This window comes from Anaerosporobacter faecicola, assembly GCF_012070565.1.
GTDB lineage: Bacteria > Bacillota > Clostridia > Lachnospirales > Lachnospiraceae > Anaerosporobacter > Anaerosporobacter faecicola.
This window is the reverse complement of record NZ_JAAQRO010000003.1, coordinates 1-57,259: the sequence shown is the minus strand read 5'-3', so window position 1 is coordinate 57,259 and position 57,259 is coordinate 1. Positions and strand designations below refer to the sequence as shown.

Below are 57,259 nucleotides of genomic sequence, written 5' to 3'. Positions count from 1 at the left end.
CGAATATTTCATATTCTCTAATTCCTTAACTAAAACACCAAAATCATCTTTTCTATTTTGAATATTCTTAGGTAGTTTTGCTGTAAAATCCCCCATTGCAACTTGTTGAAGATAAGTGCAAACACTTCGAAATGAAGCATCTAGCCGCGTGGATAACCTTACTGTTATTAATATATTAATAATAATAACAACGATAAGAATAATCATCATCTGCACTACCATATCATTTACTTGCTTTCCTTGTTCCAAACGTTTTTCAGCAAGAATCGATTCTATATCATCTGTATAGTTTCCTGTACCCACTACCCATTTAAATGGCTCGAATGCCTTGCTATAGGATCGTTTTGGAGAAGCTTCTGTCTCCCCTTCTCTCGGAAACCAGTAATCTGTGAATCCACCATCTGGTTGCTGTCCAATTGTAATAATTTCTTTTCCCATATGAAAACCATTCACATCAACAACTTCCATACGACTGGTCCCTTCTATTTCCCTTTCTAAAGAGACCACATTAATTCCTTCAAAAGTATCAATCCAGAAATATCCATCTTCCCCATATCGCAATGTACGAACGATATCCGCTGCTATTTGTTTTGCCTCCTCTTCAGTGAATTCTCCCTCTTGGTATTCATCATAAATTGCTTCTATAACTCCAATCGCTGTATTTACCTGCTCTTTAATATTCTTATCGTAATTCTCATACATCGTCGTTTTAAGAAGCGATAAAGATCTAGCAATATCTTGCTTAATATTAAGGATTGCTAACACACACATAAAAATCGTAACCCCAATTAATGCTCCTGATAGTAATAAAACTTTTGTTCTCACTTTTAAATTGTTCATTTCCTTCTCCTTTGTTTGAATTTTTTCTTAAAGTAAGGAGCAAAAGGTATTTGCCCTTTAAGTTAATACAACTCGCTTTGTCTTTTCTGCTACCACAAATTTTGTAAATTGTATTAATATGCTGCAAAATCAAACATAATTTCCATTATTATTCTGAATTAATAAATTATATATTAATATTTTACCATTTCTTGATTATATAGACAATATTATGCGTATATTGTTATATTTTCTTAGCGTTTTCTTAGCACGGCTTGAGTTTTTGGTAAAATTTACACATTTTGTAGTGTTTTGTTATTATTAATATACAAAAAGTGGATTATTTCATATTAAATGAATAATCCACTTTTTGTATAAACCTTTTTATCCCTTATGTATCAATTAAGCTAACAATCATCTACATCAGACACAAGATCATCTGTGCTGTCTCTACGATATTCGTACCATTATCCATGCTCGTTTTCTGAATGTAACGATGTGCTTCTTCTTCTGTCATATTATTACGGTCCATAAGTACCATTTTTGCTTTTTCAATCACTTGTTTTTCTTCTTGTGTTCTCTGCTTTGGTTTCTCTCTTAATCGCTTTCTTCTTCTCGTATAATTATATGTCATCATCTGAAGTGTATTAAGTAAATCTTGCGTCTTAATTGGTTTTCCTAGACAAACAATATCATTATTCATACAATCTTCGAATTTTGTTGGGGAAGCAACCAATAACATTTCAAACCCTTTTGGAAGATAATTATGTAGATCGCTATAGAACATATCGGTAAATCGATATGCACTAATCACGATTCCGCCATCCAGTTCATTGGCGGTAGCTATTACTTGTGCACCTGTTGTGCAAATTGCATCGATTTCATGCCCATTTCGAACAAGAACATTCTTGATCACTTTTGCGTCGTCAATCTTAGGAAATGCAATTATAATATTCATCATATGTTTGTCTCACCTCCAACCTAACAACCGGCATTTCGCCATTATAGAATTCCGGTTGTCTGGTTAGATGCGATATAGATATTGCTCTACTTCCCACGCAGACACCTGAGAACAATAATCGCTCCATTCCCTTTTCTTTGCTTCAATGAATTTCTCTGCAATCTGTTTTCCTAAAACACTTTGTATAAATGTATCCTGTTCCAGGGCTTCTATGCTATCAATTAATGTTTTTGGTAATCTCTTTATCGTCCGGTTATCCTCTTCCTTCTTAATTGTATCATCTGGTAAGGATTCAGGCATTTGCGCTTTTGTTCGAACCCCCTCTAATCCTGCTGCAAGATACAATGCGAAGACCAGATATGGATTGGCTGAAGAATCTGGAGAACGAAGTTCAACCTTACTGTTTTCATCAAAATCATTTGGTACTCTGATACTTGCATTACGGTTATGCACCGACCAACCATTGTATGCTGGTACATTATAATTGGGAACCAGACGTTTATAAGAATTAATAATTGGATTGGCTATTGCTGTAATCGCAGAATTATGTTTTAAGATTCCAGCGATGAACCATTTTGCTTCCTCACATAACTCCCCTGCTTCATCAGACGTTTCGAATATATTCTTTCCATCTTTGAGAATGGATAATACAACATTCATCCCTGATCCCTTCGAATCATTCAATGGTTTTGGCATAAATGTTGCATGTAAACCATGACGTTTTGCAATAATTCGTACAACCATACGGAATGTCATAATATTATCTGCTGCATTTAATGCACTATCATAACGGAAATCAATTTGATGTTGGGAAGCACCTGCTTCATGGTATGAGGCCTCTACTTCGAATCCCATATCTTCTAATGTTAATACAATTTCTCTACGAACATTTTCTCCCCGATCAATTGGTCCTATATCAAAAAAGCCACCTTTTTCCTCTGTCTTTGTAGATGGACTTCCGTCTTCTTCTGCCTGGAAGAGATAGAATTCGCACTCCGAACCAATATCAAAAGAATATCCCATCTCTTCTGCCTGTTGTGTGATCTTCTTCAATACAAAGCGGCTGTCACCTTCAAATGGTGTTCCATCTTTATGATATACATCACACAAAAAACGAGCTACTTTTCCTTGCTGTGGTCTCCAAGGAAAAATCTCAAATGTATCCAATACAGGATGGAGATATAGGTCTGATTTATCATTACTTGTAAATCCTTCAATCGCTGCTCCATCAAATTTGCATTGGTTATTCAAAATTTTTTCTAATTGGCTTGTGGTTACAGCCATATTCTTTAACGTACCATAAATGTCCGTAAACTGAAGACGAATAAACTCCACATCCTCTTCTTCTACCAGTTCAATAATATCCTGCTTCGTATACTTACTCATTGTAACGTCCTCTTCCTTTCCATATTTACGAATTTAAATGATGATGCCAAGGTCAAACGTATCATTTGCCCTGCGTATGAATCCTCTATTATGTTCATTTCCAAGTATTTTTTTGTCTACATATGTAAATAGGGCATAGGAATTCATATAAGAACGCCTTTGCCCTAATTAACTTAATAATAGCAAGTGCCTCTATTTTTGTCAACGAGTTTCTACACCAAGCTTGGCTAACATCTGCAGTGCCTCTTCATATGTGGTAAATACAATACCATGAATCCCATTTTTCCTTGCTGCTTCTATATTCACTAACCGATCATCAAGAAATACACATTCCTCAGGTACGAGGTCATACCGTTCTAGTAACAGCTGATAGATTCTGTCATCTGGTTTAATTAGCTTCACCTGATAGGAAAGGATGTACCCATCTACTTCTTTTAGGAAATCAAGTTTGTCACATTCTTCATGTAATTTTTCACTAAAATTCGATAAGATATATACTTTATACCCTGTTTTTTTCAAATGTCGAATCCAATCTAGTGTATAGGAATACAACTCTACCGTTGGGTTTATATTCGCATACACTTGACGTATCTCCTTCTCTACAGAAGGATCATTTTTTATGAATTCATGCAGTAATTCGTCTGGTGTTAATACTCCTTTATCAAACTCATTCCATGTTGAACTTAATACTGTTGCTTTCGCTAACTTTTCAAATACTTCATCGGAATATCCAAAACTATGATAATACTTCTCCCAACAGAAGGCCATTAGGACATTTCCAATATCTAAGATTACATTCTTGATCACCGTATTCTCCTCTTTTCCTATTAGAATGATAAATCAAATTACTCACATACCGTTTTCCCTAAGTAAAACTTTCTTTCGTTAATTTGCACAAACACTAGTTAATCTCATGTAATACAGGACATAGTTTGATGAGCAACTGTATGAAGTCGTTGGTGCTTTGGCTCTGTACTTTAGAGCCTTATGTACCACTACGAACTTCAGCGGGGCGAGAGCGTGCCCGGAGTGAACTATGTCCTGTATTATATGTTAGTCAAACTTAATTTGTGCAAATTGACGGACCTCAACATAAATAAGGGCTTTTGACACCCGAACCTAAGTAGGTATTTGCGTGGCTATAAATAATTACAACTAGTTTATCATTATATTCAAAGACCGTCAAAATAACTTTTTACGCTCGAATCATTATTTTTCACAAATAAAACATAATTTTTGTTTACAATAGGAAAGTAGTTCATTAAAATAGAATTAGTAAACTATTCCTGCTCAGATGAAATACTGGTTAAGTGTCAAACTTTGCTCTTTGATATATTCTATACAGACAATACAATGGAAGGATAGAATGGACAAGTTCAGCTGTTTAGAAAGGAATGGTAAGAAATAAAGTTCATTGCGAACAGAAAGAGGTTAACATGAAACAAGAGAAACAAACAATTGATTCTTCTATGAGCTTAAGTAAACAAAGGAAATTACAAAGACAAAAAGAGATTGCTCATCAGAAAAGACAGAAAAAGATTAACAAGATATTGGGGATTGTCGTTGTTGTAGCTATTATAGCTGGAGTTGGTTCTTATGTTGGATATAAGATTTACCGTAATGCTACCAAGATTGTAGCAAGTGATGACTATAGCAAATACATTGCTGATAATGGTTTTATTGATGGGGTTACTGCTACTGAGGCAATTGATCTTTGTGACTATACGGGAATTACCGTTCCATTAAGTGATGTTGAATATACAGACGAATCTGTAGAATCCGATATTCAATCACAATTGGAACAACACAAAACTTTAGATAAAAAAACAACAACTGCTATTGCAGATGGAGATAAAGTAAATATTGACTTTGTAGGAACCGTAGATGGTGTTGAATTCGAAGGTGGTAATTCCAAAGGAGAAGGTTCCGATCTTACAATCGGTAGTGGTACATTCATCGATGATTTCGAACAACAATTAATTGGCCACAAAGCTGGGGATGCGGTTACTGTTAATGTAACTTTCCCTGATGATTACAGCAATGATCCTACTTTAGCTGGTAAAGACGCTGTTTTCCAAGTTACCATTAATGGTCTCTATGTCAAACCAGAATTTACAGATGCATTCGTTAAGGAATATCTATCGGATTATGCTTCAACTGTAGAAGAATATAAAACATACTTAAAAGATACAAACTACAATACAAATCTTGATAAATGGCTTTCTGATTACTTAGTAAAAGAAACAACAGTAAAATCTTATCCAAAGAAATATTTAAGTCAATTAGCTGCGACAATGAAGAATTCTGATTACAACTATTACGAATCAATGAAATCTTACTTCGCTGCAATGAGTCCAGATTATGCGAATAAGAGCTTTACCGAATATATCGGTATGTCAGAAGTAGACTATGATAAGCAATTACGTTCTGCTGCAAAGGAAACTGCAAAAGCAAACTTGATTTACCAAGCAATTCTTGAAAAAGAAGGCGTTACTGTAACTGTTGATGATTACAAGGAATATATGCTTGGTAAGGGAGCAACCGAAGAGGATTACAACAACCAAATCAAACAATATGGTACGGGGTATTCCGTTCAGCAAATGGTTAAAGTAAAAGCTCTTGAAATTCTAAAAGGAATGGTAACTGTACAGTAATAATTCCTATAATGAAAGGGTTCTGAACAAGATATAAAATAAAAAACAATTTTCATAAATAGCAATCGAAAGAAACATCTTATGTTCTCTTATACGCTATTTAATGAAAATTGTTTTTTTATACACATTTGGTTATGATAACACGTGAATTGCGGAGGTTTCCGCTTTGTTGACGTTGCATCTCAGCGATTGCGAAGGTTTCCGCATTATTGACGTTGCATCTCAGCAAAACAGTTGCCTTTTAGTTCCACACATTTGTATACATCAGAAACGAATCCCATCAGTTCATAATGGTTTGTGTAATTTTCCATTCCGAATCAAGTTGAAATGCGATTTGTTCGGTTTCTCCATTTTCCAATACATTCTCTAAAACAAATGTAACAGTTTCCTCCTCAACCTTTGCTTCTACAATTGGTTCCATAGGTTGCTTCGTAAACTGCTTTGATGTTAACTGCGACAGTTTCTCTTCTTCTATAATGCGACTCCCCTCATAAATCACACAATAAAACTCTCCCGTTACACGTTCTTCCTGATTCTGTATAAGTAAGATTCCCTCTTTCAACTGTATCTCTATATGATAATCCATTCCTTCTTTAACAAATGGAATTAAGCATACCGTATATGCATCGGTTAATGCAATCTCTTGGTTCGTTTCTGTATCGATCTGTTGTAGATATTCCTTCCATTCTGCTTCGGTTTTTGTCCGTTCAACCTTGAATTCATCTGTTGTATCCTGATTTGCAACATTGACTCCACTTTGCCCTAACGGTTGGCTGGACGTATTTTTCTCCTTGAACACATTGGTTCCAACAAGCAAAACAGCCAGACTTGCAGCAGTTGCTAATATTCCTATGGTTGTTTTACGAATGGTGTTCTCTTTCTTTCTCTTTTGGATTTGTTCCGTATCATGAATCATTCGTTTCGTTTCCTGTATCAGTTCCTTTGGTGCATGAATCTGGTCAAACGAATTCTTAATTGTATGCTTCACTTATTTCACCCCTTCAGATATCGTTATAAAATCTCTTTCCCCTCCAGCTCCTTCTTCAGTAGTACACGAGCTCTTGATAATTGTGATTTCACGGTAGATTCCTTTTGTTTGGTAACTTCCCCTATTTCTCGAACAGACAGTTCCTCATAATAAAATAAATACAAGACGATTCTATATTTCTTCGGTAAAAAGGATCAAATCCAATTGGAATCTGTATACTCTGGGAACGATCCACATACAGGATATCATCTGCATATTCCGATTCCGTAGCACCATACTTTTCTCTCAATGAAGAAAGCAACACGGTATTATCCATCGTGGCTGTTTCATTACCATCTGTTGTTACAGGCGTTTGATTCTCTGACCTAGGATCTTGTTTCTTCTCTCCACAACCAGATAACGCCATTACTGTTGCAAGTGTCAGACATAACACCTTGTTCCTATACTTATTTACTTTCATATATCTATTCTCCTTTTCCTTGTGATTTCATAGTTCATATTGATAAACTAAACTTATAAGTTTTTGTTTTATACTAAGAATACTTTTCACCAAGGCAAAAGGTTGCAAAGAAAAAAAATTTATTTCCTATTATGATAAATCGATGCTTTCAAGCTAAATGAAATCGGATACTTATCTTTATTTTGGACATATTCATATAATCCTGTGCCTTTTATCTCATCCATATCCCCAATATTATAATAATTTTCTGGGTATTCATTGAAAAATTCTACGTGTAATCCTGCTCTTGTCAAAGCATTGATGATGTCCGATACGGTATGCATCCAAAAGTAATTCTTGGCACCCTCCTTGACTTCTGATGCATATCCTCCGATTTCTTCCGATTCATCTGGTTCCTTTCCGAAATACGGATACTTAATCTCTGTCACATTCTTTCCTAACTTGCTCTCATCGAATGACAAAAAGAAGGGATGCGAATCAAAGATATAGAAAAATCCATCTTCACTCAATAAATGAGATATCGTATTAGCCCAGACATCAAGATCAGGAAGCCACCCTAATACTCCCTCTGAAGTAAATACGATGTCATATTGTCCCATATGTAATTCAGATAACTTCATGATATCCGATTCAATGAATTGTGCTTGATTTACACCCAGCTCTTTTGCTAACTTCTTGGCATAAACCACATTGTCTGGTACCAAATCCACCCCAACAACTTCACTTGCTCCCATTTTCGCCAATTGAATCGTATCCGCACCTGTATTACATTGTAAATGTATGATACGTTTTCCTGTAACATTTCCTAACTCCTTTTGTATAATAGAATTGAGCTGATACGCTCCCTTCTGATATCGATTCAAGAAAGTTGCATAATGATCCTGTGATAACAATCCCCATGCTTCTTTATTACAATCTATCTCTTTCATTATATGTCCTCCTACTAATCTCTAGTTTACCTTACTATCTCAAACTTCGCAGTTCAATTGCTGTCGTAAACCTATCATATAAAGGCGTTTTCAGCAATTAATATATCGAAACGCCTATGGAAATGTGCATATTTTTCTTATGTCGAGTTTTCTGGCTTTCACCAAAAAAGTGCAACTGTTTGACGAGCTTGCGAGGAGTTTTGCACTTTTTTAATGGTTTTTTGCCGGAAAAGTCGATATTAGAAAAATAGTACATTGGAATCAAAGTGGAGATATATTAATTGCTGAAAATGCCTTAGGATACCCCTTCAGGGCAGCAATGAACTGCGTAGTTTGAGTTACTATCATTAATAACGTTCTTCATAAATGGATGAAATCTGTATGATTTCAAAACAAAACGATAAGAGTAAATCTACTTAGTCTTTCTTATTATCAAAGAAGAAGATATCCCCCAATGTTCCATCCTCATACTCTGCACCTGGATATCCTTCCACTAATCGATAATTTCCGTTGGTATAGGTATCTACTACTGTATTCCAAAACTTAACAGAACCAATATTCTTCGGATGTCTCTTTAACTGCCATTTTCCTGGAAACATATCGAATATCGCATAAGCAACTTCTTTTCCAATGCCTAATCTTCTATACTTGAACATAACAAAAAACTCTGCAATAACATGATCTACTGGTACATCTTCTGCTTCTGGATAATCATTTACCATAACAAATCCAGCTAGTTGTTGATCCACTAAGATAAAGAATGGATGGCGATTTTCTTCTGTCCAGTAACAATCCAGATATTCATATCCATATAAACCAAGTTTATTCACCCCAACATTATTCCATTGGGAAAACTCATAATCGTATTTTTCCAACAGATTTCTTAATATCTCTTTTTCTTCATATTCTACTCTCTTTAGTTCCCATATTTTCTTCATTATCGTAATTCCTCCTTATATATCCCCTGTTTTCTTACTATACAATAGTTATACGTTTTCTCCACTACGTTGTCTAGTGTCATCCTAATTTTAAATATGGATAGCACAAAAAAGGAGGGCTGCTGTTACGCTGCTCCTCCTTTTCTTTTTATGTACGCCTATATACAATTCTTTTAATGGAATCATAAGATAGATGATACTCTTCCATCAATTCCTCAATTCTATATCCAGCTTTCTTTTTCTGCTTAATCTCCAGATTTCGTTCTTCCAACGCTAATAATGGTCGCATATTCTCTCCCCGTTCACGTTGTTCTTCTTCCGATCGTGGAATATATAATAATCCATTCCGAAAATATTTTCGTATCTCAATCAAAAGTTCCTCTGGAAAAATCTCTTTAGCATTCACATATGACATAACAGTCACTCCCTCTAATATAGTAGTCTTCTATTAGAGTGCAACACAGTCATATTCTTGCGATTCAAAGGATCGCTCTATGCATCGAATCGCTATATTCTATATGTTCTGTGCTGCATAGAGTTGATCTTTATTCATATTTGCTTTCTTAATGTATAACAACTGATCTAACATAAAAGCACCTCCTCTTGTGTAATGAATGATATAGTATCACTATAACATAGGTGTAGAATTATCGTCAAACTCTGTCTGGTTTAAAAGCATCGAAAATAATACTATCCATATACATCATCCTTACAAAATTGCAAAATTAACATACTTAATTATCTTCCATACGAATATAAGCAAACTGATTATAACCAAAACGATTGTAGCAATAGCAATATTTCTATTACTTGTTTTCAGCCCTTGTACTCCACAATAGACCTCAATTATTAGAATTATTACACCATAGCTTACTCCTGTAAATGATAATAGTAAGCCAAATATCGAAAAGATAAATCCTATCGTGGCTAATTTTTCTTTCGATTTCGTATTATTCTCTACGAAAGTTTTTAGCGAATTATCTAGCGAAAAATCTTGTTGGTAGTGATTTTGTGTGTATTGTCTTTTTATGTATTGATCTTGTGCATATTGGTCTTGTGTATATTGCCCTTGTGTATATTGCCCTTGTGTATATTGGTCTTGCTCATATTGGCCTTGTGTATATTGGCCTTGTGTATATTGCCCTTGTGTATATTGCCCTTGTGTATATTGCCCTTGCGTATATTGGTCTTGCACATATTGACCTTGCGTATATTGGTCTTGCTCATATTGCCCTTGCACATATTGGCCTTGTGTATATTGCCCTTGCGCATATTGCCCTTGCATATACTGCCCTTGTACATATTGATCTTGTGAATATTGATTTTGTAACGTCTGCTGATTTTCATATTTTTTTAACTCTAAAAATAATGTCTCTAGTGAATTCTTATATGCTTGCTTTGGTATTTTACTTACAAATCCATCTAAAGAATACGGCTTTTCGAATTTACCTAAATACGCGTAGACTGTAACCATATTTCCATATATATAATACTCAAATCCTCGATGACCTGTTAGATAATTCTTTAGAATATAGTAGTTTGCATTTTGCTTTTCCTCATACTGAAAACCATTTGCCTTTAAGTAATTCTGGAAGATCTGATTGATTTCCTCCGGTGATGAATTAATCCGAAATAGATACTGTGTTTTCCTTCTACCCATGATATGAACTTTTTCCTCCATTTTTTACATATTCTATTAGCATCATAGTACAATCATTTTTGCATGTCAATGCGGCATATTACATATTTACCCTTTTTTTGTTATTTTGTACATCTTCATACATATTTTATCATTGCTATTATTTAACCCCAGAAGTTGGCTGTATCCTTTCTCCCACTAGGGCGGATTCGGAACTTTCATCCCTTCGTGTCGTGCAACGCCAGGCGCACATAAAATAACCACACCATCGAATATAATTGGTGTGGTTATTGATTTTACTTATAAAATTAACTAGGGGGGCTGAAAACAGATTACCTATTTGTTTTCATTTAATTTTCTTTTACTGTAACGACCGTTTTATACGCCCCCTTTACCTTTCCGATTTTAATATATGTAGTAATTGTCGCTTTTCCTGCTTTCTTACCAACAATAACTCCACAATTATTAACCGTTACTATCTTCTTATTACTTGATTTGTATGTAATCTTTGCCTTATATTCACTCTTTATGATTGGCAACAGATACATCTTTGTTCCTTTTTCTATACTACATGATTTTTGTACAATGGCTTGTTTTGCTCTAGGTACAACCTTTTCACCTTTCACCTTGCAACTTAAGATAACATACTCTTGATCATGGTACGCGGTAAATGCAATCTTTCCATTCGCATCAACGGTATATGTCGTCTTATTCATATTTTCTAGTGTAACATCCTCACTATTATATCCATATATGTATACTTTATCGCCAGGTTTTGCACCCATTGTTGAAGCAACATCTACAAGCACTGTCTTACTTTCTGCGGTAGCTGTGCCATTAACCTGTGTTACGATATATTGCGCCTTCTTATCCTTTTGCAACAATTCCTCTACTAATGTTTGAAGTTTTGAGTCCTTCAATTCTGCTTTCGGAATAATGCTAACCGTTAATTCCGTAGCAGTTGGTTCATCCTCTATTCTGTCTTGATCGACTGCTTCATTCCCTGTACTGTTTCCGGAAGTATTGTCTGATCCGGAATCTGATGGATTACTTGGCAATTCATTCTTTACTAATTTGAATTGTGGCTCCGTTACATCTGATTCAATTGCGGTTATTGTATCATAATAGATTGTACCAGACACGTTACCATCTTTCATTGCTTCGGATTCATCAATCGCATTTACCCACAAACCAAATGATGCCACTTTTCCACAGTCTTGAACAAGACCGCCTTTCGGTTTACCACTTACATCACGACTACAAAATTCTGTAAAAGGAATTGTAACTAACATTGGTTCTGTTTGGTTTTTGTACCCGTTATATTGGTTCAGATATACTTCATACACCGTATCATTGGCAGTAATCTGAATTACAACCAATTGATTATGCCCATCCGGTATTGTATAGAATTGAAGGGCATTGCAGGAAGACCAATCTACCTCTTTTGCTATTGTAGCTCCAGCCCAACCGCCTTCTATTTCCGTATATGAAAATTGTAATCCGTATTCACCAAGATTGTGTGCTTTCTTCTCTGTATCCAATGATAATGCTATATTACAGCCACTTGCTTTGTTTGTTGTCCATTTTTTATTCAATATGGCATCCATACCATAATAATTTTCAAATCCATCGATTAAGAATGGATCTTCTACTGGAGGCTCAATATTATAGGTAAGCATTATCTCATCAACCGTTTCATCATTTATGGTCAGTTGCAACACTCCATTGCTTTCTCCTAATTGCTCCAGTATTTCCTTAGACAATTCACCTGTGTACACTCTACCATCTATAGAATTGGCTTCTACCGTTACGGTTTTCTCCCCTTTGAGAACAAATTGCACGCAATCTTCAACTGCTATATTATTAACTCTTGCTGTCATTGTTACAGCGTCCAAGATTCGACTACTAGAAACAGGCGCTGTTATATATCCCGTTGCCTTTGTCATTGCTGCAGAAGCTACAATTGGTATACTGGACAAGTCTTGCAATGCTTGTTTTTGATTGCAAGAAAAGACACTTCGATTGTCATTAAAGAAGTTAATAAATTGATCAAGCATCTCATGTCCATGTAATGTACCGTCCTCATTTACAGATGCAACATATGGCGTATAGTATCCGTCTTTTACTCCAAAATTAGCCCATACTAAAAAGTAAGCGGCATCTGATTGATCAACCACATTCATTAATTTTTGATACCATTCCAGATCTTGATTACCTGTTTTATGTAATGCAGTCTGATTATCTCCTTGATCTTTCGTGCTAGAAGCAACACCAACTTCTGTTACTGCAAATATCTTATTATGCATTGTTGCGAATTGGTTCACCAATTGTAATTGATTCTCGAATTGAACAAACCATTTACCATCTGCTGTCGGATCTGTATTATACATATCAAACCCAATCATATCTACATAAGCATCTCCAGGATATCGGACAGCAAACTCATCTAAGGTAGAGGCTTCCGAGCCAGGACTATATACATAGATTACATTATGAATATTCTTCTCATCTCGTAAATATTCTACCGTATAACGATAGACATTCTTGTAGGTTTGTGGATCACAAAATGCAGCTCCCCACCAGAACCAACTACCCGTATTTTCATGAAATGGTCGGAATAAGATTGCACCATTCACTTGGCTCGCATAATCAGCAATCATATCAAGATATGCAGTAAATACCTCATTATACGTCCCACCAGGAAGGATTTGATTCATTACCTCTCCCGTTAAAACATTCGGTGAATATCCGCTAAAATCATATTGCGAATAGGTATGTACTCCATCATATAATTCATTCGTTCTGTCCACGATTGAGAAATTAGGCATATGCGAAGATAGCGTTATAATCGCACCTTTCTCGATATTTCGATTCGTAAGTGTTGCTGCCGCTTTTACATTTCCTGCTGCTGTCTCTGGTAGTAGTTCTACCCCTTCTTTCGAAGCAATTTCCTCATTGTACCGCTTTGCACTATATTCATTGGAGGTCAAAGAAAGGGTATCCATGCCAATTACACCTGCATAGGAACCTGTGACATCATACGTATCTGAATCAGATAATGTGTTTGATCCCGCTTTGTGATGGGTATCATTCTGATGACCAAATATTACATTGTCTGTTTCGCCCATTGCTTTCAGATAGGCGTATGTCTGTTTTACCGCGTTGCTTGCATCTTTGTCCACCAAACTGATTTCTGTAGGAAGTACTGTCGTCTCCTGTTCCCCATTTGCTTTCGTTGTTACAAGATTCCCGCTATTGACATTGACTTGATTCGCACCTCCTGTAGCTACTACTGTTGCATCCACATAATTGTCTTCTTTTGAAGTTTTTTGTGATAATACGATATTATCTAACCAAAGTGCTCCTTTATAATCTGTATTCACCCCAATAATTTGTAACGCTACTTGATCTAATGTTTCACTGGTTATTTCATTCGCAAACGCGATATTCACCGGTAACTTATATATAGTACCCTCAACCAATTCTCCTTGAGATAGATCTAATTGTAGTGTTGCATCTCCATCATTTGTATAAATCTTGATAGAAAATCCCCCCGTAGTCATACAAGCGGTATCATAATAGAAATCAAGGTCTGCATTATTAAGACCTTTTAATGACATCCCCTCTTCATAATGGGTAACCGCAATCTGGCTCCAAGAAGAAGTCACATTACCCGAATAATCAACCACTACTTTTAATTTATCTGTATCAAAACTAACACTTGAATTGCTTGTACCATCATACTGATATTCCCAACCAGTACCATACTCCCAACCTTCTTCATCTGTTGCAAATGGCCAACTCTTCAAGATTGTTACATCGTAATCACTCTCTGAAACTTCTGATAATACAATATTATCAAACCAGAAACTTCCCTTAAAATCCGTATTCGACCCGATTACTTGTATTGCCACTTGATCATAAGTTGCCCCTTCTAAAGGCTCCGCAAAATTCATTGATACATGGAGTTTATAGTAATCCTCACTAATCTTGGTAGCCTTACTAAAATCAATTGCACTACTGGCACTACCATGATCTGTATATACTTCCATGTTAAAACTTCCTGTTGACATGGAGCTTGGATTATAATAAAGGTCCCACTCGGCTTTATTCACTCCTTCTAATAACAGACCAGATTCCCAATGCTTAATGACCGCTTTACTATAACCTTCCCCTACATCTGCGCTGTAATCAAGATCAACCTTCAACATTTCATCATCAAAAGTAACATTTGAATTGCTTGCACCCTGATACTTATACTCCCAACCTGCCGCATACTCCCAACCTTGTACATCCGTATCAAAACTCCAGGACTTTACGACATTCTCTTGCGTGTCTTCCGCACTTACAGGAATGGAAGGCAAATTGACTGAAGTTACCGTTACACAGAAAGCTAACATAATTGCCTGTAACCTCTTACGCAACATTTTGTTGTTTTTTACAAATTCAGTAACAATTTTACTTCCATAAGCCCCACTTTTTACCTCTTTCCTTCTCACAAACACCCTTCTTTCTTCTTAATATAGTTTTTACTACCTCTATAGAAAACCAATTCCTATTAATATGGTTATCTATCCTTACAATTTCCCCCCGTATAACCTTCCTTGTACTGCACACGATTCGTGTAAATACATAAACCGTCAATAATCTTTTATTTTTTACTTTATTTTAAGTTATTTTTAATTTTAGGTTATTTTATTTTTTAATCTTTTTTAAGTATATATTATTTTTATTTTTAATTCATCATAGAATATTGTTTTTTTTAAAGCTTCATTGTTTTATTTTTTCTCTTTTCTATACTTATGATGGCAAGGGGAAAGGTCATTTCATGAGACGAAACCAGACGTGATACCCTTTTGTAGATACGATGATGGGGAGTCTCTTATAAAGATACATAAAACAAGGGCTGCATAAATCGAATGCAGCCCTTGTCTTTATTCCTCTTTATTATTTTCTTAGAATACGCTCCTTCGTAGCTATAATATAACTTCCTACATTTTTTCCATCTTAGTTCGCATCATAATTCAAGCATCTATACATGTCAATGCGACTTATTACATAATTATCCGTTATACTGCCCTGCCTGTGCATTCCACATATTCCGGTATTCCGCACATGAATCTAATAACTCCTCATGGTTTCCAACTCCAATAATTTTTCCCTGGCTCATTACAAGTATCCTGTCAACCATTTTAACAGAAGCTAAGCGATGCGTGATCAGTATCGCTGTTTTTCCCTTACATAATTTCATAAAATAATTGTATATATGTTTTTCTTCTATTGCATCAATTGCAGATGTTGGTTCATCAAGTAAGATCAATTCATGATGTCGATTCATTCCACGCGCGATTGCGATTCTTTGCCACTGTCCTCCTGACAGATCAACACCACCGAATTCTTTGGATAAGACCGTGTTGATTCCATCCGGGAATGATTTTGTATTCATTTTCAGATCCACTTTTGCTAACAACTTTTCTATATTTTCTTCCGTATTTTTTTTATTCTTCCATTCCATATTTTCTTCTTTATTTTCTTCCTTAAGTTTTTCCTTCATTTCTCTATTATGCTCTTCCGTATCTTCTTCCGTAATTCCTTCTTCCTTCTTTTCAAACTCTTGCTGATAATCGCTGAGTAAGATATTATCTTTCAATGAAAGTTTATACTTACCGAAATTCTGGAATACAGCAGATGTATTGTTGTATAGAGATTCTTTCGTACACTCTTCTATATTGATACCGTTATGATTTATCGTTCCATTCTTGGGGCTATATAGACCAATCAGTAATTTCGCTAAGGTACTTTTACCAGAACCATTCTCTCCTACGATTGCAACTGTTTCACCAGCATATATCGTACAAGTTAAATCTTTTATTGCGTATTGATTGGTATTCGGATATTGAAAGGAAACATTCTTAATCTCGATATCTCCATGTTTTTGTAAAACCACACTTGCCTTCTTCTTCTCTGGTAAATCTAAGAATCGCAAAAAGTTCTCAATTTTCCCACGCAATTCCATAGAATAGTTGATTGTTTCATTGATCATATCTTCTGTTGCTTCATATATACTATCGATCGAACAGAAGATACCACCAAACATACTAATATCAATGTTTCCTTTCGCTAATTGATCGAATAATAGTATGATAACTGCAATATATCCAAACAAGGTAAGGGATTGCATCAGTGCATTGATCCTATAGGCTTTCTTAAAACTATGCAAAGAAACCGTATTAAAACACTTCATACTTTCTTCTAATTTCTTTCGAAAGAATGGAAAAGCTCCTGATACTCTTGTTTCTATAAATGAATCTTTCCCCGTAATATAAGAAGAATAGGTTGTACAACGTCTTTTGTATGGCGCAATCTCATCTTCCATATCACAGTAGATTTTTGATTTTATAATCTGGGAAGCGATTTCAGGTAGGAATAGGAATACAAAGATTAGTAATAATATTGGTTTCAGACGAAACATATAGATTCCCAATATAACATAATACGGTACATACAAAAATAGCATGGTAAGAAATGTATTCGTAAAATTTCTTCCGATTGCAGCACCTTCGTATGATTTTGTTATTTGATCAAGGACTGTACTTTCTTGAAATTGAATTAATTCCAGCTTGCTACATTTCTTATTAATCTTATCTCCTAGATATTGTTCCGCTTTTGTCGCTAGTATCTCACCTAAGGTATTATATACGCCATTAAAGATTTCATTACCAACCTTAATTAGTAAAAAAATGAATACGTATTGTAGCATCAAGCTATAATTTGTTTCATGGGAGTATAGACGTAGCACAACCGTAAATAACTTTTGTAGATATACTATGACGAGTGCTCCCAAAACTCCATCCATAAATGCAGCTACATAATTAACAAGAAACATTACTTTAGAAGATTGATACATATATGGTAGTAACCTTTTCAGTAAATAAACGATTGACTTATATTTTCTTTTTTTCTTACCTGTTGTGCCCACTATACCAACTCCTTTGCGTTTCATACATCTCTCTATACACCGATTGCTGTTCTAACAGACTCTGATGACTTCCCTGCTCACAGATCCGTCCATTTCGCAATACCATTGCTTCATCTGTATATTGTACGGTAGATAGACGATGGGTAATGATAATAGCTAACTTATCCTCGGGTATCTTATTCATTACGTTATTAAAGGACACCTCACTTAGTGGATCCAAAGCGGCTGTTGGTTCATCAAGAATCAGAATAGGCGAATCACTGAATAAACATCTGGCAATGGCTATCTTCTGCCATTCCCCACCTGATAAGTCAACTCCATTCTCCTCTAATTTTCCTAGTTGTGTATCATAACCATTTTCTAGCCTATGTATGAAAGGTGCTAATTCCGCATCTTCAATTATTCGATTGATGCGTTTATCATTGGAATCCTTATTTCCCAATGTTACATTCTCTCTTATTGAGATTTGATAGCGCGCAAAGTCTTGAAACAATATAGAAAAATACGATTTCAACGTTTGGTAATCCAGTTCTCTTCTTTCTACCCCATTGATTAGAATTTTCCCTTCATAATCATCATACATTCCCACTAATAATTTTATGATTGTGGTCTTCCCTCCACCATTGCTTCCAACCAAAGCATACTTATAGCCTGATTTCAATTCAAAACTCAAATCACGAATAACGTAGTTATCTTGACCTGGGTATTGAAACGATACATGCTGAAATTCAATTGTATGTAAACTACTTTTACAAACGTTTTGTTCTTTAGCCGTCAGACAGTTTACATCTTCCTCCAAATGCATTAATGCATTATAATCTTTCATAAACATTTGTTTCTTTCTAAATTCTCTAATCTCACCAGCTAATTGCCATGTAATCTTCTGTACCATATCATTTTCTGCTTTTACTAAACTAATAAAGATACCAACCGTAATTGTATTCGTTTTGATTGCTGGTAATAATAGAAGAATTAATATAACCTGTACTAGAATCGCAAGTATATTGGCTACTTTTATCTTTGCCATGATTATTATGGTCGCTCGAGAGATTAACTGGGTCACTTTCTGATATTCCAGATTCCACATACGATTCATCTTGTCTGTATAAGAGAATAACTCCCGTTCTTCTGCTTGGTCCCTACCAGTCATCATACTCTGCTCGTACCTTATATTTCTCATATGTTTCCCAGTTTCTCCATATACATCGTAATCATATTGTCCGCATTTTACAGCAACATATAGGATTGGTATTGCAATAAGAAAGAATAGACACGCAGTAATCGGCGTCTTAAGAAATACAATGCAAAAGATACTCAACGCCTGTATTACATACGTGAATAGATCTAAGATATTCATAAATCCCTCTTGAAAATTCTTAGCCGGGTTTTCTGTTATTCTTTGAAACAAATCTTGTATTTCTGTTTTTTCTATTAGCTGATACTGTACAGAAGCTTTTTTCGTTACAACTTGAAGATTAATGGTCGTATGTAGGGAAATCTCCTGTGATTTTATCGCATATTTTTTTATATTCATCATTCCGTAGTTAAATATCATAACTATGATATATGGAATGAGCAGCAGGAATAATTGCTCAAAGTTTTGATTGCTCTTAACAATCTCCATTCCATGATCAAGTAATCTTGTTGTAATTATCACAAGGATACTAGGATAGAAACCGCTCCAAATATAACAAAACAAGATTAACAGTGTATGTACTTTCGATACTCGATATACCCCAGATAGATAATCAAGTACTGAAAAATTTTTTCTATCCTTTTTCTTATCCTTTTCCATTCTTTATTCCCTCTCATAATACATTATTTCACTAACTGCATTGGATTTTGTTATTTTAGCATTAGCATTTTATGTTACATTATTACATTTTCTAGTTTATTCTAGTGTACAATATACATTACTTCGTTTTCCTTGTCAAATTATACTGGATTTCTTATAAGGGGTAGCTACTTATGACATAAATACCGGGACTTCATACCTTATTATTTACTATTTCTTCTTTTTCTTTACATGCAATTAATGTCTTCTTCTGAATAACCAAAAACACGCTATACTGTCTTTCAACAATATAACGTGTTTCTACTATAATCTGTATTCTATTATAATAATTTAGGTAATTGCTTTTATCTTTACTTTTTTGCTTAAACCATTCTTCTGAAACATTGATTTATATGATTTCAATTTACTTTCTGGAACCTGAATAATAACTTTCTTATTGATGCCTTTGAACGCCCCTTTGAAGCAACTTTTTATCTTTTTGCTTTTAACTATGATTTTATTTAGGTTCTTGCACCCTTCGAATAATCCCTCTCCATATTCACCTTTTTTTATATATTTTACATTTTTAGGTATTGTAATCTGCTTGATTCCCGATTCTTGAAATGCTCCTGCATAGATTGTTGTCACGGAATTAGGGATAGTGACCTTCGATAAATTCTTACATCCATAGAATAGATATTCCTCTATTTTTTTAATATTTTTTGATAACTTAATAGTCTTTAATTCCGTACAGTTACTGAAGGCTGAACCACCAATTTTTTTTACACTATTCGGTATATTAATTTCTACAATACTACTACAATTACTAAACGCTCCCATTCTGATCTCTTTTACTTTACTTGATAGTTTTATTTCTTTTAATGTTTCACAACCATCAAATGTAAAATCGCCTATTATTTCAATACTTTTTGACATTGTTATTTTTTTCAAATTTATACAAGAAAAAAAGGTCATATCCCCAATGTATGTAACTGTATCTGGTAATACAACTGTTTTCAGTTCAGTAAAGGAATCAAAATTTCCACCACGCAAACCCGTTATCCCCTCTTTTATTACTACATGCTCTACTTCCTCACCCCAGCAGAACCAATCTGTTTCCGAACTATGTCCGTCCATTCGATTTTCTTCCAAATCCTTAGTTCCCATAAATGTTAATGTTTTTGTCTTCTTGTTATATGTCCATGTATTGCCGTTCATATCAACACCCTTGGTAGGTTTTGAAGTTGCGTTGATTTCGTGACTCGTAACCAATACTATCACTAAAGAAAGGATACAAAACAAAGCTATTGATTTCATTAATTTACGATATTTATTTAACATCGTTTACCTCCTTCCCTGCGATCCAAGATTTCAAAATTAATTATACCATAGGAATACGCAATATAAGATTCGAGGTCATTCCCCAATTTCCGATTCTTTTGTATCTGGTAAAACTACTCCTCTTTGTATCGACTTCACGCTACCTTAAATAGTAGCAATATGTTTTCTCCCAGACCAGTACCCCTTTACACTCTCTTCCTCAACACATTATCTCCGGTGTTGGTTAACACTACATTTGCTATATACTGGTTGTCCCATTACTTTTACTCTCACATTTTTATCATATCACTTTATAGCTTTGTATAATATGCTATTTTATTACTATTTTCTCCTTTTCCTAAAGTTTTATATTATACAAAAAAACACGTTATACAGTCTTTCAACAATATAACGTGTTTTTCGTATATAATCATTATTTAATTATGACAATCTATTACACTTCTCGATTTTATATCGTGAATTAGAACTTACCAGCCTTAGCAGCTTCTTCAACAGAAACAGCAACAGCAACTGTCATACCAACCATTGGGTTGTTACCAAATCTAATATTATTTAATTTAACGATTTTTTTCATTTCTTTTTTCTTTTTAAACCCCTTAATATATCATGCTTAACACAGATTGTTCTGTATTTATTATTACATAAAATAATTTATTAGTTTTTATCATTTTCTTAATTTGGGTGACAAATCGGTGACAATTGCTTAGTATTATTCTTAGTATTGCATACTTCTTCTTTTATTTATACACACAACTTATTGATTGTCTTTTCTCCTACTGTCCAACCGTCAGATTTACTTTCTTTATTCCACCCTAGACTCGTCCAATAATCTAACACAGCTTGCCTTGTCATTTCTCCGTAGATTCCATCAACCACTAGATTCGCATTGCTTACTTCATTAAGTTTCGTCTGTAACCACATAATTTCCAATTTGCAAGATTTCTTGTTAACTTTCTTATCTGGAACTAAATACATGTCTTCGATAAATAACTTCTTTTCTAGTGATCTTCTCTTAACCAGCCCTGATAGTACCTTACCACCAGCTTTATTCCATTTTGCAAATTCTAAAGATGATTTTACATAATCTTCACAATTTAACAATTTTAATAAGGTGCTATTCTTCAATGCTCCTGGTCCTAAGTTATATACAAAGCTTACTAGAGAATCAAACATATTTTGAGTTATTCTTACTTTTACCAGGTCATTTACTGCCCTTTCAAATTTTATAACGTCATTCTTAAGATATGTAGTTGCTTGAACATTAGTAATTGTTTGCCCTTCATATACTCCTCGAGTATGGCCATAACCTATAGTAAGAACACCTGCAGGGCATCTGTATGCCTTCAATCTACAGCCTTCGAATTGTTTAATTAAATCTAATCCTCTATTGCTTATTTTCATTCTCTTCAGCCCCTTTCTTCTCGACTTTTCCCTTTAATACTACAATTGCATCAATAAGGAAGTCTGGTATTCCTTCTGCCCCCATACGTCCTGCATTTTCTATAATCGATAATAATTCATTGAGAATAAACCAAACTGTTACTAATAACCCAAAGAACGTTGTTGTAGGCATGTTTATGTTAAGTGTAGCTGCTATCTTAAAAATAATATAATCGATAACAATTGCCACTAACACGACAAGTATGTAGGCAAACTTCTTGAAGATACCTAACATCCCCCTTTTACTACTCCAGCCTTTTGTCAAATCTTCTGGATTTTCAATTGACTCTTTCTTCGATGCTGCCATTCCTGATATAAAATCTATTACCATAACAAATGCAAAAATACTTAGCACATAGAATAATATTCCTAACTTTGCACTGATTGCAGCTATTACCGTTGAAATTGCTCCTTGTACTGCATAAACTCCTGTTCTATTCATAGTTTTTCTTTCCTTTCCTCGCTGCGGTATCACAATAAAAATTGCCATTCGGCTCAAATTGTTTGCAGAACGTTCACATAATATTCATCAACGTTCCATAGTTCCTACACATTTTATTGTTATTATTAATTCATCGAAAGAAGCTAATAACCTTTTTTATATAGATTATATTTCATAAACCTCCCCCTTTTTCATAGGAGCCTCAACGGCTCCTAATTTTTTGTTACTGTACCATCTACATTGACAATATAATTATCATCACTTAGTTGTGTATCTATAACCTTCTTAAACTCTGGATACTTAGCTACTACTTCATTGTAAGCAAGCTTTCCTAGTTCAATTCTTCCTGCTAACCATTCTGGCATGTTGCACATCTCCTTCCTATTGCATTACTAGATAATCAAGTACCTCTTGTACCTTGTCTAATTGTGCTTTTAGTTCAATGTTTTCTAGTATTAGTCTTTTAATTTCATCTTCTGCATTGATCGGCTCTGTATATTTTTCGTTTAGATAAAATCCTTTTTCTTCTGTATAACAGTATTTCATTTCTTTACAATCTTCTGGAATACTTTCAACTTCAAATTTGGTGTAGTTCTCTCCAATAACATAAAAGTTGTAATTATCATTTGTTACCTTCCACTTGTTGAATGATTCATCAAAAACTCCGTATTCGATTGAACTACCAGTAAATCTACACACATTATTATTATTATCTACTAATATAAACATTTCCTTCCTCCTTAATTTCCTGCTATTCCACCTGCTATCACTTGTGTATCATCAACGGTTACATATGTCCAATTTATTCCATCATAAGAGTATCCAAATGCATTGTCAGAAGTACCCAAGAATTTATCGCCATCGTGTGAAATTTTAAATATTCTCTTTGGTGGCGTATATGCATTCCATGTGATACCATCATAAGAATAGAAATTACCACTAAATAATGTACCTACTAAAAACATACCATTTGCAAATATCATGCTAATAGCTGTAGTGGATGCGGTTGTTAAAATATTTGATACTAAAGTCCACTTTTTAGTTGATAAGTCTAATGTACTAAACCCTTTTCCGTACTCATATGCTACAAATTTCCCTTTGCCATATGCACCCACAACCATTCCAACTCTTCCTGCTTCTGCACTTATAGATGAAGTTGTCCCATCGGATACATTGTATAGAATTTGATATCCATTGTACGGTATTATAAGAATATATCCCTCTCCATAGACAACATCTGTTACTGTTGAACTACCAGTTACACTTATACCAGTCCAATTTATACCATCAGAAGATAGATAAAGATATTGATAATAAAAAGCAACAAACTTGTCGATCTCCTCAAAGTATTTTATATCGAAAGGATAATCATTACCAGTAGCCACCATGCTGCTAAGTATAGGTGTCCATGTAACACCATCATATGAATAGTGTATTCCTGCATAGTCCGAATCACTGTTTGGGATTATTAATACAAACCTTGATTTACTACATGCAACTCTACTTGACCGCCAAGCATTCCTTATGTTACTAAGTTTTATGGATACTGGAGTTGCTAAATCAGTAGATACATATACCTCGTCAACGTAATCGCTTGAAACACCAGAAGTTGCTATTGCAATTATTCCCCTAATCGCACTCCATACTTTAGTGCTCCCAACATAGACGGCTTTTATTTTATTACTCCCTGCGCTTATTGCTTTTACCTTGTTACTTCCAATATTTATACTCATATAATCACCTATCCCATCACAAAATAGATTGTGTTAGCATCAGGGAAATCTGGAAGTACTGTTACAACTGATACTGAATATCCGCCTACTTTTGTTGAGTTAGATGCACTACCTGCACTACCTGCACTACCTGCACTAGCTGCATACTTAACGCTCTTATCAGCATCTGCAGTATTATCTACATTTCCGATACCCATATCAGTTTTTGTAATATTTACAGTCAGCGCAGCACTACCGTCATAGCTTCCTTTATTAGTACCGTTTGCTTGAATTGTTAATTTATTTGGATTAGGCAATGAAGATGGTATTGATGGTATATCTGTTATATTTGCTTTCTTTTCAACTTCTTCTTCTAGTCTTTGAAACTCACTTACTGTTATAAATACAGCCTCTGGATTAATTGTAAGCTCTACTTTACTTGCATTTCCAAATCCAATTACTAATTCTATAAACTCCCTTAATATGATTGTTCCAATTCCTGGACTAAAGTAATCTGCATCAGTTCCGTCCACACTTGTATACGCATACAAGATTTCTCCTTCATCAGGATCTATTGCATAAATTCCAAGTTCTTTAATATAGAATCCAGTTTGTAAGTTTTCATTTGTGAATGTTGTTCTTGCATTTATAACATTTCCTTGAAGCTGAACATATTCTATCGGTTTCTTTAGGATTTCATTAGCTAGACTATCCACTGATTCGCTTATTGATTTCTCACCATCACCAATTCCCATATTGGATAATGTTAGTGTATTTGTCGTTACCTTCGCAAGTAATGCTAACCCTTTGCTTGTTATAATAGGATTTCCTAACATGTTGCACCTCCTACCCTAATAAATTTAGTTATACTTATACCACTTGCTACCTTTACTTTTCTTGTAAAATATTCCTCTTTATCAAAACCCTCTAAGTTTGATCTTGCGTTTTTTACATTATCTATCATAGCTGCGAATTTTTCCATGTTCTCTCTTGTGAGTTGTTCACTTGTAGTGATTTTGAACATAAATGGATTTCCACCATAGTCAAACCATTCCTCTACACTTCCATTTCCTATCACAGTTACTAATAACTCCTTAACTGCTGCTGCGGTACCCGCTTTCATATACCACGGTAATGTATTCTTTATTAACTCTCGTTTAATTTCAATATTTAACTTTTCATCATAATATTGGGTTCTTAATTCAAGTGCTAAATAGTCAAGAATGTTTTCAGGTAACTTGTCTATGTTCGTATAGAGTTCGATTCGCTCCACTCTATCTAAAACATATCTACATGCCTTTCTTAATGCATAACTAAACGCTATTACTTCATTAGATTTTAAGTTATCTGGGAGTAAATCAAACAATTCCACATCATATAAACTAATCATTTTCAATCCCCCCATATGTTACAGTTTTAGTTGTCAGCTTCGCAATTTGCTTATCTCCTATTACCGTATAAGTTGGACTTGTTACTACACATCTCTTCGCTCCTGCTGCCATGACAAGCTTAATAAGCTCTGAATCGGTTATGTCTCTACCTATCTTAATCTTCTGCCATGTGATATATCTTTCGACTGCTGCCTCTACATCTTGTTGTATTTTAACAGCCTTGTTTGAATCCGATTTTCTTATCCAATATTTTAAGTCAATGCTATATTCAATTTGATCTGGTGCTGCTACTATTACATTGTCTGTGAGAGGTCTCTTATCCTCTGCACTTAGATAAGCTTGCATCTGTTGAATAACATCAGTTCCTGGTATTTCACCGTCAGTAAGAAGGAATCTAATATCTACAGTTCCTGCGCTTGGATTATCTACCTTAACATCAATAACTTCTTGACTAAACGCTTTTGCATTAGCCTCATAAGAATCAATAGATCCTGCTACACTGTAAGTCGATGGTGCCATGAAAATTCTATCTGCCAAACTATCATCACTTTCAATATCACTACCACCTACTGTAACTGTCTGATTATCGACTTTTGATATATAGTTAACAGGATCTACAAGTGTACTAATCTCTCCTGCAAATATACCGTTGCCCTGTTCTCCAGCTTCTGTACAATAAACCATTATATCTATATATGTATCGCCTGCTGCTATCTCTGCTACTTCCGTCGTTTCAAAGAATATACTTCCTTGTGTTACTCTCGTTCCTTCTGGTATAGTTATTGCAAATTCTTTGCTCTCATCAATGTAAAATCGTTCTGTACAATATGCTTTCTGCGCTTCTTTCCTAGTACAATTCTTAAATGCCCCTAACTGATCCAAGAACTCCGAATAGGAATATTTGATTGTGTTTCGTTTTCCCGTAGCATCAACTTTGACAAGGATTTGATATAATATAGAGGTCGTGGCATTTATTAACAAACGAAATGGGCTTGTTTTGGCTAATACTGTTGTCTTTCCTTCTAATTCACTATTCATTTCATTAAAATCTGATATGAAATTTTCTAGTAATTCATCAAGTGTAATATCATCGATGAAGCTTACCTCTGGTAAATTTGATAGTACATCTAATGTACCTGGCATTACTCTTCATCTCCTTCCTCAGACTTTTTAATTTTGATTACTGGTATAATCTTCCCGTCTTCACTGTCTTCAAAGCTGACATCTACTTCTACCCTTGGCTCATAAACCTCTGTTTTATTAATAACCTCTAGTGCATACATATTTTTTGCAAGTTCAGTCGGATAACCTATAAAATCTTGATTTAAACCGTATACTCTATCAAGAGGTATTGTTCCCTCTGGAGTAGTGTATAATGTTTTTAAGCCTTGCATAATTTCATCATCTTCACTAGTTGTTGTTTTGAATATTATCTTTGGCTCTTCCATCATACGTATTCCTCCATCGTTATTTGTCCAATAGCTTGTACAACTTCGCCCTTTGACATTACGTAATTCCACTTCTCACTCAAACTAACTATTTTCCACTTATTCTTTCCAACCTTTTTTCCACCTATAACAAGATTTGCAACTGTACCATTTTCAATTGCTTTTTCAAGCTTTTCTAACTGCTTTCTAGGTTTTACACCCAACATAGCATTCAATTCTATTTCAAATGATACCTCTCGCAAATCTGGACCTAAGAATTCGCTTTTGGGTTTCTTGCCTATCCTCTCATGATTTGTCCATCTTGCTGATACCTTTTGACTAAAGTTATTAAACGTTAGTATCTTTTTATCATTCGTGCTAAAAACCAAAACCTTTCCAAAGCTCCCCACTTTTGCCATACTACCTCCTGCCTCCTACAAACTTGTAGTCCCTTTGTTAGATTGAATGACTACGTTATCAGCTTTAATAATTATTGTCTTTGTGTTACTGTCATATTCTAAATAAGCCTCATTCAAGGCATTGCTTAACTCTTTTCTGAATAATCCTTTTCCCGTCTTATAAGGCTTGTTACCGTCACTCCAAAATGTTCCTAACGCTATTCCAAATGAGCTGCCATTTGAAAGATGCAACACTACTACCATATCACCTATGTTTGGCATCTTATATTCGCCATTTAGCGATAAATAAGGAATAGAATCTGTAACATCATTATCACGATCAGGATATGTTACTCTAATCATTCCATTTTGAAAGTCTATACTTGATACTTCCCCAGTTCTTATATTATCTTTCATTAACTCTCCTCCACATTTGGTATTACAAGTTCCGTTCCTGGCCATATCCAATGACCATTACTAGAATTTGCTTTACCATGTTTCTTTGCAGTACTTTCTATTACTTCCTTGTTAGCCTCATAGATCACTTTCCATTTAGTCGGTGTTCCGAAGTATTTCTTACTGATAGCCCACAATGTGTCACCTTGTTTGACTATGTAATTACCATTTACACCAGCTTTTGACTTACTATCTTTTTCTCCAATTCTATTTTGTATAAGTCGAAGCGTTAGTGTCATAGTATAGCCAGAACCAATTGTATGTACTACCTTATCAACTGCATACTTACCATTCAATTTTCCTAATCCCTTAATAGTTACATTAGAAGTAGCTACTATTTTCGGATTTGCCATTATAGTGATTTTCATAGTAGTCATCTTCTTGTTAGCATTGTTTATTTTAGCTTTCGCTATCTTTTCTGCATCTGCTTTACTGTCTGCCTTTTCACTGATTTTCAATATACGTTTTCCTTCTCCAACTGTGATTGATACATCTTTCTTTGTTTTTGGGTTTGTATAAGATATCTTTGCCGCTGTATATGTCTTATTTGTCGTTGTGTCATAACTCCAGCTTTTTATATTCGATTCATTGATTGTAACAACTGATCTTTTCTTCTCATACTTTGACTCATCAAATATAATGATTTTGGAAGAGTACACTTTCATACCAAGTCCATACTTCTCACATAAATCGAATAGAAAGTCACAATCATTTTGCGATTGCTCAATTGTCTCTATGTCTATTCGTGCTGCATCGTATACTAGCTTCACATTTGCTCTCTTAGCGATTTCTTTAGCTATTTCTTCAATCGTTACTTTCTTGTACGTTTTATTGCGATCAGTAGTTTTAAAACTTTCCTTTACTGGTAGCGACAATGCTCCAATGTCTGCTACCAGTGGCCTGCCACTGAAAGAAAACTCATCAAGTGTAAATTCTCCGCACTTAAACTTCTTTTCTCCTGTTTTTGACCAATTAACAAGTTTAGTAGATACTATTAGTTTATCTCCTTTAGCTGGAAACCAAGCCCCCAGCCACTTCTTATCAATATTACTTAGTTTTATGCTTATACTATCACTTTCTCCAGATGCTACGTCCGTATATGTAAAAGATTGTAGGTAGTCACTTAGTTTTGTCGCTACATTTTTACCATTGTACGATATGATTACCGATGCTTTTCTTCCTTGCATATTAATCCCTCCACTCTGGTAATTGGTCATCCTTTTCTTCATGTTCAGGAGTATTTATTTCAGTACCAGCTGAGAAAACTACTATATCGATATGCTCATAATTTGCTTGCATTAGAAAACCTGCTAGCATTTCATCATCATACACTTTCTTAGCTATTAAATCCCATGTATCTCCTTGTACTGTCTTATACATAATTCCTCCTAACTGAAGCTAAAGTCTTTAAAACCTCTTCTAGACTTTTGAGCAAAGTATCTATCCATCTTTTCTTCAAAGTCTTGTTCTGCTTGACGCGTAGCTTCTAGAATATCTTCCTTGCTTGTTGTTCCACCATTAAAATTAAAATTCATAACTGGACTATATGCAATCTGATTGCTATTTGAATAACTTGACTCTTCATTCGTTACACGATCTACATTACTAGATAAGTCACCAAAAGAATCTTTTGTGTTTAACTTTTGATTTGCTAATGAATAAGCATTTATCTTTTCATCATATACACCCAGCATTTTACCTGCTGTTTGCCATAGACTTATTGCATTTTGGGAACCGTCTAAGGGAATTGCTGCTTCAGGACAATCTTCTGCAAATGTTGCTAACGTTGGATTTGTGATTATTCCACCTGTTGCGTAACCTGGTATTTGAGTATTAGTAGATGTATTTGATTTTACGTTTGCATTAATATTTAAAGGAATAGATACATTAATTCCCTTACTAAATATGCTTGTTGCATTCTTTTGTACTGAGTTATATAGATCATTAACTGCCTTAGTTGTTAGATACGTATTATTCTTTACTGCATCAGCAACTTGTTTTGGAATTTCACTGCCACCTTGTTGCATAGTCGTAATAACTCTTGCATACTCTGGACTATTTGTTGCTTCATTAGCAATATATCCCCATAAGCCAGCTTCATTCTTAGAAATAGCTCCTAGTACTGTACTATCCGTTAAAGCTTTGTTAATTTCATCTGGTATCTCTAGCCCTACATCTCTATATTGATTCTTTAATGATTGTAAGCTTTCTACAGATGGTTTCATTAAATCGAATAACTGAGATATAGCAGCTTGTGTTGACTTATCTAATCCATCATAGTCAGCCATCAAACTATCTGTAATAATAGTGTCCCATGCAACATCTAATGATTCTCCTGTAAGTTCAACACGCTCAAGAGCTCCATTCATAGTGTCTTCAACAAGTTTTTGAAATTCTGGTATTTTAGTTGATAGTTCCTCTCCATATTGCTGTACAATCGTATTTGTTTGGAAGTCTGTTGCCTTCAATTCGATATCTTTAAGGTCATTAAGATACTGTTCTTTTGCTTGTTCTAATGACGACTGATATGTTGCATCGTCCATATCTCCTGCATCAAAAGCAACTTTAAAATGTGCTATTGTCTGCACATAAGAATCCTCTGCTGCAGCCTTGGCTGCTTCTACTTGTTCACCTATCTCAGACTGTAAGTTCTGAAAGCTTTCCGCTGTAAGTTCAGCACCGCTGTAATTCAACTGTATTGCAGATAACTTCGCATCAAATTCTGCATCAGATAACATACTCGTTATATCCGACATCTTTTGCATGTACTCTGCAATAACTGTAGCCTCATCAATATCTAACATTCCATCTTCGAATGCTTTTGAAGAATACTCTGCTAGTTTTTTCCCTTCCTCTTCAACAGTACCAATCAGTTTTTCGTAGAAACCATTCATGGACTCTTTAACCTTATCTCCTTCTGAGTTATCTTGAATATATAGGTCCATAGCAATTTTCATTGAATACTGATCCTGAAGAAGAGTTTCCTGTGTATCACTAATAAATTGAGTAACATTTGATAAATAAGATTCCTTTTCTGCATCCGAAAGTTCCATACCGATTGACACTTTCCAGTTTGCTTTATTAATCTCATTAATTGCATCTGTCATAGAATTGAAATATGTATCTTTTTTATCAAATTCACTCATTACCTGTTGCATCTTGCTAAGAACACCAGTGTCTATAATATGTGCTGCTGCCTCTTGCAAATCTTCCATTGATAACGATATGGTTCCAAAATGTTCAGCCAGATTTTCTTTTTTCATCTCATTATTAAGATTTTTAATATACATAGCTAATCCTACTGTTCCACCGATTGCAAGACCTACAGCTGTAATTGATGCTGCAAAAGGATTGGTTAGTATCCCCGCAAGAGATGAAAATGAAGTTGCTACAGATTTAACGCCTTTTGCAATCTTGTATGTAGCAATAACAGAACCAATGCCAGCAAGGGTAGAAACCACTACATTTGGATTCTTAATTAACCATTTACCGAAATCAATGAACGGATCTGCAAATGCTATGAACTCCGTCTTAAACTCTTTCAAATATCTCTTAGCTGTAGGAATCTTAGTAGTAAAAGAACTAATCATCTCACCAATTGAGTTATTCTTTTTCATTTTATCTGATATTCCATTTACGAAATCAGTTGCATATTTCAAACCATCTGCCAGTGGTTCACGCATATCTTGATATACTGAAATTCCAACATCTTTAATGCTATTCTTAAACATTCCCAATCTGCTTTCAAATGTAGCATACCTTTGATTTGCTTCATTCGTTAATGCAACATTATCTTCCCATGCTCCATTAGCAATATTGATAGAATTAGAAAATAAATCTCCTGCATTAGATGCTCTCAATAATGCATCTCTTAGTCTTACTTCTGTAATTCCCATACTGTCTAGTACCGCAATAGCACTCATACCGTTTCTTTCTGTATTTTGAAGCCCTTTAACAAACTCAATTATTGCACCTGTTGCATCTTCCTTAAAAGCTTTTTGGAATTCACTTGCCGTCATGCCTGCAACTTTTGCATAATCTTTTAATCCATTCTTTCCAGTTTCAACAGCTAATTGCATGTTTACCATTACCTTAGAAAAAGCACTGCCTCCAGCCTCTGCTTCTATTCCTACAGAAGATAAAGCTGCTGCAAAACCAAGAATTTCTGATTCACTCATGTTTACCTGCGCTCCTGCTCCTGCTAATCGCATTGCCATGTCGGTTATTTCAGATTCTGTTGTTGCCATGTTATTACCAAGGGCAACGACGGTACTTCCAAGTTCATCAAACTCATCTTGTGCCATTCCTGTGATATTGGCAAATCTCGCGAATTGGGTTGCCGCATCTTCACTTGTCATATTTGTAGCAACCCCTAAATCCGCCATTGTCTTAGTAAAACTAGATATATTTTTTGTCTGAATACCAAGCTGCCCTGCTGCCTCTGCTATACCAGCTATTTCTTCGGCTGACATTGGCATACTCTTGGCCATGTTCCTAATATCTTCTTCTAGTGCTGTAAACTCTGCATCCGTTGCATTAACTGTTTTCTTAACACCTGCAAATGCACTTTCAAAATTAGATCCTACTGTAACTGCTGCTGTTGCAACTGCTGCTATTGCTATTGCAGCTATTTTTGCTGTTTTTTCAACTGCTTTTAATGTCACCCTTGCCTTATTACTAAATGCTTCGAATCCTGCTCCTGCTTTATCAAAACCTTCTGAAAAGCTTTGACTAAAACTCTTTGCTGTAGTGTTTGAGTGTTTCACAATATTATCAAGTTCTTTCTTCGTTAGCTTAGTACTGCTATAAAATGATTTTTCTATCTTTCCAGCTATTTTAATAGCTAACTCATTTTCTTTGCTTGCCATATTGAGAAATCACCTCCTCACACGTTTTTTCTAATTCGTACAATGACAAGTCAAGGTAAAAATCTAAACTTGTCATTGTTAACCTTGCTAGTCTTATTGCTAATTTTCTTATTTGGTTTCCGCTATCTGCGTTTAGTCCTGACCGTACAAAAAACCTGTTACCTTATTCTTTAATCTAATTGATTCTCTTGGGTGCATACCCTCGAAGAACTCAATTGGCAATTTGGTTGCTCTTGACGCTAGAACGCAAGCATATTGCAGGCTCATCTCTGGAATAAAACTAAATGAACCGTTTCTATCTAAGACTTTTTGTGCTGCAATCATATCTTTACCAGTTAGATTGTCTAACCCAGATAAATCAATTTCTCTGTATTCTTTCCCTTCGAATGTATATGGTTTTTTGAATGTCATAATCATGTTGTCATCTACTAATTCAGCCTCTACTACTTCTGTATCCTCTGTTACTTCTAATTCTTCTTTTTTCATCTCATTGCCCTCCTAGCATTGATTTCTTACTTTTTCTAGTACGTCTTTACCGTTTACGATATATTTACTATTAAGCTTGTCTAATTCAAGCTTGGTCTGCCCATCAATCTCAATTAAGATGTAGAGTAACTCTATTGAAACAGATGCGTCCATCTGTTCACCTTTCTTAAGCTTTCCACCCTTGAATGATAGCATCTTACCTCTAACCACAACTCTCATACTTAAGTAATCAAGTGCTGCTGTATCTCTCGTTGTATACTGCTGTGAACCTCTTAGAGTAAGATCTAAGAGTTCTGTCGGGTCCATAAGACTAAATATATCATCTTCAAGCATTCTGAACGGAATATCCATCTTCATACTCGAAAACATACCGATAATAGCTGTTTCATATTCTCCAAGTACTCCAGCCCCACTAATTGTTGCCGTGATTGCGTCCATATCTGGAAGTGCTACTTCTCCTGATATTCCTACAAGTTGATTGCCTTGTTTATACACGTTATAATTATTAATTACCTCTGGTATTTTGTTCTTATCCATGCTTATTCGCCTCCTAACGCTGATTCAATCATTGATGGGTCAAATTCTAGGATATTAAGAATATCCTCAGCTGGTGTATATGGTGCTAGATATTGTCTAAATACAACCTTACCATCTAAAATACTCTCGATTGGGTTATCACTTGTTAAATATTGAATTTTCGCACCAGCACACATACCTTGGGCTGTATAGCTATTTCCTTTAATATTTTCTGCATCAACAATTGATTCTATAAGACGGAAATTTGTTAATTCATCAACTTTGTTAGCAAAGTCAATAATGAAGTTATTCCCCCACCAAGAGAAAAATCTTCTGCAACAAATCCAACGGTCTTTTGGATCATTAATTTCTGGATAACATGCCGTATTGTTACCCCAACTCTTCCAACCACCAAAATTCAAAGCTGTCACGATACCCAGCGCATTAATTTCATTTGCTTGCACTTGGTCAAGCATCACCTCTGTACCATCAGTCAATACTGTAGCGGATACCCCTAATAATTTATTAGATGGTGATAAATTCGGAACATCTGAATTGTTTGCATCCGTATAATAAATTAATGCTGCTAATAAAGCCGAAAAACTATAGATTACATCATCAATCTTAAGCATTGGCCATGTAAGTATAGCATGGCTACTTACAACCCCTAATGTTTCCTTTGCTGCTTCTAGTTGAGTGTATTTCTTTACTGTTGATGTATCAAAATCGATAATACATTCCGTATTGAATACCCCGTTAATCTCTGTGCACTTTGCTACCATAGCAGCTGCTACAATTTTGTTCTTCGACCAACCTGGCGCAATAATCAAACCAGGAGGAAGATTAAACTTTGGATATACCTGTCTTACTAATTCAAGACCTGTTTCCTTTCCTGTTTCCGAATCATATCCACCTATTACATCACTTGCAGTTACTTTGCTAGGATCAATACTATCGCTTGTGACTTCAAGTGATGTAGCTGATTCTCCAGCACCGCCTGCTACAAGAGTAATAGACACATAACCTTTATCATCAAATTCAAGAATGTAGTCCTTATTTACTGTTAATTCTGTCGTATCTTTTTTTACTACTACTGTACTTAACAAAACACCCATTTCATCATACATAGCTTGATTGTTATTAACTTGTAACGTTTTTTCTGCATTTGCCTTTTTATGTTTAGTTGGATCTAGGACATTACAGAAAATGATTGGTGCTACCTTGAATACTTCAAATGTAGCTTTCATGCTTTGACATAACGTATAGTTATCAAAATCCTCTGAATAACCTAATTGTCTCTTAGCCTCTTCCATTGTGTTTGCAATAATCAATTTGTTAACTGCACTTGATAGATCTGCAACTAAATTGATGGGTGCTGTTCCAAATACAACTTGTGGCCCATTCTTGCTTACAATTGGTGCACTAAGACTTGTAGGGTTTTCCTTTGTTCTAACTCCATGTTGATACATACTCTATTCCTCCTTTAAACTGTTTTTTACTTTGCTATATAGAGAGTAGTACGCACCCTTTTTAAGTGCTATCTGTCTTTGTGCATCTGACAAACCTTCAATATCAATTAAAAGTCCTCCAAGCTCTGGTTGGCTTTTAATTCGTTCTGATACTCGCTGATCAACACCGTTGTTAAAGATTGTATTATTTTTTATTACTCCTGGTATTGTGGGCCCTATATAGATTACTTGCTTTGGTTCTCTCTTAGCTGCTTTTTTTGTTTCTTCTGCTGTAACTTCTGCTGTTATATTTTTCTTTGTTGTCATGCAAACCTATCCTCCTTCTTAAACATTCTTACTTTGAATTCCATTCCCATTGCTCCATAATAGTAAGGATACATATCATCGTCTTGAAGCACCCAATCAATATCATTTACCCGAAAATACTTGTTCGCTAACATTGGGTTTTTATAAAATCGTTCATATATTTTATTAATTATATTCAACACGTCTTTGTGCCCTTGATTTTGTAAATCATCATCGTATGTAGCAATCAGTAATTCTACTTTTACAGCTTCATCTTCATTTACTATCTTTCCTGAATCAAGTTTTATGATTATGTATGGAAATGGTTCTTCTGATTGATCCTCTTCCTCTTCATCATACCTGTCATACTCAATTTTGATTTTAGGTAAAACTTGTTCATAAATTTTAATGCTAGTATACTTTCCAGTATTGTTTGGGTCCTTTAACCTGACTTCTCCTAAAACCTTTTCCAGTTCTTCTTTCAAATCTTCCTGTAAGAAAATTGATGTCATTAGTTTCCCTCCAATACTTTGGCGATATGTTTATCTAAAGATTCTTTTAGATAGTCATTAGCCTTTTTCTCAACCTTGCTACAAACCAAATCCTCATTTCCAACCATCTTAACAATTGAGTTACCATAAAATTGTTTTATTGCATCTCTTCCCGTAGTCTTTTTTCCATTCTTTAGTGTTCTACTTCCATGTCCTTTCATTGTTTTCCCTGGTGTTCTTTGAAAGATACCAACATGTCCATTGCTCATTTTTGCTACGAAAGATTTAAGGTCTTTACCATTATGGTCTGCACCAGATAGTGTCAAAGGTTTAAGCTTGTTTCTTTTAATTGCTTTTGCTCTTACTGAGTCATCTGCTACGTTCTTGAATTGAACAAGTGGTATTGGTTTTCCTGTAACAGTAACAACTGCAACAATCTGCTTATTCGTTGCCTTTTTGATAGAAATAGCTTTATTAATACCGCCAACCTTAGCTGTATAGTTTTTTTTCACCTCAACTTTAAGGTCATTTTTTAACATCTTAGCGGTATCATTAATAGACTTTTTTAGCACTTCTGGTGCTTTTACACTCATATAATCAAGCTTTAGCTCAATCATTTTCAATGCATTTTCATCAACTTTAAAAGTAATCAACCTTTATATGCCTCCAATGTTAAAGAATACATACAATTTTCTGCAATCGCATCAATTATTCTATAATCATACTTGTCTAACTTTATAATTCTTCCTATACGTGGCAAAGGACCAAAGTCCTCTGCCGCAACATAGATAAGCTTTTGTTTTAAAAATAATCCATCTGCCTTATCTTTGACTTTCTTTTCACGTTCTAAGAGTTCTATTCCATCTGTTATTACACTCATCTCTTTACCATCAATACGATGTTTTTCCGAAAACTCATTATCATTAATGAATGTACTCTTAATATCTTGTTTAATTATATCCTTGAACGTCTTCATACGATCACTTCCAAACTGCTGCTTCTGCTTCAATCCATGCATTTACCATTTCCATATTCGTTGTTGGAAGTTGATCACCAACTTTGTATTGATGTGATTCGAAAAGAATTGGATAAGTTGCATAAAGTTTTTTAATTTTCTCTTTTTCCTCTTCCTGATTATCCTCTTCTCTCCGAGGCTTTTCTTCTTGAACTTGTTCTTCTTTTACTTCTGTAATTTCATCTTGTTGCACTGGTACAACTTTCTGTTCTTTCTTAGGTTTATTAAGCGTTCTGCCTGCCATACAATCACCTTAACCTTTCAACTTAACCAGCATCTTGGTATCTGCGGCTGCTACTGTTTGAACTGCATATCCAGCTAATGTATTACTTGTAGCTGTTTCAGTGAACCCATCATTTGTCGCATCGTAATATACGTCTGTACCAGCGGTAATTTCATTTGTACTAATCTTATTTACTTCAAATACACCTTCCATTACAAGAACTCCAGTCTCCCCTGGATTGATCGTATTACCAACTATACCAATCCTAGTTCCTAGTTTTACGACTGTATTAGTAGCAATAGCACTTGTTGTACTATTTTTATAATCTAGCTGTTCGCCTTTTTGCCAATATGTTGCTTTACTCATACCTCTCTACCTCCTTAGAATGGACTTGCAATAGTAGTTCCTGGATTCTTAACAATACCTCTATAATCCATTACACTAATACCCCAGTCTAAATATATATCCCATACAAATCCAAGTGTTCCTGGTGATTCCATACGTCTAATTGTTGGAATTTCATTACCGTTTAAGTAATCTACTTCAATTGAATCAGTGTCCGATTTATCACCAACAACAAACCATGGAATAGCACCTGTACCAGCTAATACATTAAGTGTAGGATCTTCAATAACCTCTAGCATCTCTCTGTATCTGTATAATGGATTGGCTGCTTGTGTATTGCTCGTTGTATTGATTGTTGCGCTATTAAAAATTTCATATACCGCAAATGAATAGCCAACAGGAACAACAAAATATGTAGGTCTGATGATCACTGCATCTCCAAATTCATCTGTTTGCATCTGTAATGCTAAGAACATCTTTTGTACTGCATCCGCTGTAATTCCTGTTCCGCTTGCTAATACATTCTTGTGTGCTGTAGTGAATAGTTTTGTTCCATCATAAATTACAGGATTGTTAATTAAGATGTTGTATACCTGTTTATTCTGTGTCTTTCTTGCTGCTGTAGCGTATTTAGATGGAATTTTCGATAAGAAATCAATATCATCATTAATAAATGCTTGTCTTGTCATTGTGAATTGACGAGCATATGTCTTTAATTTACGTGTTGGCTTTTTCTCATCGGAAGGAGTGTCATGTTTAATTTCAGCTCCCTCAGGTACTTCTAAGAATTCTCCAGCTGGACCTGCAAGATAATTATTATCATGCGTCTTAAAGTCTTTTAATGTTCCCTTCTTTGTCCACTTATCAAAGGTAACAGCTGCTGTCCTGTGTCCCTCCACATATGCCTTGTTAATAGCAGTATCAAGAATTGCTGGGAATGCTGCCGTTGGATTGAAATACGCTCTTGTAAGTCTTCCAAATAGTTCATCTGTTGACATTCTTAAAAGCCCTTGTTCGCCTTCTTTTTCTAATGCTTCAATTGCTAAATCTCGAAGACTCATTCCCATTAATTCTCTAGCACCCTCTGACGGTTTCTCAATATTAACACCACCACGCATTACAAGTGCATCTGCTGCTGCTTCTCTGTACTTATCTTCTGAATCTTTGGTTACATCAATTCCTCTTTGGTTAAGAGGTTGTCCGTCTGCTTTCATCTTGTCCAAGATGGCAGTTCTTACTTGATCTTGATTAGTTCCATCACTAATGTATCTTTGTAGATCTTTATCATCTACACCAAAATCTCTACACATCTGTGTAATTTCTGCAATACGTGTTCTTTCCTGTTCTAATGTTGGTTGGATTGTATCAGGTAAAAGTGCCTTGATTTGACCATCAACCTCATCAATCTCACGTTGTAAATTGTCAAATTGTGTTTGTTCTTCTGATGATAAATCTCTCTTACCATCTTTAGCTGCTGTTGTTAATTGCTTCTGTTGTTGCACTAATTGAACTTTTTTAGCTTTTAGTTGTTCTAAAGTCATTTTCATTCCTCCTCTATATACTGTTACTGTTGATTTGTACTATCGCCTCATAATAACTAAGCGAACGTTTATCAGTGTCTTCTATTTCTTCCAGATCTCTTCCTACACCAACAGTAGAATCAGCTGGCACTGATACAATTGAAATTTCATATGGGAACCACCTTTTCGCTATTGTGCATGGTCCTTTAAATCTTCCATCTTGTGATAGTTGATTCACTGCTACTTCTTCTGTTGTACAAATTCTGTAGCCAATTGATACACCTTTCAGCGTATCATTCTTAACTTTTTGATAAATGACTTCGGATTCTGCATCTTCGTCAAATTCTATTTCTGCATATCCACGCTTGTCTTTAATCCATACTTTGTTAACTTTACCAATTACTTTATCTCTATTATGGTTAAATAACACACAACCCATCTCAGATAATCTTGTTAGATCAACGCAACCATCATTATGATCTAGAATTTCCGTTCCAAACCATCTTTCATATGGTTCTTCACTTGAAAATGAAATTTCAAATTTTCTGGACTCTTCTCCTCCTAGAGCTCTAATAGAATTCACTCCTAGTTCCCTAGTTAGGTTTTCCGTCTGCTTGACTTTCTTTGTACTCTTTGCCAAATACTACACCTCCCATCTCTATTCCTAATTCTTTCCCATATTCTAAAACGTCGGCCATCTCTTTCATTTGCTCTTTCCAGTCCTTACCGTTCTCTGCTGCAATCTGTTGGAACGTTTTTTGTCCTGTATACATAGCAATTTTATTAGCATTAGCCTCCTTAACTGGGTCAATCCATTTGCGTGGTGCTTTAATCCACTCGTGTTTTAGATATTTTCTTTTGTTAGTCCAAAAATCTTTTATATCTACTAATCCAGCTAATACACATGAGATAACAAATGTTTCATAAATCTCACTCATAATATCAGTTAGAAGTTCAATCTCTTCTAGATACGTCTGTTCATCTTCGATTAATCCTTGCCTTGCGGATGAATAATTTGTTTCCGACATATCTCTTGATGTAGCCTCATAAGATATACCTTGCCCTGCTCCAATTAGTCTTTGTTGGAGTTTTGTATAGCTTGTAGCATCTGCTGCCTGTCCTGAAGGAACTACTGTTTGAATTTCATCTCCTGCATTAAGTTCTTTAATCATACCTGGTGCTAGAGTTTTTCCATCATATTCACTTTTTCCATTCTTTTGCGTTCCTCTACCAAATCCTCCTCCACTACCAGACGGCATACATTTTTTAATAAATACGGATAAACATGCTGCTATTCTCTCTTTTACAGATACAGCAACCATAAATTCATTTACATCTCTAATTCTTGTAATAGTCTGTGTTGTATCAGATATTTCTCTTACTTGCGACGGTCTTTTCTTTGTAAAATAGAAAATAACGTCTTTTGCATCAAGATAAACTGGTTCATGTTCTATGATTCCATCTATCGAATACTGTTTAATCCAATAGCCTACTGCCTTGTTGTAATGATTGTACTCAATTCCACCAGATACGATGTTTCCTGGTTTACTTGTAAAAACTCGACTAGTGTCTAACTCATCAACTTCAATCATTTGAAGCTTAAACGGTACCAATCCGCCGTCCGTATATCGTTTTACAAATAGGATTCCACCATCAATTTTCTTTCTAACTACCGCCATTCTAAGGATTTGATTAAAGCTCTGTGTCTCAGTAACATCACAGTTTTTCTTTTTACACCATTCTTTCCATAATTCTGTAAGTTGTTGATTCAACTTTTCATCATCAGTTTTAACCTGTATTGTATAGCCTCCACCGATAACATTTCTTTTGAATGCACCTGTTACTGAATTCATCATGTCCGAATTACGTTCCAGGTCTCTTGCCCTGGCTCGTATTGTATCTCTTGACATTCTGTCTGTATCTTCTGCTGATTGATTAACAGCTCTCCAATTTGCATTCATTCGACTATAACTTGCAGCATCATAACTCTTTTGCTCTTCTAGGTTTTGCCTCCATGCTTCTCTAAGAGACCCCCACTTAGGAGATACAAATTGTATTGCACTATCTAACCAACTCATAATCTACCTCCCATCGAAGAACGCCACATATGTATCATCAAGTAAACCAGTATTTCCTTGTTCTTGGTTCTGCTCTGCTCTTAAATCATTACGCATTTTATACAACATATTAAGATCTGCTCTTGTAAGTGTTCTTGACCCAATTTTGTATGACTGTCCACCTAACAAGATACTTTCTATCGCATTCTCAACATTACTGAGCATATCACTTGTTTTACTCATTCTTGTCCTCCTAACCAACCTTCATTTTGATTTATCCACTTTTCTTCATTGCTACTCTCCTGTACTTTTTGTTCTTTCTTAACTTCTTCATTCTCATCATCTGTTTGAAGGTGTAATGTTCTAACACCTAATATGTCTGCTGCTGCAAATGCATACACTTCACAGTCAAGATAATGATTGTCTGCATGAGATGTTTTTTGTTTCCAAACTTGTATAGTACGATTACCACTCTTTTCATTTACCTTGTGTTCGCTAGTCACTTGCTTGGCATACTCTTCATCACAACCTTTATATACAAGCCATCTACCATTTCCTTTATCTTTCAAAAGTCTACTTGCAATCATATCCTTGTATTTACCACCATCTACAACAACAAGATTCATCCCATATGCACTAGAAGTAGCTTTATTTACCTTGGATAACTTGTAATGAGATAACATAGGGTTAGATGCACCTTTACAAGGTAATGCCCAATCACTATTGCTTGCGCAGAAATCATAGATATCATCTGAGTTATAACCTGAATCCAGTAATACCAAATTTACAATAAAATCAGTTCCATCTCTTACCTTAAACGGTAGATTCATAACCGTCTCAATTTCATTTAGTGTAAATGCTTGTCCATGCGCAATATTTTGACTAGTTATATGCTTTCCCCATGCTCGTATGGTCCAATACAAGCAATTCTCCTGAACGTCAACACCACCTGTTAAGAGCTCTGTCCACTCTGGTATCTCGTACTGTTCATAATTTGTTTGTCTTTCTAGTACGAGGGATTCACTTGTTTTCAACTTTGTATCTTCCCAAGGTTCTCCTAACCATGAATTTACAAAGTTTTGTAACTTTTCTGGATCATCTTGTGATTCTAGAAACTCTTTAGCTGCATCTTCCCAATTCACGAAGATACTATATAGTGAGTTAATCCAAAACGATACACTCTCAGGTTTTCCAATGTTTCTCTTAGTTACTGTTACCCACTTACCAGCTCTTAACATTGCTGGCTTTTGGTTGTTCTCTATCTCACAACCACATTCCTGGCAAAAGTATTTTGCTGTCTTTGCTCTATCCAGCACACTAAGACTTTTATCTTTATCAAATATTACTTGTTTCCACTTAAATTCAATGAATTCTCCACAATGGGGGCATGGCATGACAAAATGTCTTACTTCATCTGCTGCCTCATGCAAAGACCAAACATAATTTGTTTTCAATGTTGGTGTAGAACATGTATATATCTTTCTTGTGTATTTGAATGTCTTAGTTCTCTCTAAAGCAAGATTGTATGGTGATGCCTCTTTCTTAGATGCTCCACCTATTTTGTCAATTTCATCAAAGAATAAATATCTTATTGCTTTAGATGCTAATTTAGAAGGTGATGCTGCACCACGTAGATATAAAGTCATCCCTTTAAACTTTAATTTAAGTTCTTTTGATGAATTCTGATAGAATCTATCTCTTATATCTTTGCTCTTAAGAAAAGCTGGCTTTAACTTATCGTTAGAAATATCTTTTGCCAAATCATCACTTGGATATACCATCATAGCAGGTGAAGGGTTCTGTGTTACTATCCAGCCAAGCATATTAATAAGTGCCTCTGTTCCTCCTACTTGAGAAGGCTTAACAAAGTTAATATTGTGAATGTATGGATCATTGAAGCAATTCATAATCTCAACTAGATATGGTGTAACATTGTTACTCCATCTACCTGGCAAACTACTAGATTCATCAAGTATTCTATATTTCTCTGCCCATTCACTTACTGTTAATTCTTCTGGTCTAGATAGTGCTTTCTTAATTATGTTTCTGAATAATTTTTCTGTCTTTTTTCTAGATCTTGCTCTTTCACTACCCACAGTTAACACCTACTTATCTATTCATCATCTTCTTCCTCATCTTCCTCTTCTCCTGAAATATCATCAGTTGCAAACTCATCTGGATTGAATTCGGACAACTCATCTAAAAGATCATTCATTTCTTTTGTTAAGATATTAATAATTTGATTAACGTCGTTCTCTCCAACAATCAATGTCGCTACCTTACTTGGAGTAGCTAGCAATTTATTTTTAAAGTTATAAAGCATCTCTCCCAAAAATAATTCAATGTCTCCAGCTTCATGAAGTTCCTTTTTCATCTTTCTAAGTTTTAGTTGTGACATATTTTTTTTGATGCGTTCATGCTCTGCCTTTTCCTTCTCAATATCTAAAAATGTACCCTTAGGCATTTCCGCTTTTACCTTGTACTCGATATACTCCTGTACACACTTTCCAAGATCATATCCACGACCATTTTCTTGCTTAGTGAAAAAGTCGAAATCATGTTGTAAATTGCGTACTTGACGGGATGAGATACCTAACACACTAGCTAGTTGTTTTTGGTTAACAATCATTTACAAACACTCCTTTTCCCATCTCCCAAAAGAGGAAGGAAGTACTAAAAAAATTTTTATCAAAAAGAGGCAAATATCGGACGTTCCTCGACCCGCATAGCACCCACCCCCTCAGAAGTACCTTTTTGATTTGCCAACTTCCGTTTTTCGACAAAAAAAGAGACACATTTATCTCTAAATGCATCTCTTTTTTGGGGTTTCTAACATGTTATCATATTATCACATGTTGATGTACAGTGGTGTACAGACTTTAACTATGCTATATTCATTTCTTCTGCTGCTATTAGAACACGTACTCGCTTATATTCTAATAGTTTAGCTATTGCTTTGTTATAATAAGTATTGCAACTTGTACGTGAATAATTCATCTTCTTAACAATGTCTTTCCACTCGTAGCAATCGATATGTCTTAATTCTAATATCATTCTTTCATCACTCTCTTCTGGTAGATAATCAATCACGTCCATGATCTCTATCAATCGTCTTGACATTCTATCTTTCTCTTTCTCAATTCTATCTTCAATCTCAGCAAGTCTAAGCAAAAGACCAGCTGACCCATCGTTACGTCTATTTGTTGCGCTAGATGGTATTTCCTTGTACTCTCTTCCTCCTATTGGGCTATCTATATCTATCCTAATGTGTCTATGTCTTTCTTCTAACTGTTCCTTCTTCTTCTTACATTTATAGTAATTCGCTAAGTACTTCTTAATCCTTATTTCCATTTCTTCGTTACTCACTGTATCACTCCTTACTCAGATAAGAAATACGGCTTTCCTCCGATAATCTTAATCATCTTTACAGTTTTATATTTGTTATCAAAGTCTTTTACTTGTACACCCCTGCTGCCTAGTTCGTTAATCATATAGTTCATTGTATCAATGATCTGTGATGTAGAAAAGACACTTAGCGTGTTGGTAACTTGTTCATTATTTGTTTCAACTCTTTTTTTCTTACTTCCTCTACTTCCCATTATGTACATCTCCTATGCTCTCTTCCTATTATGCTTTGGTTAACAGATTTATAATACTTTTCTTCTCCTTTCGAAAATCCTAATTTACAGCTTCAAATTTTAGTTTACCAACTCAACCTTTTATGGTACTCTATTGGATAGTACATATAAATAAAGAGGTGAGTTATAATGAAGTCTATCTTGTATCCCTTGTTATTTGGTCTATTGATTACAATCGTAGTATATTCAATAATCAAAGCTACTCATAATAATCCCAAAATCATAAAAATAATTTCTATTATTTCTTTTTCCTTTTCAGCTATTTTAACTGTAATTCTATTAGTAATTTTAATTATTACGCTAGTATAGATATCAATTTATCTTGCTAATTTGTAATACTTGTCTATTATCTTTTCTGCCATATTCCACACTAAATAGTTAACCTCATTATGGGTTTCTGCTATTGCAATTTGTTCCCAAACTAAACGTTCAATGTCATTCATCTTAGCAAAAGCATTATCTATGTTGTTTCGCTTTACTGCTCTTAGCTGCTTTTCTTGCCATTTCTTAAGCTGGTTATTAAGTTTGATGTTTTCTTGTTCTGTATATGCCATCTGACACCTCTCTTAAAGATCAATTTAATTAACACCCATGATTTTTATGAACTCTTCTTCTGTATTCCAAGATAAAGGATTTTGTACTTCACAATATTCCCAATCTTTACTGCAATTTTCATCTTCATCATAGATAAATCTTTCGTAAGCATGAGGGTTTTCATCTGATTCATGTGGAAATAAAGCACTAAGGCTATCATAACAAGGCATATCCTTGAAACTATAGGTATTAGGTGTACTATCTGTTGCTACCCTCATAATATGATATACATTATCTTCTATTATTGCACCATGCTCTAATGCCTGTTGCTTAGTAAGAGTGCAATTACTATTCTCACAAAATTTACACATAATATATTCCTCTCTTTCTTATCTAAACTATCATTCGTACTATATAAGAGTAGAGAATATTGTCTCTATTCTTATTTTTTTGTTATGATGAGGTTGATTGGCTGACGTAATCTATCAATTGGGACACCACGCCCGGAACAAAACTTGTCAGCCAGCTCTCATTATCTTACATTCGCTTCAGCAAGTTGGGACGTTGCTCCCGTGTCACCCACGAACATGAGTTGATTTTGAGACGTTGGAACCAATCATAATAATACATAAAGGAGGACTATCATGATTGCTGTCGGTGTTGATGTTTCTAAATCTAAAAGTATGGTTGCTATTCTTAGCTCAGATGGCGAAATACTTGCAGAGCCATTTGAGGTATATCACGTTAACGATTCATTAGATAACCTCATCAATAATCTTAATGCTCTTAACGATGATATAAAGATTGTTATGGAAGCAACCGGACATTATCATCTCCCTATTCTAAAAAAGTTCTTAGATGCAAATCTTTTTGTTTCTGTTATGAATCCATACTTGATGAAGAAGTATGGGGATAATCAGATTCGTAAGGCTAAAACTGATCGTAAAGATGCTATGCGTATGGCTACTTATGCTTTAGAAAAATCCTATTCTTTAATACCCTATACTTCTTTAGATCAAAAATATCTTGATCTTAAGTTCTTATCCCGCCAATATAATCAGCGTGTATCTACTAAAGTGAAAAATAGAGTATATTTAGGTAATCTTCTTGATGAAGCTATGCCTGGTATCGAAACCATACTAATGTCAAAAGCTACAAAACCCGAAAATAATATGCTCTACAACTTTATTAACAAGTATCATAACTTCGATACTATTAAGAAAATGGGAGAGAAAAAGTTTCTCAATAGTTATACTAAATTAGCAGAAAAAAATGGTTGTCGTAATTATCAGATGAAAGCTCTTAAAATTTACGAACTCGCAACCAATAGTATAATAACTCGAGGTACGGATGCTTATACCAATATAGCTATGCAGCAATGTCTTAACGTACTAATCCAAGCTGAAATTGCTGCAAACGAGATATTAGTTCAGATGCAATCACTTGCCCAAACTTTGCCTGAATATCCTATTGTCAGAGGAATGTATGGAGTAGGAGATCGTCTAGCTCCAAGGCTTATAGCTGAAATTGGTGATGTACGAAGATTTACAAGCGGTAAAGCATTAAATGCATTTGCTGGAAATGACGCTCCACCATTCCAATCTGGACAGTTTGAAAGCCAAAATAGGCATATATCTAAGAGAGGTGCTCCTGCTCTTAGAAAAGCTTGTTATGAAGTAATGCAATGTCTAAAGATGCATAAACCCCAAGATGATCCTGTCTATCTTTTTATGATCAAAAAAGAAGAAGAAGGAAAACCTTTGAATGTTGCTAAGATGGCAGCTATAAACAAGTTTCTTCGTATCTACTACGCCAGAGTAATGGAACTATACAAATAATATTTGTTTATATTTTACATTCTTTCTCATGAATATGAGGTCTATTAAAGTTACCCATTTTTACTTCATAAAAAATCAAAAAAGTACTTGACTTTTATTAGCAAGGTTTAATTATCTTTTGTAAAATAATATGTTCGCGTTTCATCAACTGAATACCAAAACATCTTTCCGCTATATAAAAGTTCGTCCAAGTTCAAGTTCTTCATTTTTACAGATAGGATACTCATATCTGTTATTATTATAATCTATACTATAAAAAACAGTTGACACAACCCACTAAATTGCTAAATACTTGATATAAGGAGGTTGTTGTATGCCAATATTAGACGATATCACAGTATCACTTACCAATCTATCATTTGTAATAATTTTGCTATTTGCAGAATTTGGTGTAATATGGTTATTTATCCAATATCTTCGCAACAAGAGACATCGTAGGTAGCTTATAGTCACCTGACTCTATGTACTCACCGTGAGTATTAAAGATTATTATTGCATGGTGGTATCCTTTTATAGCACCTCTTTGCATTAACCAATTTGCAAAGGGGTACTATTCTTCCTTTTCCTACTCTGTACCTCTCCTATTTTGGTCACTAATTCAGCCACATTTATTCCTGCCTTAGTTGATTCTTTATCTTGATACCTCAATCCCAACTGATTCAATCTACAATTAATCTTACGATCAATTAACTGCAAATTATTTATATCAGTATTGGTTGTATCTCCATCTAGAAAAATTATTACCTTACCCTTAGGTACTTCACCATAATGTTGCTCCCACACAATTATATGTTTCATTCTCCATATATTTGGTTCTGCTACTTTAACATAAACGTATCTTTGATTCTTTTTATAGCTGTTCCTTATAGTCTCTGTTCCTATAGGTTTATGATTAGCTGGAATATTACCCTTTTTGAATTGAGTTGGTTTCCAACCACCAATGTGTGTTCCTTTGTTTGCTGGTATATGCCCTTTTTCAAACCTTCCTGTTCTTCCAGTTTTTATGTTATGATTTTTTAGGTATGACCTAATTTGATTTATCTCTATTTTGGGACTAAACTTTTTATTAAACTCCTCTACAATTTCTTTATAACTATGCCCCCATGCAAATTCTTTAATGAAATTTCTTTCTTCTATCTTATATTTTCTTCCAGTCATATCATTCACCTTCTAAAAACTTAGGAACTTTTGCTTCTTTTGAAGAAACTATATCACTTTTAAACTGTTCTGCCTTTAAAGCCAAAGCTCCATTTGCAATTATTTGAGAAGCCACGCTAGTTATTGCCTTTGCTCTTTCGATCTCTTTTTCAAGGTTCTCTCCACTTAATTCTTCGTCTCCTAGTCTCTCCATTTCTGCAAATAGATGATTATTTAAATCTATTAACTTATTGTTCATATCGAATTCTTCCTTTCTTAACCCTTTATTAAAATTCTATCTTTTGATAAACTCCGCTATTATCTAATTCATACAAAAATTCTACTTCTCCACTTCTAACAAAATGTGTTGCTGCAATATCAGTTATTACATGGGTTTCAACTGCTGCCAGGCGAAGTTCTGTAAATTGCTGCGTTTTTTCCATGTTTCCAGCTACTTTTACATACATAGGCTTTTTCATAACTTTCACCTTATCACCTATCTCTACTGGACAATATGCTTTAAATTCTGCTCTTTTCATCTGTTTCTTTCCTCCCATCTCTCTATTTCTTTTCTGTATAATCTTGTTGATCTACTTCTAATGGTGTTTCTATACTGCTTTGAGTAACTTCATAACCATAGTTTTGAATTATTTCATCAAAGGCTTTTCTTATTACTCCTATTCCTTGGTAAATTTCTTTGTCTATATCTACTGTATATGTTATTTGCATTATTTTACCCTTTCCCCTGCTACCCTACTCGATTCTTCAACCTTAACAAACATGTACCCTACTACCCTAATTGCTCTTGCTGCACTTGAATCCTCATCCGTTTCAATCAGCCCTTGCCTTTTCAATACTTCCATATGGTTCTGAACACTTGATAGTGACCGTAATCCAACACTATTAGCAATCTCTCGATATGTTGGCGCATATCCGTGCTGCTGTGTATAGGTAATGATAAATCTTAGTATGTCTTGTCTTTTACGTACCCCTTTAATTCCTTCTATAGTTCTCATCTATCTCACCTCATTCTTTCGTATAAATTCCTCTAATCCAGTCTCTTCCTTGATGTTTTCAATAATATCTTCCCATTTCACATATTCCTCACATATACACTCTGTCTTTATCTCAAATCTTTCTACAAATCTCTTTAATCTATCTTTCCCAAATCCAAACTCATCTCGAAGAACTGCTAACGAAAGAATTCTAATTGTATCTATTGTATTTAGTTTTATACGCTCTATTGCTTCATCACACTTCTTGCGCTCTATTGATATTGGAATATTGGTTTTCTTTCTGGACTTGCATTCCTCAGCTAAGCCTTCAATTCCCTTTTCCTTTACTATTCTACAAGCATATTCTATTCCTGAATTCTGTCCATTCATGTAATCCTTAATGTTCATCTTCTCACCGTCCTCTTATGTACATTACCATTGATATTTACAAGTCTAATAACCGCATTTCCAGCTTTTAATAATTGTGCAGCTCTACAACTATCTTCAAACCTACTCAATTGCTCCTCTGTTATATCATCACATTCCACTCTAAATAGGTTTCTTTTTATTTGACCTGTCTCAGCATAAAACTTAACATTACCACTTGGAATTCCTGTTAGCTTTTCCACTTCTGTCGATTTAAGATCTTCTGCTATTAATTTATCTTTACAATATACTCTGTATCTTGTCATCGTAACCACTCCTTTCCCTAGGACAGCTACTGCTGCCCCAGACTGAAATTGTGTTATGCCTGCACTCTGTGATATATCTAAAACCATTGACCAAAATGGTAGATACCTATAACAAATCAATTGATAGAATACAATAACCTTCCTTGATTCCCTCATAATCTTCTAGTATGAAGGTAATAACTGCATTGATTATTCTTCCTGTGTATTCTCCATCTTTAAATTCCATCATTTTCAGCTTATCTCCAACCTTGTAATCCCTATCGTTCTTTCTTAGTTCAAACTTCTTGATGCCTTGCTCAACATCTTCAAAATAACAATTTGCTATCTTTATTTCATGAACTGTTACTTTAGTCCCTATAATTTCTTCGGTGTCAGATTCTGACACCTTGCTGTGTTGAGAGTGATTACATCTTGCTCCACATTCCAAATTACACTTCATGCAACAAGTACTTTCACAATTGACATTCAATGTTTCTATTGCCACTTTCCTTGCTCCGTAAATTGAACATCGCTTCTCAGAATCATATATACAGTAATACCGTTTTTGCTGTTTACTATCACATTGATCTATCTCGCAGAAGAAACAATTGCCCTCACAAGCTTTTTCATCATCATTGTTACTTTGACCCGATTCTTCTAAGCCCTCTTTGTTAATATCCTGATTCTTTGAATCTACCATTGCTTTTACATCTTTGCTTAATAGATTCTTATCCTCTATAACAGCCTTCTGCTCGTTTTCAGGTAGCCTTGCTGTGTTGTATGCCTTATCAAAAGACATCTCACCTTTTTTCAACGCTTCTTTTCCCTCTTCGCACAGGCTGTTATTAATTTTCTCTATCTGCCCCACCTTTCCTGTACTTACCCCCATAGCACTTGCTATGTAATCCCGCATCTTCCCTGGTATCTCAATGCCTTCTTCTTTTGCTTTTAGTAGATACTCTTTAAACAATCTCGCTTGTTCTATCAATTCCCAATCAGTCATATTGCGATTAAATGCATTTGCTGATAGAAGAGTTAGCATGAACATTGTTTCTGTCATTTCTTTCATCTTGCAATCTACAAGATTAAATTCTGCATGTCCACGATCTTGATTGAGTACTGCTGCCAGGGTTCGCCTATGACCAACAATAATTTTATCTACTCCATTTACTCGACCTACTACAATTTCTTGTAATTGACCAACAAGCAGCATATTATCTGCTAATTCCTCAATATCAGTCATACTGTAAAAGTTCTGCTCGCTTGGGACTAGCTTTCTAGGATCTAATCTAACTTTCGTATACTCACTTGTATCAATAGCTGCCATTTTACTGGCATTGTTCAATTTACTTCCAATACCTATCCTTGGCATAATCACTCACCGTCCTTTACTAGCCTTAGATATTCTTCCACTAATCCTTTATAATCTTTAGCAGCACTACATCGTGGGCTATATTCTGTAATTCCTACACAACTTTGAAATGTACTTCCGATTACTTTCACCGAATATCTAATGTTTGTATCAAACACTCTGTAGTTACTCTCTCTTAGTAGTTTTTCACCTGCTAATACAAATTCATCTTTCATTGTCATAACTGGTAGACACATGATATTTTCTAAGTTTTTGTTATAGGTTACTAACTCGTCAATCACATCTATTAACTCTTCCATTCCGTCCAAAGCATGTTTATCTAGTTTAATCGGAATTATAATATCATCTGCTGCCACAATTGCATTAAGCACATTCATTGCTATACTAGGTGGACAATCAATCAAACAGTAATCATATTCACTCTCAACTTCTTTTAATGCCTTCTTTAGCTTGCCTATCTGGTCTCCTTCTTCTTGCATGAGTTCAGATACTGCATTATCAAGATTCATGTTCGTAGGAATCATATCCATGTTTTCATAGCTTGTCCTTTCAATTAGTTCCTTTGTTGCTACTCTTTCATTTCTGAATACATTCTCAATACCGTTTTTATCATAGTCATGGAGGTTGAAAAACTTACTGGCATTTGCCTGGATATCATTATCTACTAGTAAAACTCTCTTTTGATGTAACTCACTTAGAATAATGCTCATGTTAATTGCTGTCGTTGTCTTTGCTACTCCACCTTTTAAATTAATAATTGCGATAGTTCTCATAAAACTCACCTAATTCCTTTCTCACTTAGATTTTATAGGCTTTACAGCCACGACTTTCCAAATTCCTTCCTAAACTCTTCTCTAGTATGTGTCTCTTCAAACTTCTTTTGCCCTGCTGCCTTAAGTGCAAGGTCTACAACTCTATTAAAATGAACACCACTATTTCCCCTATGATCTTCATAACATAGCCACACCTTAAGTCCATGTTTCTCTGATTTCTTTCTGTTTGCAGTACCGCCAAATATATGATGTTCTTCAAGATACTTTCTTCGAGCACATATAAAGCACTTTTTCTCTGTCTGCATTATGCTATCCATCTTCATTCTCCTTTATCTCATCTTCTGCTTTGAAATCTGTTACTAATTCGTACTTTGCATACTGTCTTTGAATGTCCATTACTCTTGTATAAGTATTCGTTTTCTCATGCATTACCTCAACTTCATGTTGTGCTATCAAATCCGCATACTTTCTAAGTAAGTCACCGTTTTTTCTTTTATCAATCGACTGCTGCAACCAAGTCTTTAATTGCTTATTTGTCCTTGCCATATATGGTGAGTTAATATGTATCTTTATTTTGCAAGGTTCAATCACTTTCTTAAGTGCATCGATACATGCCAGCAAAGCTATTCTATTATTTGTAGTTTCCTTAAATCCCCCAAAGTGTTCTCTAGTCTTTGGCTTATTATTAACGACCATCTCCAATACAATAGAATATCTTCCCTCTCCACTATCGAATCTCCCCTTATAATCTAAGTCGATATAGATATCTATACTTTTCATTCGCTCACCTTCTTTCTAGTTATCCACATTCCATCAACAACTTGTTAACAACTTTATCAACATTTCTTCCGCATACGAGCATACAAATAAAATCCTCCAGTTATATCACTTATGTACGTTGTGCTATCGTTGTATGTGTATTTGTTGCTATATAGCTTTTCAAACAATTCTTTCAGCTGATTCTGATTCCTTGCCATGTTTTCCGCTTTTCTTCTTGTAAGCTTTGTTGTTGATTTATTGATTGTTGGTTTTTTAAGGTTTTTCGATGATATCCAAGACTTTTCAAATTTTCTTATTTCTTCTTCCTGTGATTTATCTTTACTGTTACTTCGATGCGAATTACACCTTTTTGTAATATATCTAGCCACTCCCTCCAGTCCAAACTCATCAGGCTGTAATCTCTTACAATCAGCTCGCCCTTTACCCCACAAATCTTCAACTACTTCTCTCGGTATCACTGCATTCATAATCATATGATGATGAATTCTTACTTTTCTTGTATGTCCCCTTTCGTCTTCACCGACAAATTCAATCGCATACATGTACTTGATTGCCTCAAGGTCTTCTTTCTTTATGTATCTTCTTAACTTTTTTATATAATTTTTCATGTCTTTCTTGGCTCTCTCCTCGCTTGGGAGATCTCCATCTTTGTATGTCAATGTAACAAAGTAATCATTACGTTTAAAATTTGTATTAATTAATCTAACTGCGTATTTCACTGAGTTTTTCCAATTTAATTTTATCTGAGCATCTCTACTTGCTTTCGTTTTTTCCTTATCTCGTTTTGGTATCTGCTTTCTTTTTCTGTACAGTGGATATATTTCACTCTCTAGCATTTCTCCTGACTGGATTGTCTTAACTACATAACCATAATCCTTTCCTGACTTTTTAATCTGCTCGATTGCTTCCTCTATACTTTCTTCCCCTAGCAGCTCTTTGTTATATATTGATTCATAATCATAATCTGTATACTTTTTAACTGCCATGTTTCCACCTTCATTTTTATAATGTGTCTCATTTGTTAATACTCATTACAAGGTCAATTAAGAGGTTGTCCCCCTCTTTATAAAACTTCTATATTTCCAGTATTTTGTTGTGCATTCTGTGTAAACATGGTATAATATTCTTATCAGTTCGTTAGTTTTACTTGTCTACACAGAAAAGATGTCTTCTTCGGGAGGCATCTTTTCTTATTCTCCTACCCATTCATCCGCTACAATGTAACCATCAACTACCCAATTTCTACCGTCCCAATGAACTACTTTCCCATCTTTATCAGCTGCCCAATGATTTTGAGGTACTCTTTTCCATTTCATATGTTTTAAATACCTTTTCAGACGGAATTTGCAAAAAATTACTGGTTTCATGTATTTACGCCTCCTTTTACCCGAAAAAAGTTCAAATATTACGGACCACGTAAATTGAATTACGTGCCCCGTTACTATTTGTAATTGTATGTAGTAATTAGTCTAAGATTCCTGCCATCTTCGCAAGTTCTATAATTGTTTCCTTAGATACCTTCTTTCCACAGAAATCAAATAATTCGTTTTTCTCACCAGTAAAGATATCTGTAGGCTCATACTTTTGAAGTATGATTCTGTCTTCTTCAACAAAGATTTCTAATTGACCTCTTTCCTCAATATCTAATGTTCTTCTTAATTCAACTGGAAGTGTAATTCTTCCCAACTCGTCTAATTTTCTTACTATTCCTGTGCTTTTCATATTGTTATACCTTTCTCTTTCTGCTATAATATAGCTATAGTTAATTAATAAGTTACATTTTGTTTTCGCTTAGGTTGCCGCCTAAGCGGTTTTTTTATTGTTCTTGTTTTACCATTTGCCCTACTTACAAGTTTAAGCTCTGTATCAGTTTCTTTTGCCACCAACCAGCACTTTACTATAAGCCCTTGTTTGTCCATTATCTTCTTTTGCTTATATGTAGGTTTTTTCGCTCTAGCCATGTGTGCTCTTAACTCCTTTCGCTTTACTGTCATACCAGTAGTTTCCTTGCTTATCTTTATAGAATATATACTCTCTTGTTCCCCTTGTAATTGTTCCTATGTATCGTAGTTCACTTGGATCAGGATTCTGTGGTTGTCTGCTCCAGGCATTTTCCCACGCTAGTTCTAATTCGTTATCCATCTTTTATCCACCTACTTTTCTACCACTTTCTATCCCCTTTTACTCATACTAAGCTCCCTTTGTCATAGCGTTATATCGTTCTTTTGCACTTTGTGTAATCGGTACAACATTATGTGGATCTGATATATCAAATCCTTCGTATTGTCTCAAAAATTCTTCCACAGCACTTTTTCTAACCTTTCTCTTTACCCCAAACTTCATTGGTTGTATAAGTTCTGCATCTAAGATACTATTAACTTTAGATTGGTTACAGCCTAGTATTACCGCAACCTGTGGTACTGATAAAAGTTGGTCCATATTCTCAAGTACTTTTTCTTTAGCTCGATTTTCATTATCGAGTTTTTCTCTAAGTATTTCTTTTTTCATCTATTCTCCTCCTTGTTATGTATTAAAATCTCCCTGTCTTAACTTCTGTAAAAAGTAACTTTCACTTGAGGACTCTGAGGGTCGTAGTCAATGACGACCCTCATCTTTTTCCCAAATTGCAAGTCAAACGGCTTTGTAATGTGATTCATTGCCAGTGTGATTTTTTCCATGAATTCACGGTTAATCCCCAATTCCAAAAATAGTTTCAAATCAGCCTCTTCGTTCTGCTCTTTCTCTAACTCTTTTTCTTCCATTACTAAGCTTTTCAATTCTATCATCTCCCCCTGCTGCACCTTGCCTTACTCTTGTTATATTTTGTATATCACCTTATAATGTCCTTACAGGCTCTGCCAAGCCAAGTACAAAATAGAAAGGAGATTTTTAATGTCATTAATCAGATATTTGTATGATTTTTCTTCTTTATCTAACGATAATGTTAACAACTTACTTAATCGCATAGAACGCATGAGTCATACAAGTTCATTTAATCCTCACACTCGTATGTGTGAATTTTTTCTAAGTAATTCTGATATGCTTTCTTTAATTCAGATACCCGACTCATGTACTTTAGTTTCTACTAATCAGGTCTGAAAATTTTAATCTTACTTTTGCTGAGTTTCGGTTTATACTCCAGTTCTAACCGAAACTCACCTTTTTCCATAGCTTCAACTACGGCCTTTGTTAATAGATAAATAAATGCATCTGCTTTTTCAAATACCTCTGTGTCCACTGAAACCTCTGAGATTATCTCTTCCACTCTATCACCTCCCCCTGCTGCACTATTTTATTACGCAGAAACTTTCTCTAACATATTTCTGTCTACTAGTGCCCTGATGTATATTGTTGCTTGCATCTTTTCTTCCTTTCCCAATACACTCATCAGTTCCGCTAATTCTCTGCCCTCTTTTAAGTCCTCTTCGGTCAGGTATATGTACTTTTTGTTTTCTGCCATAGTATCATCTCCTTTCTTGTTTGTTGTCTACGAGACTATAATAAGTCACATTGAATACTTTGTCAAGTGCTTTTTTGTTGTTATCGTGACTTTATTATTGACGCAGTGACTTTTAAGTGTTATAGTCAGTAATAGAGAGGAGCTGATCTAATGAACGAGCGTATTAAACATTTACGTAAAACACTTGATATGACACAACAAGAATTTGCTGAACGAATAGGGGTAAAACGTAATACTATAGCTCAATATGAAATAGGGCGTAACGAACCTATTGATTCTATTTTTTCTTTAATCTGTAGAGAATTTAATGTTAATCCAGAATGGCTACGTAATGGAGAAGGTGAGATGTTTATTGTTCTTCCTGAAGAAGATGAATATTTTGCCGCCGCCACTGAGATATCTAATGATAATGATACGTTTGCAATGAATGCTATCATTGAATACTGGAAGCTGGATCGTGCTAGCAAAGATGCAATCAAAAATTATATTATGTCCTTAGCTGATAAGTGCAAAAAAGACGAGCAGGTTTGATATGCCCCCTGTCAAGTAGACAGGTTAAATATCTAAAATGAGTGTTTACTGAATGACCATACTTCGTATGAGGTATGGTCATTTTTTATGCACACCATTTTTCTTTGTATTTTTTGATTCG

General features: G+C 34.9%; 72 protein-coding genes (1 of these 72 cut by a window edge). 4 read left to right on the top strand and 68 right to left on the bottom strand.

The annotated features are described in order from the left end of the window. The 4 genes from HBB17_RS01675 to HBB17_RS01660 all read right to left on the bottom strand — a co-directional run. Window positions 1-840 carry the beginning of a methyl-accepting chemotaxis protein gene (locus HBB17_RS01675; protein ID WP_167955188.1) on the bottom strand. The gene continues 939 nt to the left of window position 1, outside the view, so only the first 840 of its 1,779 coding nucleotides appear in the window; the start codon lies at window positions 838-840; the stop codon falls past the left edge of the window. Between the two features lie 397 nt (window positions 841-1,237). Continuing rightward, on the bottom strand, window positions 1,238-1,780 hold the full coding sequence (locus tag HBB17_RS01670) for an ANTAR domain-containing response regulator (protein ID WP_167955186.1): 543 nt from the start codon (window positions 1,778-1,780) through the stop codon (window positions 1,238-1,240). Between the two features lie 63 nt (window positions 1,781-1,843). After that, on the bottom strand, window positions 1,844-3,166 hold the full coding sequence (glnA, locus tag HBB17_RS01665) for a type I glutamate--ammonia ligase (protein ID WP_167955184.1): 1,323 nt from the start codon (window positions 3,164-3,166) through the stop codon (window positions 1,844-1,846). 201 nt (window positions 3,167-3,367) lie between these two features. Next, window positions 3,368-3,973, bottom strand: a complete 606-nt coding sequence (locus HBB17_RS01660) for an HAD family hydrolase (protein ID WP_167955182.1) — start codon at window positions 3,971-3,973, stop codon at window positions 3,368-3,370. A 587-nt stretch (window positions 3,974-4,560) separates the two neighbouring features. Between HBB17_RS01660 and HBB17_RS01655 the strand changes: the two genes are divergently transcribed. Further along, on the top strand, window positions 4,561-5,820 hold the full coding sequence (locus HBB17_RS01655) for an FKBP-type peptidyl-prolyl cis-trans isomerase (protein ID WP_167955180.1): 1,260 nt from the start codon (window positions 4,561-4,563) through the stop codon (window positions 5,818-5,820). 280 nt (window positions 5,821-6,100) lie between these two features. On the opposite strand, the gene HBB17_RS01650 is transcribed toward HBB17_RS01655, so the two are convergent. The 44 genes from HBB17_RS01650 to HBB17_RS01435 all read right to left on the bottom strand — a co-directional run bounded on the left by HBB17_RS01650 (window position 6,101) and on the right by HBB17_RS01435 (window position 45,952). Then, window positions 6,101-6,808: a hypothetical protein gene (locus tag HBB17_RS01650; RefSeq protein ID WP_167955178.1), complete on the bottom strand. Its 708-nt coding sequence runs from the start codon at window positions 6,806-6,808 to the stop codon at window positions 6,101-6,103. A gap of 23 nt (window positions 6,809-6,831) precedes the next feature. Continuing rightward, the gene (locus HBB17_RS20730; RefSeq protein WP_238483649.1) at window positions 6,832-6,972 is read right to left on the bottom strand and encodes a sigma factor-like helix-turn-helix DNA-binding protein; all 141 of its coding nucleotides are present in this window, start codon (window positions 6,970-6,972) and stop codon (window positions 6,832-6,834) included. Continuing rightward, the gene (locus HBB17_RS01640; protein WP_167955176.1) at window positions 6,930-7,268 is read right to left on the bottom strand and encodes a hypothetical protein; all 339 of its coding nucleotides are present in this window, start codon (window positions 7,266-7,268) and stop codon (window positions 6,930-6,932) included. The genes HBB17_RS20730 and HBB17_RS01640 overlap by 43 nt, the downstream gene beginning before the upstream one ends. Before the next feature lie 119 nt (window positions 7,269-7,387). Further along, complete coding sequence (locus tag HBB17_RS01635) at window positions 7,388-8,197, bottom strand: class I SAM-dependent methyltransferase (protein WP_167955174.1); 810 nt, start codon at window positions 8,195-8,197, stop codon at window positions 7,388-7,390. Window positions 8,198-8,613: 416 nt separating this feature from the next. Next, window positions 8,614-9,135, bottom strand: a complete 522-nt coding sequence (locus HBB17_RS01630; protein ID WP_167955172.1) for a GNAT family N-acetyltransferase — start codon at window positions 9,133-9,135, stop codon at window positions 8,614-8,616. Between the two features lie 148 nt (window positions 9,136-9,283). Then, on the bottom strand, window positions 9,284-9,550 hold the full coding sequence (locus HBB17_RS01625; protein WP_167955170.1) for a CD3324 family protein: 267 nt from the start codon (window positions 9,548-9,550) through the stop codon (window positions 9,284-9,286). A 294-nt stretch (window positions 9,551-9,844) separates the two neighbouring features. Beyond that, complete coding sequence (locus HBB17_RS01620) at window positions 9,845-10,816, bottom strand: hypothetical protein (protein ID WP_167955168.1); 972 nt, start codon at window positions 10,814-10,816, stop codon at window positions 9,845-9,847. Between the two features lie 308 nt (window positions 10,817-11,124). Continuing rightward, a complete protein-coding gene (locus HBB17_RS01615; protein WP_167955167.1) occupies window positions 11,125-15,273 on the bottom strand; it encodes a glycosyl hydrolase in 4,149 nt (1,382 codons plus the stop codon). A gap of 563 nt (window positions 15,274-15,836) precedes the next feature. Then, the gene (locus tag HBB17_RS01610; protein WP_167955165.1) at window positions 15,837-17,777 is read right to left on the bottom strand and encodes an ABC transporter ATP-binding protein; all 1,941 of its coding nucleotides are present in this window, start codon (window positions 17,775-17,777) and stop codon (window positions 15,837-15,839) included. Then, window positions 17,737-19,548 carry an ABC transporter ATP-binding protein gene (locus HBB17_RS01605; RefSeq protein ID WP_167955163.1) on the bottom strand — a complete coding sequence of 604 codons (1,812 nt, stop codon included), beginning with the start codon at window positions 19,546-19,548 and terminating at the stop codon, window positions 17,737-17,739. Before HBB17_RS01605 ends, HBB17_RS01610 begins: the two co-directional genes overlap by 41 nt. A gap of 330 nt (window positions 19,549-19,878) precedes the next feature. Beyond that, on the bottom strand, window positions 19,879-20,868 hold the full coding sequence (locus HBB17_RS01600; RefSeq protein ID WP_167955161.1) for a leucine-rich repeat domain-containing protein: 990 nt from the start codon (window positions 20,866-20,868) through the stop codon (window positions 19,879-19,881). A gap of 741 nt (window positions 20,869-21,609) precedes the next feature. Beyond that, window positions 21,610-22,269, bottom strand: a complete 660-nt coding sequence (locus HBB17_RS01595; RefSeq protein ID WP_167955159.1) for a glycoside hydrolase family protein — start codon at window positions 22,267-22,269, stop codon at window positions 21,610-21,612. Next, window positions 22,253-22,750 (bottom strand): phage holin family protein, encoded by a 498-nt coding sequence (locus tag HBB17_RS01590; protein WP_167955157.1) that lies wholly within the window; start codon window positions 22,748-22,750, stop codon window positions 22,253-22,255. Before HBB17_RS01590 ends, HBB17_RS01595 begins: the two co-directional genes overlap by 17 nt. Window positions 22,751-22,962: 212 nt before the next feature. Then, a complete protein-coding gene (locus HBB17_RS01585) occupies window positions 22,963-23,115 on the bottom strand; it encodes a hypothetical protein (RefSeq protein WP_167955154.1) in 153 nt (50 codons plus the stop codon). A 16-nt stretch (window positions 23,116-23,131) separates the two neighbouring features. Continuing rightward, window positions 23,132-23,479 (bottom strand): hypothetical protein, encoded by a 348-nt coding sequence (locus HBB17_RS01580; RefSeq protein ID WP_167955152.1) that lies wholly within the window; start codon window positions 23,477-23,479, stop codon window positions 23,132-23,134. 11 nt (window positions 23,480-23,490) lie between these two features. Next, window positions 23,491-24,483, bottom strand: a complete 993-nt coding sequence (locus tag HBB17_RS01575; protein WP_167955150.1) for a hypothetical protein — start codon at window positions 24,481-24,483, stop codon at window positions 23,491-23,493. Window positions 24,484-24,491: 8 nt separating this feature from the next. Further along, window positions 24,492-25,298: a phage tail protein gene (locus tag HBB17_RS01570; protein WP_167955148.1), complete on the bottom strand. Its 807-nt coding sequence runs from the start codon at window positions 25,296-25,298 to the stop codon at window positions 24,492-24,494. Then, window positions 25,292-25,852 carry a phage tail protein I gene (locus HBB17_RS01565; RefSeq protein ID WP_167955146.1) on the bottom strand — a complete coding sequence of 187 codons (561 nt, stop codon included), beginning with the start codon at window positions 25,850-25,852 and terminating at the stop codon, window positions 25,292-25,294. Before HBB17_RS01565 ends, HBB17_RS01570 begins: the two co-directional genes overlap by 7 nt. Continuing rightward, window positions 25,845-26,996 carry a baseplate assembly protein gene (locus HBB17_RS01560; RefSeq protein WP_167955144.1) on the bottom strand — a complete coding sequence of 384 codons (1,152 nt, stop codon included), beginning with the start codon at window positions 26,994-26,996 and terminating at the stop codon, window positions 25,845-25,847. Before HBB17_RS01560 ends, HBB17_RS01565 begins: the two co-directional genes overlap by 8 nt. After that, window positions 26,996-27,304, bottom strand: coding sequence for a lysozyme (locus tag HBB17_RS01555; RefSeq protein WP_167955142.1), 309 nt, complete (start codon window positions 27,302-27,304; stop codon window positions 26,996-26,998). Before HBB17_RS01555 ends, HBB17_RS01560 begins: the two co-directional genes overlap by 1 nt. Next, entirely contained in the window at window positions 27,301-27,699 is a 399-nt protein-coding gene (locus tag HBB17_RS01550; RefSeq protein WP_167955140.1) for a phage tail protein, read from the bottom strand. Before HBB17_RS01550 ends, HBB17_RS01555 begins: the two co-directional genes overlap by 4 nt. 15 nt (window positions 27,700-27,714) lie before the next feature. Beyond that, a complete protein-coding gene (locus HBB17_RS01545) occupies window positions 27,715-28,095 on the bottom strand; it encodes a hypothetical protein (protein ID WP_167955138.1) in 381 nt (126 codons plus the stop codon). Next, window positions 28,095-29,321, bottom strand: a complete 1,227-nt coding sequence (locus tag HBB17_RS20405) for a LysM peptidoglycan-binding domain-containing protein (protein ID WP_238483648.1) — start codon at window positions 29,319-29,321, stop codon at window positions 28,095-28,097. Before HBB17_RS20405 ends, HBB17_RS01545 begins: the two co-directional genes overlap by 1 nt. A gap of 1 nt (window position 29,322) precedes the next feature. Next, entirely contained in the window at window positions 29,323-29,514 is a 192-nt protein-coding gene (locus HBB17_RS01535; protein ID WP_167955136.1) for a tail protein X, read from the bottom strand. Window positions 29,515-29,522: 8 nt separating this feature from the next. Continuing rightward, complete coding sequence (locus HBB17_RS01530; protein ID WP_167955134.1) at window positions 29,523-33,002, bottom strand: phage tail tape measure protein; 3,480 nt, start codon at window positions 33,000-33,002, stop codon at window positions 29,523-29,525. Between the two features lie 132 nt (window positions 33,003-33,134). Continuing rightward, entirely contained in the window at window positions 33,135-33,488 is a 354-nt protein-coding gene (locus HBB17_RS01525; protein ID WP_167955132.1) for a phage tail assembly protein, read from the bottom strand. Window positions 33,489-33,500: 12 nt separating this feature from the next. Beyond that, complete coding sequence (locus HBB17_RS01520) at window positions 33,501-34,025, bottom strand: phage major tail tube protein (protein ID WP_167955131.1); 525 nt, start codon at window positions 34,023-34,025, stop codon at window positions 33,501-33,503. Between the two features lie 2 nt (window positions 34,026-34,027). After that, window positions 34,028-35,473 carry a phage tail sheath family protein gene (locus HBB17_RS01515; protein ID WP_167955129.1) on the bottom strand — a complete coding sequence of 482 codons (1,446 nt, stop codon included), beginning with the start codon at window positions 35,471-35,473 and terminating at the stop codon, window positions 34,028-34,030. A 3-nt stretch (window positions 35,474-35,476) separates the two neighbouring features. Continuing rightward, window positions 35,477-35,779: a hypothetical protein gene (locus HBB17_RS01510; RefSeq protein WP_167955127.1), complete on the bottom strand. Its 303-nt coding sequence runs from the start codon at window positions 35,777-35,779 to the stop codon at window positions 35,477-35,479. Continuing rightward, entirely contained in the window at window positions 35,776-36,243 is a 468-nt protein-coding gene (locus tag HBB17_RS01505; RefSeq protein WP_167955125.1) for a hypothetical protein, read from the bottom strand. The genes HBB17_RS01510 and HBB17_RS01505 overlap by 4 nt, the downstream gene beginning before the upstream one ends. Before the next feature lie 26 nt (window positions 36,244-36,269). Next, window positions 36,270-36,902: a hypothetical protein gene (locus HBB17_RS01500; RefSeq protein ID WP_167955123.1), complete on the bottom strand. Its 633-nt coding sequence runs from the start codon at window positions 36,900-36,902 to the stop codon at window positions 36,270-36,272. Further along, a complete protein-coding gene (locus HBB17_RS01495; RefSeq protein WP_167955121.1) occupies window positions 36,899-37,225 on the bottom strand; it encodes a hypothetical protein in 327 nt (108 codons plus the stop codon). Before HBB17_RS01495 ends, HBB17_RS01500 begins: the two co-directional genes overlap by 4 nt. A 4-nt stretch (window positions 37,226-37,229) precedes the next feature. Then, entirely contained in the window at window positions 37,230-37,508 is a 279-nt protein-coding gene (locus HBB17_RS01490; RefSeq protein ID WP_167955119.1) for a hypothetical protein, read from the bottom strand. 9 nt (window positions 37,509-37,517) lie between these two features. Continuing rightward, entirely contained in the window at window positions 37,518-37,853 is a 336-nt protein-coding gene (locus HBB17_RS01485) for a DUF2190 family protein (protein WP_167955117.1), read from the bottom strand. A 14-nt stretch (window positions 37,854-37,867) separates the two neighbouring features. Next, window positions 37,868-39,373, bottom strand: a complete 1,506-nt coding sequence (locus tag HBB17_RS01480; RefSeq protein WP_167955115.1) for a phage major capsid protein — start codon at window positions 39,371-39,373, stop codon at window positions 37,868-37,870. 13 nt (window positions 39,374-39,386) lie between these two features. Beyond that, window positions 39,387-39,992, bottom strand: a complete 606-nt coding sequence (locus HBB17_RS01475; RefSeq protein WP_167955113.1) for an HK97 family phage prohead protease — start codon at window positions 39,990-39,992, stop codon at window positions 39,387-39,389. Continuing rightward, the gene (locus HBB17_RS01470) at window positions 39,946-41,430 is read right to left on the bottom strand and encodes a phage portal protein (protein WP_167955111.1); all 1,485 of its coding nucleotides are present in this window, start codon (window positions 41,428-41,430) and stop codon (window positions 39,946-39,948) included. Before HBB17_RS01470 ends, HBB17_RS01475 begins: the two co-directional genes overlap by 47 nt. A 3-nt stretch (window positions 41,431-41,433) precedes the next feature. Continuing rightward, window positions 41,434-41,652: a peptidylprolyl isomerase gene (locus HBB17_RS01465; RefSeq protein ID WP_167955109.1), complete on the bottom strand. Its 219-nt coding sequence runs from the start codon at window positions 41,650-41,652 to the stop codon at window positions 41,434-41,436. Further along, window positions 41,649-43,505 carry a terminase gpA endonuclease subunit gene (locus tag HBB17_RS01460; protein WP_167955108.1) on the bottom strand — a complete coding sequence of 619 codons (1,857 nt, stop codon included), beginning with the start codon at window positions 43,503-43,505 and terminating at the stop codon, window positions 41,649-41,651. Before HBB17_RS01460 ends, HBB17_RS01465 begins: the two co-directional genes overlap by 4 nt. 17 nt (window positions 43,506-43,522) lie before the next feature. Next, a complete protein-coding gene (locus HBB17_RS01455; protein ID WP_167955106.1) occupies window positions 43,523-44,038 on the bottom strand; it encodes a DNA-packaging protein in 516 nt (171 codons plus the stop codon). 254 nt (window positions 44,039-44,292) lie between these two features. After that, window positions 44,293-44,775, bottom strand: coding sequence for a DUF1492 domain-containing protein (locus HBB17_RS01450; RefSeq protein WP_167955105.1), 483 nt, complete (start codon window positions 44,773-44,775; stop codon window positions 44,293-44,295). Between the two features lie 11 nt (window positions 44,776-44,786). Further along, window positions 44,787-45,008 (bottom strand): hypothetical protein, encoded by a 222-nt coding sequence (locus tag HBB17_RS01445; RefSeq protein WP_167955104.1) that lies wholly within the window; start codon window positions 45,006-45,008, stop codon window positions 44,787-44,789. A 356-nt stretch (window positions 45,009-45,364) separates the two neighbouring features. Then, window positions 45,365-45,601, bottom strand: a complete 237-nt coding sequence (locus tag HBB17_RS01440) for a hypothetical protein (RefSeq protein WP_167955102.1) — start codon at window positions 45,599-45,601, stop codon at window positions 45,365-45,367. Between the two features lie 24 nt (window positions 45,602-45,625). Beyond that, complete coding sequence (locus HBB17_RS01435) at window positions 45,626-45,952, bottom strand: hypothetical protein (RefSeq protein ID WP_167955100.1); 327 nt, start codon at window positions 45,950-45,952, stop codon at window positions 45,626-45,628. Between the two features lie 273 nt (window positions 45,953-46,225). Here HBB17_RS01435 and HBB17_RS01430 point away from each other — a divergent pair, with 273 nt between their 5' ends. Together HBB17_RS01430 and HBB17_RS20585 are read left to right on the top strand one after the other, a co-directional pair. Continuing rightward, on the top strand, window positions 46,226-47,419 hold the full coding sequence (locus HBB17_RS01430) for an IS110 family RNA-guided transposase (RefSeq protein WP_167955098.1): 1,194 nt from the start codon (window positions 46,226-46,228) through the stop codon (window positions 47,417-47,419). Between the two features lie 313 nt (window positions 47,420-47,732). Then, a complete protein-coding gene (locus HBB17_RS20585; protein ID WP_274380743.1) occupies window positions 47,733-47,861 on the top strand; it encodes a hypothetical protein in 129 nt (42 codons plus the stop codon). 86 nt (window positions 47,862-47,947) lie between these two features. On the opposite strand, the gene HBB17_RS01425 is transcribed toward HBB17_RS20585, so the two are convergent. The 20 genes from HBB17_RS01425 to HBB17_RS01330 form a co-directional block, all read right to left on the bottom strand. Continuing rightward, complete coding sequence (locus tag HBB17_RS01425) at window positions 47,948-48,577, bottom strand: HNH endonuclease signature motif containing protein (RefSeq protein WP_167955097.1); 630 nt, start codon at window positions 48,575-48,577, stop codon at window positions 47,948-47,950. 1 nt (window position 48,578) lies between these two features. Then, window positions 48,579-48,815 carry a hypothetical protein gene (locus HBB17_RS01420; protein WP_167955095.1) on the bottom strand — a complete coding sequence of 79 codons (237 nt, stop codon included), beginning with the start codon at window positions 48,813-48,815 and terminating at the stop codon, window positions 48,579-48,581. A gap of 28 nt (window positions 48,816-48,843) precedes the next feature. Then, on the bottom strand, window positions 48,844-49,095 hold the full coding sequence (locus HBB17_RS01415; protein WP_167955093.1) for a hypothetical protein: 252 nt from the start codon (window positions 49,093-49,095) through the stop codon (window positions 48,844-48,846). A 22-nt stretch (window positions 49,096-49,117) separates the two neighbouring features. Continuing rightward, entirely contained in the window at window positions 49,118-49,285 is a 168-nt protein-coding gene (locus tag HBB17_RS01410) for a hypothetical protein (protein WP_167955091.1), read from the bottom strand. Continuing rightward, complete coding sequence (locus HBB17_RS01405; RefSeq protein WP_167955090.1) at window positions 49,285-49,572, bottom strand: LexA family protein; 288 nt, start codon at window positions 49,570-49,572, stop codon at window positions 49,285-49,287. The genes HBB17_RS01410 and HBB17_RS01405 overlap by 1 nt, the downstream gene beginning before the upstream one ends. Then, a complete protein-coding gene (locus tag HBB17_RS01400; RefSeq protein ID WP_167955088.1) occupies window positions 49,573-49,959 on the bottom strand; it encodes a hypothetical protein in 387 nt (128 codons plus the stop codon). After that, on the bottom strand, window positions 49,956-50,243 hold the full coding sequence (locus HBB17_RS01395; protein WP_167955087.1) for a hypothetical protein: 288 nt from the start codon (window positions 50,241-50,243) through the stop codon (window positions 49,956-49,958). The genes HBB17_RS01400 and HBB17_RS01395 overlap by 4 nt, the downstream gene beginning before the upstream one ends. A 106-nt stretch (window positions 50,244-50,349) precedes the next feature. Further along, window positions 50,350-51,594: a ParB/RepB/Spo0J family partition protein gene (locus HBB17_RS01390; protein WP_167955085.1), complete on the bottom strand. Its 1,245-nt coding sequence runs from the start codon at window positions 51,592-51,594 to the stop codon at window positions 50,350-50,352. A gap of 2 nt (window positions 51,595-51,596) precedes the next feature. After that, the gene (locus tag HBB17_RS01385; protein ID WP_167955083.1) at window positions 51,597-52,367 is read right to left on the bottom strand and encodes a ParA family protein; all 771 of its coding nucleotides are present in this window, start codon (window positions 52,365-52,367) and stop codon (window positions 51,597-51,599) included. A gap of 41 nt (window positions 52,368-52,408) precedes the next feature. Continuing rightward, the gene (locus HBB17_RS01380; protein WP_167955081.1) at window positions 52,409-52,684 is read right to left on the bottom strand and encodes a hypothetical protein; all 276 of its coding nucleotides are present in this window, start codon (window positions 52,682-52,684) and stop codon (window positions 52,409-52,411) included. Beyond that, entirely contained in the window at window positions 52,677-53,147 is a 471-nt protein-coding gene (locus HBB17_RS01375) for an RNase H family protein (RefSeq protein ID WP_167955080.1), read from the bottom strand. The genes HBB17_RS01380 and HBB17_RS01375 overlap by 8 nt, the downstream gene beginning before the upstream one ends. A gap of 56 nt (window positions 53,148-53,203) precedes the next feature. Then, complete coding sequence (locus HBB17_RS01370) at window positions 53,204-54,133, bottom strand: rolling circle replication-associated protein (protein WP_167955079.1); 930 nt, start codon at window positions 54,131-54,133, stop codon at window positions 53,204-53,206. 204 nt (window positions 54,134-54,337) lie between these two features. Beyond that, a complete protein-coding gene (locus HBB17_RS01365) occupies window positions 54,338-54,514 on the bottom strand; it encodes a hypothetical protein (RefSeq protein ID WP_167955078.1) in 177 nt (58 codons plus the stop codon). A 97-nt stretch (window positions 54,515-54,611) separates the two neighbouring features. Then, complete coding sequence (locus HBB17_RS01360; RefSeq protein ID WP_167955077.1) at window positions 54,612-54,869, bottom strand: AbrB/MazE/SpoVT family DNA-binding domain-containing protein; 258 nt, start codon at window positions 54,867-54,869, stop codon at window positions 54,612-54,614. Between the two features lie 44 nt (window positions 54,870-54,913). Next, window positions 54,914-55,108: a DUF6906 family protein gene (locus HBB17_RS01355; RefSeq protein ID WP_167955076.1), complete on the bottom strand. Its 195-nt coding sequence runs from the start codon at window positions 55,106-55,108 to the stop codon at window positions 54,914-54,916. Beyond that, the gene (locus HBB17_RS01350; RefSeq protein WP_167955075.1) at window positions 55,101-55,289 is read right to left on the bottom strand and encodes a hypothetical protein; all 189 of its coding nucleotides are present in this window, start codon (window positions 55,287-55,289) and stop codon (window positions 55,101-55,103) included. The genes HBB17_RS01355 and HBB17_RS01350 overlap by 8 nt, the downstream gene beginning before the upstream one ends. Before the next feature lie 48 nt (window positions 55,290-55,337). Then, window positions 55,338-55,655, bottom strand: coding sequence for a helix-turn-helix domain-containing protein (locus tag HBB17_RS01345; protein ID WP_167955074.1), 318 nt, complete (start codon window positions 55,653-55,655; stop codon window positions 55,338-55,340). Window positions 55,656-55,693: 38 nt separating this feature from the next. Further along, window positions 55,694-55,924 carry a hypothetical protein gene (locus HBB17_RS01340; RefSeq protein ID WP_167955073.1) on the bottom strand — a complete coding sequence of 77 codons (231 nt, stop codon included), beginning with the start codon at window positions 55,922-55,924 and terminating at the stop codon, window positions 55,694-55,696. Between the two features lie 308 nt (window positions 55,925-56,232). Further along, window positions 56,233-56,412, bottom strand: a complete 180-nt coding sequence (locus tag HBB17_RS01335) for a hypothetical protein (protein ID WP_167955072.1) — start codon at window positions 56,410-56,412, stop codon at window positions 56,233-56,235. Between the two features lie 30 nt (window positions 56,413-56,442). Continuing rightward, window positions 56,443-56,607 carry a hypothetical protein gene (locus tag HBB17_RS01330; protein ID WP_167955071.1) on the bottom strand — a complete coding sequence of 55 codons (165 nt, stop codon included), beginning with the start codon at window positions 56,605-56,607 and terminating at the stop codon, window positions 56,443-56,445. Window positions 56,608-56,757: 150 nt separating this feature from the next. On the opposite strand from HBB17_RS01330, the gene HBB17_RS01325 reads away from it, so the two are divergent. Then, complete coding sequence (locus HBB17_RS01325; protein WP_167955070.1) at window positions 56,758-57,138, top strand: helix-turn-helix domain-containing protein; 381 nt, start codon at window positions 56,758-56,760, stop codon at window positions 57,136-57,138. The last annotated feature ends 121 nt before the right edge of the window (window positions 57,139-57,259 follow it).

Excerpts from the sequence above, each read along its gene's own strand:
- HBB17_RS01575 (WP_167955150.1), bottom strand. The coding sequence starts at position 24,483 with ATGAGTATAAATATTGGAAGTAACAAGGTAAAAGCAATAAGCGCAGGG.
- HBB17_RS01600 (WP_167955161.1), bottom strand. The coding sequence starts at position 20,868 with ATGTTAAATAAATATCGTAAATTAATGAAATCAATAGCTTTGTTTTGT.
- HBB17_RS01565 (WP_167955146.1), bottom strand. The coding sequence starts at position 25,852 with ATGATTAGTTTATATGATGTGGAATTGTTTGATTTACTCCCAGATAAC.
- HBB17_RS01525 (WP_167955132.1), bottom strand. The coding sequence starts at position 33,488 with ATGAAAAAAGAAGAATTAGAAGTAACAGAGGATACAGAAGTAGTAGAG.
- HBB17_RS01465 (WP_167955109.1), bottom strand. The coding sequence starts at position 41,652 with ATGAGTAAAACAAGTGATATGCTCAGTAATGTTGAGAATGCGATAGAA.
- HBB17_RS01415 (WP_167955093.1), bottom strand. The coding sequence starts at position 49,095 with ATGAAAAGAGCAGAATTTAAAGCATATTGTCCAGTAGAGATAGGTGAT.
- HBB17_RS01405 (WP_167955090.1), bottom strand. The coding sequence starts at position 49,572 with ATGAGAACTATAGAAGGAATTAAAGGGGTACGTAAAAGACAAGACATA.
- HBB17_RS01430 (WP_167955098.1), top strand. The coding sequence starts at position 46,226 with ATGATTGCTGTCGGTGTTGATGTTTCTAAATCTAAAAGTATGGTTGCT.
- HBB17_RS01445 (WP_167955104.1), bottom strand. The coding sequence starts at position 45,008 with ATGGGAAGTAGAGGAAGTAAGAAAAAAAGAGTTGAAACAAATAATGAA.
- HBB17_RS01325 (WP_167955070.1), top strand. The coding sequence starts at position 56,758 with ATGAACGAGCGTATTAAACATTTACGTAAAACACTTGATATGACACAA.
- HBB17_RS01350 (WP_167955075.1), bottom strand. The coding sequence starts at position 55,289 with ATGGATAACGAATTAGAACTAGCGTGGGAAAATGCCTGGAGCAGACAA.
- HBB17_RS01545 (WP_167955138.1), bottom strand. The coding sequence starts at position 28,095 with ATGAAAGATAATATAAGAACTGGGGAAGTATCAAGTATAGACTTTCAA.
- HBB17_RS01625 (WP_167955170.1), bottom strand. The coding sequence starts at position 9,550 with ATGTCATATGTGAATGCTAAAGAGATTTTTCCAGAGGAACTTTTGATT.
- HBB17_RS01380 (WP_167955081.1), bottom strand. The coding sequence starts at position 52,684 with ATGGATAGCATAATGCAGACAGAGAAAAAGTGCTTTATATGTGCTCGA.
- HBB17_RS01580 (WP_167955152.1), bottom strand. The coding sequence starts at position 23,479 with ATGTTTATATTAGTAGATAATAATAATAATGTGTGTAGATTTACTGGT.
- HBB17_RS01635 (WP_167955174.1), bottom strand. The coding sequence starts at position 8,197 with ATGAAAGAGATAGATTGTAATAAAGAAGCATGGGGATTGTTATCACAG.
- HBB17_RS20585 (WP_274380743.1), top strand. The coding sequence starts at position 47,733 with ATGCCAATATTAGACGATATCACAGTATCACTTACCAATCTATCATTT.
- HBB17_RS01480 (WP_167955115.1), bottom strand. The coding sequence starts at position 39,373 with ATGACTTTAGAACAACTAAAAGCTAAAAAAGTTCAATTAGTGCAACAA.
- HBB17_RS20405 (WP_238483648.1), bottom strand. The coding sequence starts at position 29,321 with ATGCAAGGAAGAAAAGCATCGGTAATCATATCGTACAATGGTAAAAAT.
- HBB17_RS01410 (WP_167955091.1), bottom strand. The coding sequence starts at position 49,285 with ATGCAAATAACATATACAGTAGATATAGACAAAGAAATTTACCAAGGA.
- HBB17_RS01670 (WP_167955186.1), bottom strand. The coding sequence starts at position 1,780 with ATGATGAATATTATAATTGCATTTCCTAAGATTGACGACGCAAAAGTG.
- HBB17_RS01365 (WP_167955078.1), bottom strand. The coding sequence starts at position 54,514 with ATGAAACCAGTAATTTTTTGCAAATTCCGTCTGAAAAGGTATTTAAAA.
- HBB17_RS01395 (WP_167955087.1), bottom strand. The coding sequence starts at position 50,243 with ATGACAAGATACAGAGTATATTGTAAAGATAAATTAATAGCAGAAGAT.
- HBB17_RS01420 (WP_167955095.1), bottom strand. The coding sequence starts at position 48,815 with ATGAACAATAAGTTAATAGATTTAAATAATCATCTATTTGCAGAAATG.
- HBB17_RS01520 (WP_167955131.1), bottom strand. The coding sequence starts at position 34,025 with ATGGATAAGAACAAAATACCAGAGGTAATTAATAATTATAACGTGTAT.
- HBB17_RS01555 (WP_167955142.1), bottom strand. The coding sequence starts at position 27,304 with ATGATGGAAGAGCCAAAGATAATATTCAAAACAACAACTAGTGAAGAT.
- HBB17_RS01515 (WP_167955129.1), bottom strand. The coding sequence starts at position 35,473 with ATGTATCAACATGGAGTTAGAACAAAGGAAAACCCTACAAGTCTTAGT.
- HBB17_RS01440 (WP_167955102.1), bottom strand. The coding sequence starts at position 45,601 with ATGGCATATACAGAACAAGAAAACATCAAACTTAATAACCAGCTTAAG.
- HBB17_RS01535 (WP_167955136.1), bottom strand. The coding sequence starts at position 29,514 with ATGTATAAGACAGTACAAGGAGATACATGGGATTTAATAGCTAAGAAA.
- HBB17_RS01435 (WP_167955100.1), bottom strand. The coding sequence starts at position 45,952 with ATGTGTAAATTTTGTGAGAATAGTAATTGCACTCTTACTAAGCAACAG.
- HBB17_RS01425 (WP_167955097.1), bottom strand. The coding sequence starts at position 48,577 with ATGACTGGAAGAAAATATAAGATAGAAGAAAGAAATTTCATTAAAGAA.
- HBB17_RS01585 (WP_167955154.1), bottom strand. The coding sequence starts at position 23,115 with ATGCCAGAATGGTTAGCAGGAAGAATTGAACTAGGAAAGCTTGCTTAC.
- HBB17_RS01610 (WP_167955165.1), bottom strand. The coding sequence starts at position 17,777 with ATGAAACGCAAAGGAGTTGGTATAGTGGGCACAACAGGTAAGAAAAAA.
- HBB17_RS01620 (WP_167955168.1), bottom strand. The coding sequence starts at position 10,816 with ATGGAGGAAAAAGTTCATATCATGGGTAGAAGGAAAACACAGTATCTA.
- HBB17_RS01330 (WP_167955071.1), bottom strand. The coding sequence starts at position 56,607 with ATGGCAGAAAACAAAAAGTACATATACCTGACCGAAGAGGACTTAAAA.
- HBB17_RS01355 (WP_167955076.1), bottom strand. The coding sequence starts at position 55,108 with ATGGCTAGAGCGAAAAAACCTACATATAAGCAAAAGAAGATAATGGAC.
- HBB17_RS01495 (WP_167955121.1), bottom strand. The coding sequence starts at position 37,225 with ATGAAGACGTTCAAGGATATAATTAAACAAGATATTAAGAGTACATTC.
- HBB17_RS01655 (WP_167955180.1), top strand. The coding sequence starts at position 4,561 with ATGGTAAGAAATAAAGTTCATTGCGAACAGAAAGAGGTTAACATGAAA.
- HBB17_RS01370 (WP_167955079.1), bottom strand. The coding sequence starts at position 54,133 with ATGGCAGTTAAAAAGTATACAGATTATGATTATGAATCAATATATAAC.
- HBB17_RS01400 (WP_167955088.1), bottom strand. The coding sequence starts at position 49,959 with ATGAACATTAAGGATTACATGAATGGACAGAATTCAGGAATAGAATAT.
- HBB17_RS01550 (WP_167955140.1), bottom strand. The coding sequence starts at position 27,699 with ATGGCAAAAGTGGGGAGCTTTGGAAAGGTTTTGGTTTTTAGCACGAAT.
- HBB17_RS01345 (WP_167955074.1), bottom strand. The coding sequence starts at position 55,655 with ATGAAAAAAGAAATACTTAGAGAAAAACTCGATAATGAAAATCGAGCT.
- HBB17_RS01605 (WP_167955163.1), bottom strand. The coding sequence starts at position 19,548 with ATGGAAAAGGATAAGAAAAAGGATAGAAAAAATTTTTCAGTACTTGAT.
- HBB17_RS01630 (WP_167955172.1), bottom strand. The coding sequence starts at position 9,135 with ATGAAGAAAATATGGGAACTAAAGAGAGTAGAATATGAAGAAAAAGAG.
- HBB17_RS01390 (WP_167955085.1), bottom strand. The coding sequence starts at position 51,594 with ATGCCAAGGATAGGTATTGGAAGTAAATTGAACAATGCCAGTAAAATG.
- HBB17_RS01530 (WP_167955134.1), bottom strand. The coding sequence starts at position 33,002 with ATGGCAAGCAAAGAAAATGAGTTAGCTATTAAAATAGCTGGAAAGATA.
- HBB17_RS01375 (WP_167955080.1), bottom strand. The coding sequence starts at position 53,147 with ATGAAAAGTATAGATATCTATATCGACTTAGATTATAAGGGGAGATTC.
- HBB17_RS01360 (WP_167955077.1), bottom strand. The coding sequence starts at position 54,869 with ATGAAAAGCACAGGAATAGTAAGAAAATTAGACGAGTTGGGAAGAATT.
- HBB17_RS01470 (WP_167955111.1), bottom strand. The coding sequence starts at position 41,430 with ATGAGTTGGTTAGATAGTGCAATACAATTTGTATCTCCTAAGTGGGGG.
- HBB17_RS01590 (WP_167955157.1), bottom strand. The coding sequence starts at position 22,750 with ATGAATAGAACAGGAGTTTATGCAGTACAAGGAGCAATTTCAACGGTA.
- HBB17_RS01490 (WP_167955119.1), bottom strand. The coding sequence starts at position 37,508 with ATGGCAGGCAGAACGCTTAATAAACCTAAGAAAGAACAGAAAGTTGTA.
- HBB17_RS01510 (WP_167955127.1), bottom strand. The coding sequence starts at position 35,779 with ATGACAACAAAGAAAAATATAACAGCAGAAGTTACAGCAGAAGAAACA.
- HBB17_RS01595 (WP_167955159.1), bottom strand. The coding sequence starts at position 22,269 with ATGAAAATAAGCAATAGAGGATTAGATTTAATTAAACAATTCGAAGGC.
- HBB17_RS01570 (WP_167955148.1), bottom strand. The coding sequence starts at position 25,298 with ATGTTAGGAAATCCTATTATAACAAGCAAAGGGTTAGCATTACTTGCG.
- HBB17_RS01385 (WP_167955083.1), bottom strand. The coding sequence starts at position 52,367 with ATGAGAACTATCGCAATTATTAATTTAAAAGGTGGAGTAGCAAAGACA.
- HBB17_RS01455 (WP_167955106.1), bottom strand. The coding sequence starts at position 44,038 with ATGATTGTTAACCAAAAACAACTAGCTAGTGTGTTAGGTATCTCATCC.
- HBB17_RS01485 (WP_167955117.1), bottom strand. The coding sequence starts at position 37,853 with ATGAGTAAAGCAACATATTGGCAAAAAGGCGAACAGCTAGATTATAAA.
- glnA (WP_167955184.1), bottom strand. The coding sequence starts at position 3,166 with ATGAGTAAGTATACGAAGCAGGATATTATTGAACTGGTAGAAGAAGAG.
- HBB17_RS01560 (WP_167955144.1), bottom strand. The coding sequence starts at position 26,996 with ATGCCAGGTACATTAGATGTACTATCAAATTTACCAGAGGTAAGCTTC.
- HBB17_RS01640 (WP_167955176.1), bottom strand. The coding sequence starts at position 7,268 with ATGAAAGTAAATAAGTATAGGAACAAGGTGTTATGTCTGACACTTGCA.